A 57,671-nucleotide genomic window follows, 5' to 3' on the forward strand; every position below is an offset into this window, starting at 1 on the left:
CCGATGGTACTGCAGGGGGGACCCTGTGGGAGAGTAGGACGCCGCCGAACTCCTTTTACGGAAAAGCCCCGTGCCCTTGTGGCACGGGGCTTTTCCGCGTTTCAGGGCCCGCTCGTGCCGTCGTTCGGTGCTGCCGGTCCTCCTCCAGCCGGCGACGCCCCGGCGCAACGAGGTGAGAGAGCTGTCGGGGCGGATGAGAGCTCGTCAGAATCTTCTGTGTTCAGCGGTTTTGAGCATCCCTGAGTTCAGGGTAAGCTTTACCTCGTTGCCACAGCGCAGCAGGCCCCAATAGCTCAGTCGGTAGAGCGTCTCCATGGTAAGGAGAAGGTCTGCGGTTCGATTCCGCATTGGGGCTCAGTGAAGAAGAAAGGCTCCCACCAAGTGGTGGGGGCCTTTCGCATGTTCAATGCGTCCTTACTCGTTGTCCGTGTGGTGCGAATCGAGGCGGGCGATCTCGTCCGCCGAGAGGCGCAAGGCACCTGCGGCCACGTTCTCCGTCAGGTGGTCCGGATTACCGGTGCCGGGGATGGCAAGGACGTGCGGTCCCTGATGCAGCGTCCAGGCCAACCGGACCTGCGCCGCCGTCACACCGTGCGCGTGGGCGACGGCGAGCAGTTCGTCCGCTTCGGAGCTCCCGGAGTTCTCGGAGCGCGTGGAACCCGCGCCCCCCTGCTCGCGTCCCTGGCCGGCTATGAAGCGTGGTCAGGCGGTGGGCGGTTCGGGGACGCGCATGGCGAGGATGGCCATGTCGTCGGAAGCCGGTTCCGCGGCGAAGCGTTCGACCGCCCGCAGGATGCGTGCCGCCACCGCGCCGGCCGTCAGACCGGTGCACGTGGAGAGGACGTCCGCCAGACCGTCGTCGCCGAGCATGCGGGTGCCCTCACGGCGTTCCGTGACGCCGTCGGTCACGCACAGCAGGACGTCTCCCGGGGCGAGGGTGACCGTCTGCTCGTACAGTTCGAGGTCCTCGATCACGCCCAGCAGCGGCTGAGGTTCGGCCGCTGCCTCGACCGAGCCGTCCTGACGCAGGCGCAGCGGCAGGGGGTGGCCCGCGCAGACCACCTTCAGGAGCGCGCTCCCGTCCTCCTGGGGCCACAACTCCCCGTACAGGAGGGTCAGGAAGCGGCTGCGGGCTCCCTCGTCCAGGATGGCGGCGTTGAGACGCTCCAGGACCGCCGGGCCGCCGAAGCCCTCGCGGGCGAGGAGGCGCAGGGCGTGGCGGGCGAGGCCCGTGACGGCCGCTGCTTCCGGACCCGTACCGCAGACGTCGCCGATGGCGAAGCCGTAGGCGCCGTCGCGGATCGGGAAGACGTCGTAGAAGTCGCCGCCGACCTCGTTGCCCTCGCCCGCCGCGCGGTAGATGACCTCGATCTCGACATTGGGGACCTCGGGCAGCCCCGGCGGGAGCAGGCTGCGCTGAAGTGACTGGCTGATCGCCATGCGCTCCGAGTAGAGCCGGGCGTTGTCGAGTGCGAGGGCGGCACGGCGGGAAAGGTCTTCGGCCAGCTCCAGGATCTCCTGGCGGAAGTGGTCGTCGGAGGGCTTTCCGAGCGTGAGCATGCCGATGACGCGGTTTCGGGCGACGAGTGGCAGGACCACTGTTTCCCCGCCCACCGCGGCGGCCGTGGCGAGCGTCGTCCGGACGCCGGAGCCGAGCCCGCCGGGCTCGCCGAGGCCGGGCGTACGCATGGAGGTGCGCAGGGCCGCCTCGTGGGCGGCCTCGGTCGGGGCCGCCCAGACACGGGCGCCGGGGGTCGGTACGGGGTCCGGGGGAGCGATCCTGGAGAGCAGCGCCTTCAGACCGTCGATGCGCTCCTCGTCCTCGTGCAGGACGTAGGAGAGGTACGGTTCCGAGGACTGGTCGGCGATCGTGTAGACGGCGCACCAGGTGGCCAGGGTGGGGACCGTCATCTGGGCCATCAGGGCCAGGGTCTGGTCCCGGTCGAGGGTGCCGGCGAGCAGATCGGACGCCTCGACGAGGAAGGAGAGGGAACCGCGGCGCAGGCGTTCCAGCTCGCCCAGCCGGGCCGACTCGACGGCCAGCGCGATACGGTCCGCGGCGAACTGGAGGCGCAGGGCCTCCTCGTTGGAGTAGCGGCCGGCCGCTTCCGCGGCGACCCCGAGCGAGCCCGTCAGACGTCCCTCGACCTTCAACGGGACGGTGACGACCGAGCGCATCCCGGTGCCCCCGAGGAGGGGGACGGCGCCGGGGACGTGGTCGAGGTCTTCATGGACGGCGGGCATCCGTGCGGAGCCGTAACGTCCGGTACCGGCCTCCACCGGGACCCGGGCGAAACGCTGACGGGCGGAGGGCAGGCCGGTCGTGGCCCGTACCTCCAGTTCCGTCTCGTCGTCCGTCGCCAGCAGCAGGAAGGCCGAGTCGGCGTCGAGCATGTCGCGCGCCCGTTCGACCGTGCGCTGGAGCAGGCCGTCGAGGTCGTCGGGGGCGGGGGAGCCGATGAAGATCTCGAACGGGTCCGCCTTGCGGTTGTCGGTGTTCGCGTCGGACACCGGTGCGCGTGCCGGGGACTGGAGAACGGCGCGTTCGTAGTCGCGGACGAGCAGGCAGACCGTGGACGGTTCACCGCCGGTGTCGCGGACGCGGAGGTGCGACGCGTAGACCGGGATGGTGCGGCCGTCGGCGCCCCGGATTCCGTAACTGCCCTCCCAGCGTGAGAGTCGCAGTGCTTCGACGATGCCCGTATTGGTGCCGGGTGTCTGCGGCCAGGCGGTGAAGTCGGTGAGCTGTTTCCCGGTGACCTGGTCCGCGGTGTGGCCGAAGAGGAACTCGGCGTCCTCGTTCCAGGCGGCGATGGAGCCGGTGCTGTCGATCTGCACGACGGCCACCCGGACGCGCTCGTCGGCGACCGGGAGCAGGCCGACCGGGAGCAGAGGGCCGGCAGAGCGGATGCCCACCGGGCGCTCGGGAAGATCGAGCATGAACCAGACATGTTTGTAAGTGGGCGAATACTCGACGCCCCACCGGGAGGCGAGTGCCGCGCAGAGCAGCAGCCCGCGGCCGTTCTCACGGTCCGGGTTGCCGAAGTCCGGCCCCGAGCTCTGGAGCGGGACCTCGCGCTCCGGGTAGTGGTCGGAGACCTCGATGCGGACCCCGTCCTCCGTACGCAGACACAGCACGTCCGCGGCGGTACCCGCGTGCACTACGGCGTTGGTCACGAGCTCGCTGGTGAGGACGACGGCGTCGTCGACGACATCCGTGTATCCCCATCCCTGGAGCGTGTCGCGGACGAAGGCGCGGGCGGTCGCGACAGAGCGCCCGACCGGGTCGAAGGTGGCGGCCGCGCGCGCGGTGATCACAGCACTCCCCATTTGGTGTCTCGTCGCTTCCCCGAGTCCTGTGCCCGTTTCTCGCCGCTTCGATTCGCCTGCCAGGCTAGACGCTCGGTCTCGGTGCCGGATACACGAGGGCCGACTTCGGGCAGGAACGATGAGGAACAGGCACGTGACCGGACAAGTGTGGGCTCCCCAACAGGCCGATGTGGGACAACCCTTGGAGGCTGCACCCCGATCGGGTGGGGCCTGGTACGTTTCAACGATTTGACGTCCACATGGTCACCCGTCGACGGTGGGCTGTGGCGGTGAGCCAATGAGGAACTGGGCAAGCTCCCAGATAAAGGCCCGAGCTATACGGTCAACCCCTGCGGGAGGGATCACGGTGGAGTCTGGCGTGGCGGCGCGGGGATCAGGCACGCGCACAAAAGGCGGACAGTCCGTGAAGAAGCAGCGCAATGGAACCATCGAGGTCGACGCGGCGGCGCTCAACAGATTGCTGGCGGGCCTGGTGGCCATGCGCGACGGGAATTTCCGCAGGCGCCTGACCGTCTCGGGCGACGGCGTGATGACGGAGATCGCGGCGGTCTTCAACGAAGTCGCCGACCGCAATCTCCATCTCACCGGCGAGCTGGCTCGGGTGCGACGGGTCGTCGGGCGTGAGGGGAAGCTCACGGAACGGCTGGAGACGGGCGCCTGCGAGGGTTCCTGGGCCGCCGCCATCGACGCCTCCAACGAACTGGTCGACGATCTGGCCCGTCCGGTCTCGGAGGTCGGCCGGGTGCTGTCGGCGGTGGCCGACGGTGATCTGGAACAGCGGATGGAGCTGCGGTCGCACACCTCCGACGAGACGGTGCGCCCGCTGCGCGGCGAGTTCCTGAAGGTTGCCCGTACGGTCAACAACCTGGTCGATCAGCTGTCGGCGTTCACCGAGCAGGTGACGCGGGTCGCGGTCGAGGTGGGTACCGAGGGCAAGCTGGGCGGCCAGGCCCAGGTGCGCGGCATGTCCGGTTCGTGGAAGGACCTCACGGACTCCGTGAACACCATGGCGTACCGGCTGACCGCACAGGTGAGGGACATCGCCCTGGTGACGACGGCGGTCGCCAAGGGCGATCTGTCACGGAAGGTCACCGTGCATGTGGCCGGCGAGATGCTGCAGCTCAAGAACACCGTCAACACGATGGTCGACCAGTTGTCGTCGTTCTCCTCCGAGGTGACCCGGGTCGCCCGCGAGGTGGGCACGGAGGGCGAGCTGGGCGGGCAGGCGACCGTGCCCGGTGTGGCCGGGGTCTGGAAGGACCTGACCGACTCCGTCAACACGATGGCCGGGAACCTGACCTCTCAGGTGCGCGGGATCGCCGAGGTGACGACCGCCGTCGCCAACGGCGACCTGTCCCAGAAGGTCACCGTGAGCGCGCGCGGCGAGGTCGCCCAGCTCGCCGAGACGATCAACCAGATGACCGAGACGCTGCGTACCTTTGCCGACGAGGTGACGCGTGTGGCGAGCGAGGTCGGTGGCGAGGGTCTGCTCGGCGGCCAGGCCCAGGTGCCGGGTGCCGCGGGCACCTGGAAGGACCTCACCGATTCGGTGAACACGGTCTTCCGCAATCTGACGACGCAGGTGCGCGACATCGCGCAGGTGACCACGGCAGTGGCCAGTGGTGATCTGTCGCAGAAGGTCACCGTCGACGTGGCCGGCGAGATGCTGGAGCTGAAGAACACCGTCAACACGATGGTGGATCAGCTTCAGTCGTTCGGGTCCGAGGTGACGAGGGTCGCCCGCGAGGTCGGCGTCGAGGGCCGGCTGGGCGGCCAGGCCGAGGTGCCGGGCGCCGCGGGCACCTGGAAGGACCTCACCGATTCGGTGAACACCGCTTTCCGCAACCTGACCGGCCAGGTCCGGGACATCGCGCAGGTGACCACGGCGGTCGCCAACGGTGATCTGTCGCAGAACGTCACCGTCGACGTGGCCGGCGAGATGCTGGAGCTGAAGAACACCGTCAACACCATGGTGGCCCAGCTGTCCAACTTCGCCGACCAGGTGACGCGGATGGCACGCGACGTGGGCACGGAGGGCCGCCTCGGCGGCCAGGCACGCGTCGACGGTGTCTCCGGTACGTGGAAGGAGCTCACCGACTCCGTCAACTTCATGGCAGGGAACCTGACCTCCCAGGTGCGCCAGATCGCGCAGGTGACCACGGCGGTGGCGCGCGGTGACCTGTCGCAGAAGATCGACGTGGACGCGCGCGGCGAGATCCTGGAGCTGAAGAACACCATCAACACGATGGTCGACCAGCTCTCCGCCTTCGCCGACCAGGTGACGCGGGTGGCCCGCGAGGTGGGTACGGACGGGCGGCTCGGCGGCCAGGCACAGGTGCCCGGCGTCGCCGGTGTGTGGCGCGATCTGACGGACTCGGTGAACGGCATGGCCGGCAACCTCACCGATCAGGTCCGCAGCATCGCCCAGGTCGCCACGGCGGTGGCGCGCGGTGACCTGTCGCAGAAGATCGACGTGGACGCGCGCGGCGAGATCCTGGAGCTCAAGAACACCCTCAACACGATGGTGGACCAGCTCTCGAACTTCGCCGAGCAGGTGACGCGGGTCGCCCGTGAGGTGGGCACGGAAGGCATCCTCGGCGGCCAGGCCGAGGTGCAGGGTGTCTCCGGTACGTGGAAGGACCTCACCCAGTCCGTCAACGGCATGGCGAACAACCTGACCCTCCAGGTCCGCAACATCGCCGAGGTCACCACCGCGGTCGCCAAGGGCGATCTCTCCAAGAAGATCACGGTCGACGCCAAGGGCGAGATCCTCGAACTCGTCACGACGGTCAACACCATGGTCGACCAGCTGCTCAACTTCGCCGACGAGGTGACGCGGGTCGCCCGTGAAGTGGGTACCGAGGGCATCCTCGGTGGCCAGGCCCGGGTGCGCGGTGCGACGGGTATCTGGAAGGACCTCAGCGACAACGTCAACCTGATGGCCAACAACCTCACCAGTCAGGTGCGGAACATCTCCCGGGTCTCGTCCGCGGTCGCCACCGGTGACCTGACGAAGAAGGTCACCGTCGAGGCGCGCGGCGAGGTCGCCGAGCTCGCCGACACCGTCAATACGATGGTGACGACGCTGTCCTCGTTCGCCGACGAGGTGACGCGAGTCGCCCGTGAAGTGGGCACGGAGGGCGAGCTGGGCGGTCAGGCACGCGTTCCGGGCGTCTCCGGTACGTGGAAGGACCTCACCGAGTCCGTGAACTCGATGGCGTCCAATCTGACCGGCCAGGTGCGGCAGATCGCCACGGTCACCACGGCCATCGCCAAGGGCGACCTCACCAAGAAGATCGACATCGACGCGCGCGGTGAGATCCAGGAGCTGAAGAACACCATCAACACGATGGTCGACCAGCTGTCCTCGTTCGCCGAGCAGGTGACCCGCGTGGCCCGTGAGGTGGGCACGGAGGGACAGTTGGGCGGTCAGGCCCGGGTCCGGGACGTCGACGGCACCTGGCGCGACCTCACCGAGTCGGTGAACGAGATGGCCGGGAACCTCACTCGTCAGGTGCGGGCCATCGCGGCCGTCGCCACGGCGGTGACCCGCGGCGATCTCAATCTCAAGATCGATGTGGACGCGTCCGGCGAGATCCAGGCGCTGCAGGACAACATCAATACGATGATCGCCAACCTGCGCGACACCACGGCCACCAACAAGGAGCAGGACTGGCTCAAGGGCAATCTCGCCCGGATCTCCGGTCTGATGCAGGGCCGGCGCGATCTCGACGACGTGGCCTCGCTGATCATGAGCGAGCTGACTCCGGTCGTCTCCGCGCAGCACGGTGCGTTCTTCCTGGCCATGCCGACCGGTGACACCGACGCGGTGGGGCCGGACAGTGACAAGGACAGCTCGTACGACCTCCGGATGAGGGGCAGCTACGGATACTCGGCGGGATCGATGCCGACTTCGTTCCGGCCCGGTGAGACGCTCATCGGCACCGCGGCGGAGGAGAAGCGGACGATTCAGGTGGACAACGTTCCGCCGGGTTATCTGAAGATTTCCTCCGGGCTCGGCGAGGCGCCGCCCGCGCATGTGATCGTGCTGCCGGTGCTGTTCGAGGGGAAGGTTCTCGGTGTGATCGAGCTGGCCTCGTTCCAGCCGTTCACCCATATCCAGCGGGACTTCCTCAACCAGCTCGCCGAGATGATCGCGACGAGCGTCAACACCATCAGCGTCAATACGAAGACCGAGAAGCTCCTTGAGCAGTCGCAGGAGCTGGCCGAGCAATTGCGGGACCGTTCGAAGGAGCTGGAGATCCGGCAGCAGGCGCTTCAGGCCTCCAACGCCGAACTGGAGGAGAAGGCCGAGCTGCTGGCCCAGCAGAACCGCGACATCGAGGTCAAGAACACCGAGATCGAGGACGCCCGGCAGGTCCTGGAGGAGCGCGCCGAGCAGCTCGCGGTGTCGATGCGCTACAAGTCCGAGTTCCTGGCGAACATGTCGCACGAGTTGCGTACGCCGCTCAACTCGCTGCTCATCCTGGCCAAGTTGCTCGCGGACAACGCCGAGGGGAATCTCTCTCCGAAGCAGGTGGAGTTCGCCGAGACGATCCACGGGGCCGGTTCCGATCTGCTGCAGCTGATCAACGACATCCTCGATCTGACGAAGGTCGAGGCGGGCAAGATGGATGTCAGTCCGACCCGGATCGCACTGGTCCAGTTGGTCGACTACGTGGAGGCGACATTCCGGCCGCTCACCGCGGAGAAGGGGCTCGACTTCTCCGTACGGGTGTCTCCGGAGCTGCCCGCGACGCTGCACACGGACGAGCAGAGGCTGCTCCAGGTGCTGCGCAATCTCCTGTCCAACGCGGTGAAGTTCACCGACAGCGGAGCGGTCGAGCTGGTGATCCGGCATGCCAGCACGGATGTGCCGAACGCCATCCGTGAGCAGCTCCTGGAGGCCGGATCGCTGCATGACGCCGATGCCGATCTGATCGCCTTCTCCGTCACCGACACCGGTATCGGGATCGCGTCCAGCAAGATGCTGGTGATCTTCGAGGCGTTCAAGCAGGCCGACGGGACGACCAGTCGCAAGTACGGCGGTACGGGGCTCGGCCTGTCCATCAGCCGGGAGATCGCCCGGCTGCTGGGGGGTGAGATCCACGCGGCGAGCGAGCCGGGCCGCGGCTCGACGTTCACGCTGTATCTGCCGCTGCACCCGAGCGAGCTGCCCCCGCAGGGTTATCCGCAGGTGGGCCCGGGGCACGTCGAGGCACACGGTGCGGTGACCGAGGAAGGTCCGCTCATGGACGCCGGTCCGGGCGCCGACCCGACGGCGGCCGTGCGCGATTCGGCCGGAGCCGGCGGGCTCGCGCGGAGTCGCAAGCCCCTGGGGAGCTCGGAGCGACGGCCCGCGCTGCCGCCCCGCGCCGCCGCTCCGGCGGCTCCGCAGGAGCCGTGGACGCTCGGCGGGCAGCCGGAGGTTCGCAGGACCTTCCGCTTCCACGGTGAGAAGGTGCTGATCGTCGACGACGACATCCGTAACGTCTTCGCGCTCACCAGCGTGCTGGAGCAGCACGGTCTCGCGGTGCTGTACGCGGAGAACGGGCGGGTGGGCATCGAAGTCCTGGAACAGCACGACGATGTGACGGTCGTACTGATGGACATCATGATGCCGGAGATGGACGGCTATGCCACGACGACGGCGATCCGCAGGATGCCGCAGTTCGCGGGGCTGCCGATCGTCGCGCTGACGGCCAAGGCCATGAAGGGCGACCGGGAGAAGGCCATCGAATCCGGCGCTTCCGACTATGTCACCAAGCCTGTCGATCCTGATCATCTCCTTTCCGTAATGGAGCAGTGGATGCGCGGAGAGTGATCATTTATTGAGGGAATCGCGATGAGTTGATGATCGGCTGTGCCCGCAGGAGTGTGAGAAGGCGCTGTACGGGGAACCTTCCGGTCCCCCACCGCGTTTCTTCTGTGTGCACAGTGACATCGCGGTGACAGGGTGTGTCGACGGGCGGGGTGCGGCTACCATGACCGGCACAAGGACGGACGGCGTAAGGGAGTCGTCCCCTGGGGCGGCGCCCGGTGCAATTCCGGGGCGAGGAGGACGGGCCATGGTGCAGAAGGCCAAGATCCTCCTGGTCGATGACCGGCCGGAGAATCTGCTGGCGCTGGAGGCCATCCTCTCTGCGCTCGATCAGACACTGGTACGGGCATCGTCAGGGGAGGAAGCGCTCAAAGCGCTGCTCACGGATGACTTCGCGGTCATTCTGCTGGACGTCCAGATGCCGGGCATGGACGGTTTCGAAACGGCTGCGCACATCAAGCGGCGGGAACGGACCCGGGACATCCCGATCATCTTCCTCACCGCGATCAATCACGGTCCGCATCACACCTTCAGGGGTTACGCGGCGGGCGCGGTGGACTACATCTCGAAGCCGTTCGACCCGTGGGTGCTGCGGGCCAAGGTCTCGGTCTTCGTCGAGCTGTACATGAAGAACTGCAAGCTGCGCGAACAGGCGGCGTTGCTGCGACTCCAGCTCGAAGGCGACACCAACGGCGACGCGGGCCACGAGAGGGAGCCCGCGGGGCTGCTGGCCGAACTCTCGGCGCGTCTCGCAGCCGTCGAGGAGCAGGCCGAAGCGCTGTCCAAGCAGCTCGACGACGAGTCCGCGGACGCCGCGGCCGTGGCCACCGCCGCCCACCTGGAACGGAAGCTGACCGGCCTGCGCCGGGCACTTGACGCGCTGGAACCCGGCACTGGAAGCGGCGCGAGCGTCCTTCCTTCGTAACGCCGTACCAGTGGCGCGGCTCCACGGCCGGAGCGGTCCGGCCGTGCGACCTGCGGTCGGCGAACGGCCGTTGTCCGGGGCTTCGGCCCAACTGCCCTGCCGTCCGGCCCGTTCGCCCGCGAGGAACGGAACGCCTCCACCGGTTCGGGCGCGTGAGAGCGCGTCAGTTTGCCGCCTCCGTACGACGACACGGTCGGGTGAAGCGGCCGGCGCACGTGTTCACGGCCGTCGACACCGGTAACCTCGGCACCATGGCCTCACGTACGTCCGGCAAGGGTTCCCAGGGCACGGCGGGCACCGCGAAGCGCGTCGGCCGTACCGCGGGGCCGGCCAAGAAAGCTGCGCCCGCCAAGAAGACCGCCGCGAAGAAGACCGCGCCCGCGAAGAAGGCACCCGCCAAGAAGGCGGCGGCCAAGAAGACGGCCGCACCCAAACCGGCACCGTCGCCCACCGGCGGTGTGTACCGGGTGGCGCGTGCCGTCTGGCTCGGCGCGGCCCATGCCGTCGGTGCGATGTTTCGCGGCGTGGGGCGCGGCGCCAAGGGGCTCGACCCCGCACACCGCAAGGACGGCGTCGCCCTGCTGCTGCTCGGCCTCGCGCTGGTCGTCGCCGCGGGTACCTGGTCGAATCTGCGCGGACCCGTCGGTGACCTCGTCGAGATGCTCGTCACCGGAGCCTTCGGGCGGCTCGATCTGCTGGTGCCGATACTGCTCGGCACCATCGCCGTACGGCTGATCCGCTACCCGGAGAAGCCCGAGGCCAACGGCCGCATCGTCATCGGACTCTCCGCTCTGGTCATCGGGGTGCTCGGGCAGGTGCACATCGCGTGCGGATCGCCCGGCCGGGGGGACGGCACCACGGCGATGCAGGACGCGGGCGGACTCATCGGCTGGGCGGCCTCCAAGCCGCTGATCTACACGATGGGCGAGGTCCTCGCCGTACCGCTGTTGTTGCTGCTCACCGTCTTCGGGCTGCTGGTCGTCACCGCCACCCCGGTGAACGCCATTCCGCAGCGGCTGCGGCTGCTCGGCACCAAGCTGGGCATCCTCGACCCGGTGCACGACCCCGAGGCGGACGAGGAGAACGACGACGAGCGCTACGACGAGCAGTGGCGCGAGGCGCTTCCCGCCCGCTCCCGCCGCTCCTCCGCACGCCGCTCCGAAGTGCCCGCGGAGTACGACCCCGACCGGGTGGAGGCCGACGCTCTCTCCAAGCGCCCGAGGCCGCGCAGGCCTTCCGCGCAGCCCGCGATGCGCACCATGGACGCGGTGGACGTCGCCGCGGCCGCGGCCGCGGCGCTCGACGGGGCGGTGCTGAACGGCATGCCGCCCTCGCCGATCGTCGCCGATCTCACCCAGGGCGTCTCCGTCGAGCGTGCCCGCCCGGATACGCCGGTGCCGGGCGCCAGGGAGGGCGAACCCGCCACCGGGGGAGGCAAGCCGGAGAAGGGAGCGGTGCCCTCGGGCGGCGTACCCGATCTGACGAAGCCCGCGCCCGACCGGTCGCAGTCCCAGCCGCTGCCGGCCCGCGCCGAGCAACTGCAGCTCTCGGGCGACATCACCTACTCGCTGCCCTCACTCGACCTGCTGGAGCGCGGAGGCCCCGGCAAGACCCGCAGCGCGGCCAACGACGCGATCGTCGCGTCCCTGACGAACGTCTTCACCGAGTTCAAGGTCGACGCCGCCGTCACCGGCTTCACCCGCGGGCCGACGGTCACCCGCTACGAGGTGGAGCTCGGTCCCGCGGTGAAGGTCGAGCGGATCACCGCGCTCGCCAAGAACATCGCGTACGCCGTCGCGAGTCCCGACGTCCGGATCATCTCCCCGATCCCGGGCAAGTCGGCGGTGGGCATCGAGATCCCCAACACCGACCGGGAGATGGTCAACCTCGGCGATGTGCTGCGCCTCGCGGACGCTGCCGAGGACGACCACCCGATGCTGGTCGCGCTCGGCAAGGACGTCGAGGGCGGCTATGTGATGGCCAACCTGGCGAAGATGCCGCACGTCCTGGTGGCCGGCGCGACGGGTTCCGGCAAGTCGTCCTGCATCAACTGCTTGATCACCTCGGTCATGGTGCGGGCGACCCCCGAGGACGTCCGCATGGTGCTGGTCGACCCCAAGCGGGTCGAGCTGACCGCGTACGAGGGCATCCCGCACCTGATCACACCGATCATCACCAACCCCAAGCGCGCCGCCGAGGCCCTCCAGTGGGTCGTACGGGAGATGGACCTCCGGTACGACGACCTCGCCGCGTTCGGATACCGGCACATCGACGACTTCAACCAGGCCGTCCGCAGCGGCAAGGTCAAACCGCCGGAGGGCAGCGAGCGCGAGCTCTCGCCGTACCCGTACCTGCTGGTGATCGTCGACGAGTTGGCCGACCTGATGATGGTCGCTCCGCGTGATGTGGAGGACGCCATCGTCCGTATCACCCAACTGGCCCGAGCCGCCGGTATCCACCTGGTGCTCGCGACCCAGCGGCCCTCGGTCGACGTCGTCACCGGTCTGATCAAGGCGAACGTGCCCTCACGGCTCGCCTTCGCGACCTCCTCACTGGCCGACAGCCGCGTCATCCTCGACCAGCCCGGCGCCGAGAAGCTGATCGGAAAGGGTGACGGACTGTTCCTGCCGATGGGGGCCAACAAGCCCACCCGTATGCAGGGTGCCTTCGTCACCGAGGACGAGGTCGCGGCCATCGTCCAGCACTGCAAGGATCAGATGGCACCGGTCTTCCGCGAGGACGTGGTGGTCGGCGCGGCCAAGAAGAAGGAGATCGACGAGGACATCGGCGACGACCTGGATCTGCTGTGCCAGGCCGCCGAACTGGTCGTCTCCACCCAGTTCGGTTCCACCTCGATGCTTCAGCGCAAGCTGCGGGTCGGCTTCGCCAAGGCCGGCCGGCTGATGGACCTGATGGAGTCGCGGAACATCGTCGGTCCGAGCGAGGGATCCAAGGCACGCGACGTCCTGGTGAAACCGGACGAGCTGGACGGGGCGTTGGCACTGATCCGCGGGGAATCCGCTTCGTAGGTGAAGTGCGGGCAACCGTTTCGTCGGGTCGTACGTCAAGTTGGAGGGAGGGACGGCAGGATTGTCCTTCTCGGGGTGGCCCGGTGAATGCGACGGCGTTCGAGTCTGATGGCGTACAAAGTCCTTCCTCCCGGTTGCCCCACCCTTTCGCACCCCCCCTAGACTGAACATCCAGCAGGTGGCTCACGCTCGAAAGGCGCCCCCGTGTCCATCGGCAACTCCCCCGAAGACGACCGGCCTTCGATCGGCCGAGTGCTCCAGCAGGCTCGTATCGCCGCAGGTCTCACGGTCGAAGAAATCAGTTCGTCCACCCGGGTGCGCATCCCCATCGTGCACGCGATCGAAGAGGACGACTTCTCCCGCTGCGGCGGCGACGTGTACGCGCGCGGCCACATCCGTACCTTGGCGCGTGCCGTCGGCATCGATCCGGAACCGCTGGTTTCGCAGTACGACGCCGGGCACGGCGGCCGTCCCGCACCCACGCCCGCGGCGCCGCTGTTCGAGGCCGAGAGAATCCGTTCCGAACCCCGGCGGCCCAATTGGACCGCGGCCATGGTCGCGGCGATCGTCGCCGTCGTCGGGTTCGTCGGTTTCACCTTCTTCAAGGGCGGCGACGACACCCCCAAGACCACTCAGGTCGCGGAGGGCTCGACGCCCAACACGAAGAGCCCCGCGCCGAAGACCAGCAAGTCCGTCGATCCCAAGCCGGCGCCTTCCGACAGTGCCATCGCCGCGGCACCCCGGGACAAGGTGACGGTGAAGCTCAGCGCCAGCCAGGGCAAGAGCTGGATCTCCGCCAAGGACCACAACGGCCGGCTGCTCTTCGACGGCCTGCTCCTCCAGGGCCAGTCCAAGACCTTCCAGGACCAGGAGCGGGTCGACCTCGTCCTCGGTGACGCCGGGTCCATCGAGCTCTTCGTGAACGGCAAGAAGGTCGAGGACAAGTTCCAGCCCGGCCAGGTCGAGCGCCTCTCGTACACGAAGGGCGACCCGGCGGTCGGCTGACCGGTACACGCGAGGTTCCGCAGCGGGACCGGCGACAGGGCGGGTGCTCGGCAGGACTGCCGGGCACCCGCCCTCTTGTTACTCGGTGTAACGGGGGAACCCTGCACGGCAGGGCGAGTGCCGGGACAAAGTAGTCTTGAGCCCATGCCCGAACGCCGTACCGTCGCCCTTGTCACTCTTGGCTGCGCCCGTAACGAGGTGGACTCGGAGGAGCTTGCAGGCCGCTTGGCAGCGGACGGCTGGGAGCTCGTCGAGGACGCCTCCGACGCGGATGTCGCCGTCGTCAACACCTGTGGATTCGTCGAGGCCGCCAAGAAGGACTCCGTCGACGCCCTCCTCGAAGCCAATGATCTGAAGGACCACGGCAGGACCCAGGCCGTGGTCGCCGTCGGCTGCATGGCCGAGCGCTACGGCAAGGACCTCGCCGAGGCCCTGCCCGAGGCGGACGGCGTCCTCGGATTCGACGACTACGCCGACATCTCCGACCGCCTCCAGACCATCCTCAACGGTGGCATCCACGCCTCGCACACCCCGCGCGACCGCAGAAAGCTCCTGCCGATCAGCCCGGCCGAGCGACAGGACGCCGCAGTGGCCCTGCCGGGGCACGCGCAGGAAGCCGCACCGGCCCCCGCACCCGCGGATCTCCCCGAGGGCGTCGCACCGGTCTCCGGACCGCGGGCGCCGCTGCGCCGGCGACTGGGCACCAGCCCCGTGGCCTCGGTGAAGCTGGCCTCGGGCTGCGACCGCCGCTGCTCATTCTGCGCCATCCCGTCCTTCCGGGGCTCCTTCATCTCGCGGCGCCCCTCGGACGTGCTGGGGGAGACCCGCTGGCTGGCCGAGCAGGGCGTGAAGGAGGTCATGCTGGTCTCCGAGAACAACACTTCGTACGGCAAGGACCTCGGCGACATCCGGCTGCTGGAGACGCTGCTGCCGGAGCTCGCCGACGTCGAGGGGATCGAGCGGATCCGGGTCAGCTACCTGCAGCCCGCAGAGATGCGGCCGGGCCTCATCGACGTACTGACCTCGACCCCGAAGGTGGCGCCGTACTTCGACCTGTCCTTCCAGCACTCGGCTCCCACCGTGCTGCGGGCCATGCGGCGCTTCGGTGACACCGACCGCTTCCTGGAGCTCCTGGACACCATCCGCGGCAAGGCGCCGCAGGCCGGTGCGCGCTCCAACTTCATCGTGGGCTTCCCCGGCGAGACCGAGGACGACCTGGCGGAGCTGGAACGCTTCCTCACCGGTGCCCGGCTCGACGCGATCGGCGTCTTCGGCTACTCCGACGAGGAGGGCACCGAGGCGGTCGGTTACGAGAACAAGCTGGACGCCGATGTCATCGCGGAGCGGCTCGCGCATATTTCGCAGCTGGCCGAGGAGCTGACCTCGCAGCGTGCGGAGGAGCGCCTGGGGGAGACCCTGCAGGTGCTGGTCGAGTCCGTCGAACCCACCGAGGACGAGCCACGCGCGGTGGGGCGCGCGGCGCACCAGGCTCCCGAGACGGACGGCCAGGTCCTCTTCACCGCGCGCGAGGGCCTCGCGCCCGGCCGTATGGTCGAGGCAAAGGTGGTGGGCACCGAGGGAGTGGACCTGGTGGCCGAGTGTTCCGAGCTCGGGGAGGCGGCCAGATGACGGGAGTCCCGGCATCCGCGGCAGGCGGTTCCGGCGCGAAGCCGGTCCGCGGCGGCAAGCTGGGCACCGCGGCCGTCAACGAGGCCAGCCTGTGGAACATCGCCAATCTGCTCACCATGCTGCGTCTGGTGCTGGTGCCCGGCTTCGTGATGCTGCTGCTGCACAACGGCGGCTACGACCCGGCCTGGCGGTCGTTCGCCTGGGCGGCGTTCGCCGTCGCCATGATCACCGATCTGTTCGACGGTCATCTCGCGCGCACGTACAACCTGGTCACCGACTTCGGAAAGATCGCCGACCCGATCGCGGACAAGGCGATCATGGGCGCGGCGCTGATCTGCCTGTCATACCTTGGCGATCTGCCCTGGTGGGTCACGGGCGTGATCCTCTTCCGCGAGATCGGTATCACGCTCATGCGGTTCTGGGTGATACGGCATGCAGTGATTCCGGCCAGTCGTGGTGGAAAGATGAAGACTTTGGCGCAGGGGACGGCTGTCGGGATGTACGTCCTCGCGCTGACCGGTCCACTCGCCACCCTTCGCTTCTGGGTGATGGCGCTGGCCGTCGTGCTGACGGTCGTCACCGGGCTCGACTACGTGCGCCAGGCCGTCGTACTGCGGCGCAAGGGGCTCGAGGCCGAGAAGGCCGCTGGAGCGAAGGCTGCTTCCGGGGGTGCCGGGGCTACGGCGGTGACTGCTGGTTCTGTGAGGGCCGCGGGCTCCGGGACGTCCGAGGGAGCTGCCGGTCCCGGGAGTGCCGGGGCGTCCGCCGGGTCTGAGGCGCCCGGGGCTGCTGAGGAGGCCGGGCCGGTCTCCGGGGCCCCCGGTGGCCGTGGTTCGGCGGAGGCCGAGCGGTGACTGCCGCGGCCCGGGTGCTGGAGCTGCTGGTGGACCGCGGTGAGACCCTTGCCGTCGCCGAGTCGCTGACCGGCGGTCTGGTCGCGGCGGAGCTGACGTCCGTCCCGGGTGCCTCGAACTCCTTCCGCGGGTCCGTGACGGCGTACGCAACGCCCCTGAAGAGGGAATTGCTGGGTGTGGACGGCGGCCTCCTGGCGGAACGCGGCGCAGTCGACCCGGAGGTGGCGCGACAGATGGCGGCAGGCGTGCGCCGGGTTCTCGGTACAGACTGGGGAATATCAACCACCGGGGTCGCGGGTCCCGAGCCGCAGGACTGCAAGCCCGTCGGCACGGTCTATGTTGCGGTGGCCGGGCCGGACGGCGCGGAGAATGTGGCCGCGTTGCGATTGAACGGCGGGCGTGCGGACATCCGTAGAGAGAGCGTACGGGGCGTGCTCGCATTGCTCTGTGCCGAACTCGGCAAGAATGCAAGGGCACAGGATACGGAACAGAACGGGGGGAATTGATGTTTGCAGCCCTGAGTGAACACGACATCGCTCCCCGCACGGCCGCGGCGCAAGGCGGTACGGTGGGGCGTGAAGGATGCGGCTACGCGGTCCGAGGAGGGAGCCACCGATGATTCTGCTCCGTCGCCTGCTTGGTGACGTGCTGCGTCGGCAGCGCCAGCGCCAAGGCCGTACTCTGCGCGAAGTCTCCTCGTCCGCCCGAGTCTCGCTCGGCTATCTCTCCGAGGTGGAGCGGGGGCAGAAGGAGGCATCCTCCGAACTGCTCTCCGCCATTTGCGACGCGCTTGACGTACGGATGTCCGAGCTCATGCGTGAAGTGAGCGATGAGCTGTCGCTGGCCGAACTGGCCGAGTCGGCAGCAGTCGGCGATCCGGTGCCTGTGCCGGTACGTCCCATGCTCAATTCCGTCTCCGTGACGTCGGTCGCAGGTGTGCCGACGGGACGGGTGACCATCAAGGCGCCCGCGGAAGCGGTGGATGTCGTCGCCGCCTGACCCGCGTGGTTCGGTGTGAATCGGAGCCCCGGTCGGCCCCTGAGGGGTCGACCGGGGCTCACGCGTGTCCGGGGCGGTCCCGGGTGTGCCCGGGCAGCGGACGGCGGAATGTGTCAGGGCGCCGGCGGCGGGCAGGCGCGGAGGAATGCGGTCGGGCCGCGCTTCCGGTCCGTGCACCTCCAGCTCGATGAGGTTGTCGACACCGCCCGCCGGCACTCCGGCACGGTCGCGGAGCGGGCCTCCGCAGTCGGCGTCAATCCGGACGGGCGCTCGGGGACGATCGCGAAGACCGCAGTCATCGGATCCGTGCCCGAGGGCTGGGTCAAGGACGTGGACGCCGCGAGCCGGGCGCCCACTTCCCTCCGCCGTTGTCAGGCAATGACATCCGATCTGCCCTGAACGGGGCAGAGCAACAGATCGCCCTGCCCGAAGGAGTCGCAGTGGTGACGAAGGCGCCAAGGACAAGATCAAGGGAAAGGCCAAGGAGGCCATGGGCAAGATGGCCGGCGAGCGACGCAATGAGGCCGAAGGCAAGGCGGACCATGCCAAGGGCCAGGCCAAGGACGCCATGAGTGGGGTGCGGGAACGGGTGGAGGGCGTCAAGGACTCCTTCCGCCATGACAAGCACTGAGCGTGCTTGCCGAGCCCCCATCCAAGGCGGTGGGGGCTCTGTGCTGCCGCAGCGTCGTTCCGTTCTGGATGCGGTACGGGCACTGCCGGGCGAGACTGCGGAGAGAAGGGCGTCGATCGGCGAGATCGCCAGGGGTCGCGCATCGGGTCCTCTGCCGGAGAGTCTGCGGCAGGGGCAGGCTCGCGCTCCGGCACAGCACGCTCGGGGAGTTCCAGGCGAGAGCGCACAACGGTATACGGCTGCGTACTGCGCGCCGGTGGTGCATCGGTGCGCCCTCCCGCCGCGCGAGCGGGCCGGGCTAGGGTCCTTCGTTTGGATCAGGCCGGATCGGTGAGCGGGGCCCGGTGTCGTGGAACGCGCGGGGAGGAAAGGAGTCGGATGGGGTCTCCCCTGCTCGAACGGAGCTGAGAGCTCGGGGAAGGCGCCATGGCGACCGACGACAACGTGGCGGGGAGCGGTGCCGGGGCACTCGGGCCCGGCATGATCCAAACGAGAGGCCCTGGGTTCGGCCGGAGGAGGCAGCCATGGTGCGGCGATGGGTGCCGGCGCTCGTTCTCGGCGGGGCGTGGTGGTGGGCCGTGCTGCGGCTCGTGCTGGAACCGGCCCACGCGGGGCTTGTCGAGGGCGCGGTGGCGGCGGGCGGATGGGGGCTGAGTCTGCTGCCCGTGCATGCGGCCGCGACCGCCGGGTCCGCGGGGGCCGGCGGGGCGGATGCGGACACGGGGTGGTGGTCCGGTGTCCGGGTACGGTGCGCGCGCTGGTGCTCCACTGCCGGGATGCGGTACGCGGGTCGATGGTCCGGCGTCGCGATACGGGGCGCCGGCCGGGCCCGGCGGACTACCAGGGCATGGCTACGCCGCCGTTCGGGCGGAGGATCTGGCCGGTCATGAAGGCCGATGCGTCGGACGCGAGATACAGCAGGGTGTGGGCGACGTCGTCGGCTTCGCCGACCCGGCCGAGCGGGGACATCCGCGCCATCGTGGTCTCTGCCCGGTGTTGCAGGTCCGCGTCGTGGCGGGCGGTCATGGGTGTACGGATCCAGCCCGGGGCGACGGCGTTGACGCGGATCGAATGAGGTCCCAGCTCGGTCGCGAGGGTCTTCGTCAGCTGGACGACTGCCGCTTTGGCCGCGCTGTAGCAGAGCAGCCCCGGGCTTGCGGCGTCGACCGCCCCCGAGGCCATGGTGATCAGCGAGCCGGGCGTGCCACGCGCGATCATGCCGCGGGCCACTTCCTGACAGGCGTACAGAACGCCCTTGAAATTGACGGAGAGGACCCGGTCGAGGTCCTCGTCCGCGGTATCCAGGACGCTGCTCGTGTGCATGATCCCGGCGATGGCGGCCAGTATGTCGAGGTCGCCCGCGGCGGCGACGGCGCCCCTGATCCGGCTGCGATCGGTGACGTCGAGGGTGTGTACGTGCGCTGTGCCACCCGCCTCGGAGATCAGGTCCCGGGTCTCCAGCAGTCCCTTCTCGTCGCGGTCCGCACAGTGCACGGTGGCGCCCGCTGCCGCGAGCAGGACGGCTCCGGCGCGGCCGATGCCGCCGGCCGCGCCGGTGATGAACGCGGAGCGGCCCGTGAGGTCGTACGCGGTGAGGGGCATGACCGGGACGGTACGACTGGATCTGACGGATCGTCAACTAGCTTGTAGGGCCGGATTGGCAGCGCGGACACCAGTAGGCGGGGCGGGAGTCCTGATCCGCCGAGCGGATCGGTGTGCCGCAGCGCAGGCACGGGCGATTGGTCCTGCCGTAGACCCAGAGCCGTTCGCGCGGGCCGTGTCCGCGAAGCGCGGCACCGGTGGTCGTGCGCATGGGGCGGTCACGATTGGCTTCGAGGAACTGCTTGGCCGTGGTGACGAGGCGGACGGCGGTGGGGGCGGCCAGGTCGCCGACGGGGAGCCAGGGGGTGACGCCGGCGAGGAAGCAGAGCTCGGCTTTGTAGACGTTTCCGATTCCGGCCAGATTGCGCTGGTCCAGGAGGGCCTCACCGAGGGGGCGGCCGGGGTCGCTGAGCAGATTGCGCAGAGCGGTGTCGGCGTTCCAGTCGGGGCCCAGCAGATCGGGGCCGAGATGCCCGACTGCCTGATCCTCATCGCGGGTGCGGAGGAGTTCGAGTACGGGGAGCCGGTAGCCGACGGCCGTGTGTTCCGTGTTGGCGAGGACGGCGCGGATCTGATGGGCGGGGCCGCCGCGCCAGCGCTCACCAGGGGCGTAGACCCGCCAGGCGCCGTCCATCCGCAGGTGGCTGTGGAGGGTGAGGCCGCCCTCGACACGGGTGAGGAGATGCTTTCCGCGCGAGGCGACGTCCAGAACCGTCCGGCCGGTGAGGTCCGCGGGGGCGAATCGGGGGACGCGCAGGTCGGAGCGGGTGAGGATCCGGCCGGCCAGCGCGGTGCGCAGACGTCCGGCGGTCTGCAGGACGGTGTCTCCTTCGGGCATGTCTCCATGATGCGGGGTGGGCGCGGTGGGGTGGTGGGGCAGTCGGGCGCGGGGTGGGCGGAGCGCCGGGGGGATTGGGGAGTGCGGGTGCGTGCCGCGTTCGGTGCGCCGTGTTCGGGGTGAGGGGGTGCGGTGCCGGGTACGGCGGTGCGGTGGGGGAGGAATGAGGTGTGGGGTGGTTCAGGCGCGCAGGCGGAGTCCTCTCGGCGTGGCCAGGAAGCCGGCCGCCTCCAGTGTGCGGCCGAGCGGAGAGGTCAGGGACGAGGCGCCGTTGGTGCGCTCCACCGTGACCGTGCCGAGCGCCCCCGCTCGGGCGGCGGCCGCCAGCGCCGCGGCTGCCGCGAGAAGTGCCGGATCCTCCGGATCGGTGGGCCAGGCCAGCAGCGTCTTGCCGCCGCGCTCCATGTACATCGTCAGTTCGCCGTCGACGAGCACCACCAGGGCGCCGGCCTTGCGGCCCGGCTTGTGCCCGGCGCCGTCCGGCGGTTCGGGCCAGGGCAGCGCCGCGCCGTAGGCATTGGCCGGGTCTGCCGCGGCGAGAACCAAGGCGTGGCGGGCGCCGCCCGGTTCCGCACGGTCGCGTGCGGTGGAAATGGCACGCAGCCGGTCGACCGCCCCGTCCATCGCGAACTGGGCCGCTCCCAGGCCCTCGACGACATAGCCGCGCCGGGCCTGCCCGTTGTCCTCGAAGGCGGAGAGGACGCGGTACGTGGCGGAGAAGCCGCCCTCGACACCCTCGGCCTGGACCGCGCCCCGGGTCACCACCCCATGGCGGTCGAGGAGGGTGCGGGCCAGGGCGTGCGCACGGTGCGTGGGGTCGGGTTCGGTGGCGGGGAGCAGGGACCATCGGCCCGAGACGGTCGGGGGGCCGGTGCGGGACGCAGGCCGGGCGGCGGCGGTGAGCGAGCCGTAACGCCCGCGCGGCACGCTCCGTTTGGCGCGGTGGGCGGTCGACCCCGCCGTGCGACCGGAGCCGAGGAGCGAACGCAGCGGGGCGAGTGTGTCATTGGTGAGCCGGCCCGACCAGGCCAGGTCCCATACGGCGTCCGCCAGTTGTGGATCGGTGCAGTCCGGGTGTGTGGTGGCGCGGACCTGATCGGAGATCTGCCGGAAGAACAGTCCGTAGCCACCACTCAGGGCGGTCAGGACGGACGCGTGCAATGCGCTGAGTTCGAGCGGGTGCGGCGGTGGGAGGAGCAGAGGTGCGCTGTCGGCGAGATAGAGGGAGAGCCAGCCGTCCTTTCCGGGAAGGGCGCCCGCCCCGGCCCAGACGACCTCTCCGGTAGTGGTCAGCTCGTCCAGCAGCGCTGGGGTGTAGCCCGTGACCCGGCTCGGCAGGATCAGCTTCTCCAAGGCCGACGCGGGGACGGGCGCGCCCTGCAACTGCTCGATGGCGCGGGCCAGTCCGTCGATTCCGCGCAGGCTGTTGTTGCCCAGGTGCTGCCACTGCGGAAGGAATCCGGCGAGGGCGGCCGGCGGGACCGGCTCCAGCTCGTGACGGAGCGCGGCGAGCGAGCGGCGGCGCAGTCGGCGCAGCACGGTCGCGTCGCACCATTCCTGACCGATGCCGGCGGGATGGAACTCGCCCTGCACGATCCTGCCGGTCGCGGCGAGCCGCTGCAGTGCGCCGTCCGTGACAGCCGTGCCGAGGCCGAAACGGGCGGCGGCCTCGGTGGAGGTGAACGGGCCGTGCGTACGGGCGTACCGGGCGAGGAGATCGCCGAGGGGGTCCTTCACCGGTTCGGTGAACGCCTCGGGTACGCCGACCGGGAGGGCGGTGCCCAGCGCGTCGCGCAGCCGTCCCGCGTCCTCGATCGCGGCCCAGTGGTCCGCTCCGCCGATCCGGACCCGGATGGCCCGGCGGGCGGCGGAGAGCTCCGGAGCCCACGGTGGCCGGGCGCCGCGCTCGGCCAACTCCGCTTCGGTGAGCGGGCCGAGAACGCGAAGGAGATCGGCCACCCCCTCGATGTCCTTGACCCGGCGGTCCTCGGTCAGCCACTGGAGCTCCTGCTCCAGCTCGGTCAGGACATCGGCGTCGAGCAGCTCGCGCAGCTCGGCCTGGCCGAGGAGTTCGGCCAGGAGGTGGGAGTCGAGGGAGAGCGCGGCGGCCCGCCGCTCGGCGAGGGGCGAGTCGCCCTCGTACAGGAACTGGGCGACGTAGCCGAACAGGAGCGAGCGCGCGAAGGGCGAGGGCTCCGGGGTGGTCACCTCGACCAGCCGGACACGACGGGCTTCGAGGTCACCCATGAGTTCCGTGAGCCCGGGGACGTCGAAGACGTCCTGGAGGCATTCGCGGACCGCTTCCAGGACGATCGGGAACGAGCCGAACTCGGAGGCGACCTGGAGCAGTTGCGCGGCGCGCTGACGCTGCTGCCAGAGCGGGGTGCGCTTGCCGGGGCTGCGTCGCGGCAGCAGCAGGGCCCGCGCCGCGCACTCGCGGAACCGCGAGGCGAACAATGCCGATCCGCCTACCTGGTCGGTGACCATCTGGCCGATCTCGCCCTGGTCGAAGGTCACGTCCGCGGCGCCGACAGGCGGCTGTTCGCTGTCGTACGAGGGGCCCGGCAGCGGTAGCGGATCCAGGGCAGGATCCTGCGCCGGATCCCGCACCGGATCGAAGTCCAGCAGGTCCAGGCCCATCAGGTCGGCGTCGGGCAACCGCAGCACTATGCCGTCGTCGGCATGCATCACCTGGGCATCCATGCCGTACCGCTCGGCGAGGCGGGCGTTCAGTGCCAGCGCCCACGGGGCGTGCACCTGCGCCCCGAACGGGGAGTGCACGACGACCCGCCAGTCACCCAGCTCGTCACGGAAACGCTCGACGAGGATGGTCCGGTCGTCCGGCACGTGACCACAGGCGCGGCGCTGTTCGTCGATGTAGGACAAGGTGTTGTCGGCGGCCCAGGCGTCGAGCCCGGCGGCGAGCAGGCGCTGCCGGGCATCCTCCGGAGGCATCCCGCCGATTTCCCGGAGAAACGCACCCAGCGCACGTCCCAGCTCCAGCGGACGGCCCAGCTGGTCGCCCTTCCAGAACGGCAGCCGGCCCGGAACGCCGGGGGCGGGGGACACCAGGACCCGGTCGCGGGTGATGTCCTCTATCCGCCAGGACGTGGTGCCCAGCGTGAAGACATCGCCGACCCTGGATTCGTAGACCATCTCCTCGTCCAGCTCACCGACCCGGCCACCGCCCTTCTTGGGGTCGGCACCGGCGAGGAAGACTCCGAAGAGCCCACGGTCGGGGATGGTCCCCCCGGAGGTGACGGCGAGCCGCTGGGCACCGGGGCGGCCCGTGACCGTACCGGCCACCCGGTCCCAGACCACACGCGGGCGCAGCTCGGCGAAGGCGTCGGACGGATAGCGGCCGGCGAGCATGTCCAGCACTGCGGTGAACGCCGACTCGGGCAGGGACGCGAAGGGGGCGGCGCGACGCGTCACGGCCAGCAGTTCGTCCACCTGCCAGCTGTCCAGGGCGACCATGGCGACGAGCTGCTGGGCCAGCACATCCAGGGGGTTGGACGGGATACGGAGCGCTTCGATGGAGCCCTCGCGCATCCGCTCGGTGACCACGGCCGCCTGCACCAGATCGCCCCGGTACTTCGGGAAGACCACGCCGGTGGAGACCGCACCGACCTGATGCCCGGCCCGGCCGACCCGTTGCAGCCCGGAGGCCACCGACGGCGGCGACTCCACCTGGATCACCAGATCGACCGCGCCCATGTCGATGCCCAGCTCCAGACTGGAGGTGGCGACCACGGCCGGCAACCGTCCCGCCTTGAGGTCCTCCTCGACCTGGGCGCGCTGTTCCTTGGAGACCGAGCCGTGGTGGGCGCGGGCGAGCAGTGCGGGGGCGCCCTTCGCCGCGCCGGACTCGGCCATGATCTCTGCGGGGGAGTGGGCCTCGGCGATCGTCTCACCGGTGAGCCGCTCGTACGCGATCTCGTTGAGCCGGTTGCACAGCCGTTCGGCGAGGCGGCGGGAATTGGCGAAGACGATCGTGGAGCGATGCTCCTGAACGAGATCGACGATGCGTTCCTCGACATGGGGCCAGATCGACGGCTTGTCCGCCTGGCCCGCTTGGTCGGGGTCGGTGGCGGGCGAGCCGCCGAGTTCGCCCAGATCCTCGACCGGCACGACCACCGACAGGTCGAACCGCTTGGTGGACGGTGGCTGGACGATCTCCACCTTCCGCTGCGGCGAGAGGAATCGCGCGACCTCGTCGACCGGACGCACCGTCGCCGACAGCCCGATCCGCCGGGCGGGCCGCGGAAGCAGTTCGTCGAGACGCTCCAGCGATACGGCCAGGTGCGCGCCCCGCTTCGTACCCGCCACGGCATGCACCTCGTCGAGAATCACCGTCTCGATGCCGGACAGCGCCTCCCGGGCCGAGGAGGTCAGCATCAGGAACAGCGATTCGGGCGTGGTGATCAGGATGTCCGGCGGCCGGGTCGCCATCGAACGACGCTCGGCGGGCGGGGTGTCACCGGAGCGGATTCCCACGCGGACCTCGGGCTCGGGCAGCCCCAGCCGTACCGACTCCTGGCGGATGCCGGTCAGCGGTGAGCGGAGATTGCGCTCGACATCGACCGCGAGAGCCTTGAGCGGCGATACGTACAGCACACGGCAGCGCTTCTTCGCCTCGGCGGGTGGCGGGACCGACGCCAGCCCGTCCAGCGCGGCGAGGAACGCGGCCAGGGTCTTGCCGGAGCCGGTGGGCGCGACGACCAGCACGTCCGAGCCCTCGCCGATCGCGCGCCAGGCGCCTTCCTGCGCGGCGGTGGGCGCGCTGAAGGCACCCGCGAACCAGCCGCGGGTCGCAGGGGAGAACGAATCGAGCGCAGAGCCGACCATGTCCCCCATCGTGCACCCCGCCACTGACAACGGCCGTGACGGCCACCGGTGACCTTGTCCGGGAGCTGCGAGAATTCGCCCATGGTGGCCGTACCGGAGCCGGGATCGGGAGAGTGGGCGAGGCACTGGCAGCACGCGGAGCTGCCGGGCCTCGATCTGCTGCGCGCCCGGTACGTGCGCCATACCTTCCCGCGCCACAGCCACGAGGGGTATGTCTTCGGCACCATCACCCGCGGGGTGGAGGACGTCGGGCTGCCGGGCGGCACCGTCCACGCGGGCCCCGGGGCCGTTGTCATGATCAATCCGGAGGTGCCGCACACCGCCCGCGCGGGTGTTCCCGAGGGCTGGGTGTACGCCACGCTGTACCCGTCCGCGCAAGTGGTCAATGACATCGCGGCCGATACGACGAGCCTGCGCGGCACGGTCGGTTTCACCGAGGCCAGCGTCGTGGACCCGTACGCGGCCCGGCTGATCGGTGAGGTCCACCGGGCCGCCGAGGAGGGCAACGCGCTCGCCGCCGACACCGTGCTGCGGGTCATGGTCGAGCGGCTGCTCAGCCGGCACGGCAGCGCGGTGCCCGCCCGCGCGCCTCGCTCGGCCGGTGCCCGCGACGCCGTGCGGGCCCGCGCGGCGCTGGAAGGCCGAATGGTGCGGCCGCCCACGCTGGCCGTGTTGGCCGCAGAACTCGGCACCAGCCCGTTCGCGCTGCTGAGAGCCTTCAAGAAGCAGTACGGGATGCCCCCGCACGCCTGGCTCACTGACGCCCGTGTGCGAGCCGCACGCCGGATGCTCGACGAGGGGAGGACGCCCGCGGAGGCGGCCGCCGAGGTCGGCTTCACCGATCAGCCGCATCTCAATCGTCATTTCACCCGGATCGTGGGGGTGCCGCCCGGCGCGTACCGGCGCGAACGTGCGAGGACGTAGAACCAGAACGAACGTGCATGGACGTAGAACAGCGCGAACGTGCGAGGACGTAGAACCAGCGCGAACGTGCAAGAACGTACAAGACTGGTCCGGATCTGCCCCCGTAGCGTTCCGATCGTGGCAGAACAGACAACATTTCCAGAGGGCGTCGGCAGAGCAGCCGGTCTGCCCCACGGCAGCCCGGTCCTCCCCGGGGCGCAGCCGGACGCGGTCGCGACGAAGTCGGACGCGGCCGTCGTGCGCGACGCGCTCGGAGTCGGCATAGCCGTCGGACTCTCCGGATTCGCGTTCGGCGTGACCTCGGCCGGCTCCGGACTGAGCCTGCTGCAGACGTGCGCGCTCAGTCTCGCCGTCTTCACCGGCGCCTCACAGTTCGCCCTCGTGGGCGCTCTCGCCGCGGGCGGCAATCCGTACACCGCGGCCGCCGGGGCCTTCTTCCTGGGCGTACGCAACTCCTTCTACGGCCTGCGGCTGTCGCAGCTCCTCGCGCTTCCGCGTACGCTCCGCCCCTTTGCCGCCCAGTGGGTCATCGACGAGACCACCGCCGTGACACTGCCGCAGCCCACCCGGCGGGCCGCACGGATCGGTTTCGCCGTCACCGGACTCACCCTCTACGTGTTGTGGAACCTGACGACGCTGCTGGGGGCCCTCGGCGCCAAGGCGCTCGGCGACACCGACGCCTGGGGGCTGGACGCGGCATCGCCCGCGGTCTTCCTCGCTCTGCTCGCACCGATGCTCAAAAGCACGACGGAGCGCATCACCGCCGCCGTCGCGGTCCTGCTCGCGCTCGGACTGCTGCCCGTACTGCCCGCAGGTGTCCCCGTCCTGCTGTCCGCTCTCGCCGCACCCGCCGTCCTCTTCCTGGGCGGACGCCGCAGCGGAACGAACGGGAGCACGACCACGACGCGGACGATCACGACGGACCTGTCCGCGACGGACCTGTCCGCGACGGACCTGTCCGCGACGGACCTGTCCGCGACGGACCTGTCCGCGACGGACCCGTCCACGACGGACCCGTCCACGACGGACCCGTCCACGACGGACCCGTCCACGGGGGAGACGACCACGACGGACACGACCAGGCTGGAGGACAACCGATGAACGTCTGGATCGCCATCGCCCTGACCGCCGTCGGCTGCTACCTCGCCAAACTGCTCGGACTCCTGGTGCCCGCCGGCGTCCTGGAACGTCCGCTCGTGCAGCGGCTCGCCGCGCTCCTGCCCGTGGCGCTGCTGGCCGCCCTCACTGCGCAGCAGACGTTCGGAGCCGGCCAGCACCTGACGCTCGACGCCCGGGGTGCGGGGCTTGCCGCGGCGGCGCTCGCACTCGTCCTTCGCGCGCCCTTCCTCGTGGTCGTGGGGGCCGCCGTGGTCGTCACCGCAGGCGTACGCGCTCTCGGCTAGACACCGTGGCCGGGCTCACGCTCCCCGTCTCCTCGCTCGCCGTCTCAGTCGAGGCTGCGTCCATGGGCCCGCAGTGTCATCAGCGCCTTGAGTGTCACGATGGGGCGTCCGTCCAGAGCCGTTCCCGGCGCCCACTGCCGCCAGTTCACCGGCCAGCCGCCGTCCGGCTGCTGCTCGGCCGCGAGATGGTCGAGCGAGCGCTCCAGCTCCTCGTCGGTGAACCAGCGGCGGGCGAGCGAGTCGGGGGTACGGGCGTAGTCGTACGGGAAGTGCTGCTCGGCCGGTGCGTATCCGGCCGCCACCGGGTACTCCGCGCGCCGCTGCGGATCGAGCACGGCGAGCCGCTGGTCCCGCACCAGCCGGCCGAGCCGGTCGGCCGCAGCCTCCGCACGGCTTCGGTCCGGAGCGCCGTCCAGAAAGGCGAGCGCCGCCTCGATCTCGTACGGATGCGACCGGTCCAGTGCGTCGATCGCGGCCCAGCAGAAATCGGTGGCCCGGAACAGCCAGGCATGCCACACCGCGTTGCGGTGCAGAAGCCCGACGACGGGTCCGGTGGCCAACAGTTCCGCGGGCGGATCGTCGACGATCGGGATGAACGGCGCGGCCGGATAGCCGCGCTGTGACGGGAGGAGAGCGGGCAGCGCCCCCTCCTTGGTGGACACCTCGGTCAGGAAGCGGCAGATCCGCTCCACCCGGATCCCGCCGCAGCGGCCGATGGAATCGAGGACGTTGAGCGCGTGCGCGGTGTGCAGCGGCTGACTGACGGGGCCGCGCAGATCGGGTTCGAGCGCGTGCCCGTACCCGCCGTCCTCGTTCAGATAGGCGGCGAGTGCCGTTTCCACGGCATCCGCACTTCCTTCCAGGAAGTGATGGGCGAACCGCCGCTGTTCTAGGACACGGGCCGTGAGCCAAATGAACTGCTCGGCACGATTGAGGGGACTTGTTCCGGTTCCAGCCATGGACCGACCGTAGGGCGGTAAGCGCTCTCGGCAAGACGTAGCGGCCCGGCTGCACTCTCAGGAGCGGGATACTGAGGTCATGCGGTTGACGATTTTCTGGGAACGGATGGCGGACCACTTCGGTGCGGGTTACGCCGATTCCTTCGCGCGCGATCATGTGATGGCCGAGCTGGGCGGACGGACGGTGCACCAGGCGCTGGCCGCGGGCTGGGACGCCAAGGATGTCTGGCGCGGTGTCTGTGCGGCGGTCGACATTCCTGCCGACAAGCACTGATCCCCGGCTGATCCCGACATCCCCGCCGGCGAACGCTGACCCCGCCGGTCCAGTCGTTCCGACGGCGATTGCCGACCCCGGCTGGTCCAGTCGTTCCGGCCGGCAAGCGCCCCGGCCGGTCCCGACGTCCCCACCGGCAAGCGCTGATTTCCGGCTCGTCAGCAGCCGGACCTGTGCTGTTGTCCGGGGCGGGCCGCTGCTTGTCACTGCCGTAGGCGAGACTGGAGCCGTGTCACCGACAGACGAGACAGCTCAGACCCAGACGACTTTCACCCAGCCCGCCCAGCCAGCCTCGCCGTCCGGCCGCGGGCCGGCCCGTATGCCCGCATGGCTGCCGCGCGCCATGGTGCTCGCCCTGGCGCTCTACGCGTGTTTCCAGCTCGGCAGCTGGGCGTTCGACCAGCTCATCGGGCTGCTGATCAATGTGCTGATCGCGTTCTTCCTGGCGCTCGCCATAGAGCCGGCGGTGAGCTGGATGGCGGCGCGCGGCATGCGCCGCGGCCTGGCCACCTTCCTGGTCTTTCTCGTCGTACTGACAGCCGGTGCCGGTTTCGTCGTACTGCTCGGTTCCATGCTCGCGGGCCAGATAGTCGACATGGTCGAGGAGTTCCCGAAGTATCTGGACTCGGTGCTCAACTGGGTCAACCAGAACTTCCACACCGAGCTCTCCCGGGTCGAGGTCCAGGACAGCCTGCTGCACTCGGACTGGCTGCAGAAGTACGTCCAGAACAGCGCGACCGGAGTGCTCGACATCTCCACCACCGTGCTCGGCGGGCTGTTCCGTCTTCTGACGATCTTCCTGTTCTCGTTCTACTTCGCCGCCGACGGCCCCAGGCTGCGGCGTGCCCTGTGCTCCGTACTGCCGCCCACCCGACAGGCCGAGGTCCTGCGGGCCTGGGAGATCGCGGTCGACAAGACCGGCGGCTACCTCTACTCGCGCAGCCTGATGGCACTCATCTCCGGGATCGCGCATTACATCCTGCTGGTGGTCCTCGGTGTTCCGTACGCGCCCGCGCTCGCCATCTGGGTCGGACTGGTCTCCCAGTTCATCCCCACGATCGGTACGTATCTCGCAGGCGCCCTGCCGATGCTGATCGCGTTCACCGTCGACCCCTGGTACGCCGTGTGGGTGCTCGGCTTCGTCGTGGTCTACCAGCAGTTCGAGAACTACGCGCTGCAGCCCAAGCTCACCGCCAAGTCCGTCGACATCCATCCGGCGGTCGCCTTCGGATCGGTCATCGCGGGCACGGCGTTGATGGGCGCGGTGGGCGCGCTGATCGCGATTCCGGCCGTGGCCACGCTCCAGGCGTTCCTCGGTGCCTATGTGAAGCGGTACGACGTGACGGACGACCCGCGGGTGCACGGCCGCCTACAGCAGCGTGGCGAGACGTTGCTCACGCGGCTGCGCCGCTCCTTGGGGACCGCCGAGAACGAGGAGGCCCGGGGCGGACCGGGCGGGGCCGGGACGCCGGAGGAAGCGGGACGTGCTGGGCGATGACGGCCGCTTGGTGGGCGGCCACGTGTAGCCCACATCACGGGCGAGTGCGCAGCTGAGGGAGGGACTGCGGCACTCGATCCCACCTAGGTCAGCCCTGGTCGGCGTCCGAAGTGGGCACGTGGCATCGATTGATCGACGGTGGGCCGTTGCGATGAGGCGCCTCAGTGCGGTGTGTGCGGGCGGACCCCAGGTGGGCTTGCCTCCGAGGCGGCCCTGGACGCCGGCCTCTCCGATGAGGATGCCGCTGAGGGCGCGCAGCGCCGACCGGCCGCGGTCGGCGCCCCGTCGGGGGCGGTCGGTGAAAAGCGTTCAGGAAGGCGGCCAAGGTGTCGGCTGCATCCGCAGTACGTGTGGCGGGGGCGTGGTCGGCAGGCGTGCCCGGTACCCAGGTGGTCACGATTCAGGGGCGCGGAATCTGCTCGGAGGGCTCGCCGAGGCGCTGCGGGACGGGGACCGGCAACGGAAGGTGCGGGGCGACGGAGGGCAGCCAGGCGTGTTCCTTCCGTAGCAGCGCGTCCGCAGACTGGGTCGTCCAGGGCAATCGGACGGCGAGGGGCCGGTGGAGCCACGGTGGTCGGGCGGTGATGGACCCCCGTTCTTCCCCGGTGCGGATGCTGGCGTGGTCATCCCTCCTCCTGCGCGAGCCGGACGGTTCCGCGTTCCAGGTCGAGCAGCGCGAAGCGGTGGCAGACTGGGCCTTCGGGATGGAACTGAGCCCTCCGGGATGGAGATGTCCTGGTTGTACATGAGGCGGTCCATGCCTGCGCTGGGGTCATGCCCGGCTCGTACCAGGCGGCAAGTCTGGAGTGCAGGTCTTCCGGGTACGCATCCGCGAGTTGTCTCACGTCTCCCTTGACCACCAGCGCCCGGGCATCGATCAAACTTCGATGGCACTGGGCACCTGAGGGCGATTCGGACCGGCGCGGTGCGTCGCTTGACACTAAAATCGAACATCCATTCTTATGGGATTCCGGCCGGGTCTTCCCGGGCCCGACCGTGGAGTTGTCCACAGGCCGGGAGGACGTCGAGGCCCATTGTCAGTGGCAGGGGTTAGCGTCTTTGACGTGAAGCGATCGACTCAAGCAAATCGGGTGGAACCCATGGCAGGAACCGACCGCGAGAAGGCGCTGGACGCCGCACTCGCACAGATTGAACGGCAATTCGGCAAGGGCGCGGTGATGCGCCTCGGTGAGCGGCCGAACGAGCCGATCGAGGTGATCCCGACCGGGTCGACCGCCCTCGATGTGGCCCTCGGCGTCGGCGGGCTGCCGCGCGGCCGTGTGGTGGAGGTGTACGGACCGGAGTCCTCCGGTAAGACGACGCTGACGCTGCACGCGGTGGCGAACGCGCAGAAGCTCGGCGGCTCGGTGGCCTTCATCGACGCGGAGCACGCCCTCGACCCCGAGTACGCGAAGAAGCTCGGCGTCGACATCGACAGCCTCATCCTGTCCCAGCCGGACAACGGCGAGCAGGCCCTCGAAATCGTGGACATGCTGGTTCGTTCCGGCGCCCTCGACCTGATCGTCATCGACTCCGTCGCGGCGCTCGTGCCGCGTGCGGAGATCGAGGGCGAGATGGGCGACTCGCACGTGGGTCTGCAGGCCCGCCTGATGAGCCAGGCACTCCGCAAGATCACCAGCGCGCTCAACCAGTCCAAGACCACCGCGATCTTCATCAACCAGCTCCGCGAGAAGATCGGTGTGATGTTCGGCTCGCCCGAGACCACGACCGGTGGCCGGGCGCTCAAGTTCTACGCCTCGGTGCGCCTCGACATCCGACGGATCGAGACGTTGAAGGACGGCACCGACGCCGTCGGCAACCGCACCAGGGTCAAGGTCGTGAAGAACAAGGTCGCGCCGCCCTTCAAGCAGGCCGAGTTCGACATCCTCTACGGCCAGGGCATCAGCCGCGAGGGCGGTCTGATCGACATGGGCGTGGAGCACGGCTTCGTCCGCAAGGCGGGCGCCTGGTACACGTACGAGGGCGACCAGCTCGGCCAGGGCAAGGAGAACGCTCGCAACTTCCTCAAGGACAACCCCGATCTCGCCAACGAGATCGAGAAGAAGATCCTTGAGAAGCTCGGGGTCGGCGTCAGGCCGGATGCCAATGCCGCCGAAGCCGGTGCGGATGCGGCGGGCGTCGCGGCTCCGGCCGACAGCGCGAAGTCGGTGCCCGCTCCGGCAGGCAAGACCAAGCCGGCCAAGGCTGCGGCCAAGAGCTAGACCGTGACGCGTCGTACGGAATGGCCGGTCAGCGCCGATGACCATGGCGTCGGTTCCGGTCCCGAATCCGCCGTCACGAGACATACGGCCGAGTCCGAGGGCGCGTACGAGCCGGAGGCCGGTCCAGGCCGTGGCACCGGCTCGGACGCCGGGTTCGGTGAGGGGGCGGGGCGTCGTGCCCGCTCCCGCTCCAGGAGCAGCGGCTCCCCTTCCTCGTCGAGGGCCGAGAAGGGGGAGCCGCGAGACCCGGTCGAGCAGGCGCGCAACATCTGTCTGCGGCTGCTCACCGGGATCCCGCGCACCCGAAAGCAACTAGCGGATGCCCTGCGCAAGCGGGAGATCCCGGACGAGGCGGCCGAAGAAGTGCTGTCGCGCTTCGAAGATGTCGGGTTGATCGACGATGCCGCTTTCGCGGACGCCTGGGTGGAGTCCCGGCATCACGGACGAGGGCTGGCGCGCCGCGCGCTCGTCCGTGAACTGCGCACCAAGGGGGTGGACTCCGCCGTCATCGACGAGGCGGTCGGGCAGCTCGACTCCGAGCAGGAGGAGGCGACGGCACGGGAGCTGGTCGCGCGCAAGCTGCGCTCCACTCGTGGCCTGGACCGGGACAAGCGGCTGCGCCGCCTCGCGGGCATGCTCGCCCGCAAGGGGTACGGGGAAGGCATGGCCCTGCGCGCGGTGCGGCAGGCGCTGGAGGAGGAGGGCGAGGACACGGAGGACCTGGACGAGCCCTTCTGAATCGCGGCCCAAAACCGCGCGGTGACGTGCGGCAGCCACGCAACGGGGCGGACGGGGTACGGGGACCGTCTGAGTTCTCCACGTCGACGAAGCGCGGGGCGGGCTTTGTGGAAGGTGCGTTGCCGAGCACGACGGAGCGGGTGTCGCGCGTTCACGGAATCCGAGGAGCCGGGTTCAGGGCTGCCCGCCGATACTGCTGCGCCGATGCCGCCGTGCTGATGTTGTGACGGGGCGCGGGAGTGCGGGGGATGCGAGGGGTGCGGGGCCACGGTGTCGTGGTGATGTTGCCGCCCCGAGGTGTCGCCGCCTCACAGCTGCCGCGACGTGTCAGTGACGTCGGCCCGCTCGCCCGCGGTCATGGCTGTCGGCCATGCTCGGCGCCGGGCGTTCCACGCGACGGCCTGCATGCCATCGCCGAACGGAGCGCCGCCAGGCCCTCTCTCAGCCCGCGCCCACCGGAGGCCGGCGCGTTCACCCGACTCCTCGACCACCTGCTCTCCTGGACCACCCGACTCCTCGACCACCTGCTCTTCTGGATCACCCGGCTCCTCGACCATCCGGCTCCTGGGCGGTGCCTGGCCCGTGTCCGCTCCGGCCGAGGCGGACACGGGCCGTCGGCGTTCAGTGCCGCGCGACCGCCGAGGCGTGCCGGAGACCGGCCGTCGCGATGACGGCTCCCAGCAGGCAAGGAAGTTTCAGGATGCCTCCGCGCACGGTGCGTGTGCGCGGACGGACGGGGCCCTGCCCCTGTGCCCGATACGCCGCCCGGAGGTTCGCCGGGCGGCGTATCGGGCGGCACCGGGCGGCTTCCGCCGACCCTGCGGGCGAGGGCCGACCGGGCCACGGGGCCGGCGGGGTCGGCAGAAGCCCCTGGACGGCTGACGGCCGGATCAGACTTCGGCCGTGGCCTGCTCGGGTGCGGCGGCCTTGTTCCCGCCGTCGGTGCTCGACACGGCGCGGGCGGCCGGGATGGCACTCGCGAGGGCCGCGGCGACCAGCGCGATGCCACAGCCGATGATCAGGCCCGTGCGGAAGCCGTTCTCGGAGGTGAAGGTGTGTCCGCCCATGGTGACCGTCAGCTGGGAAAGGACCACGCCCATCACGGCGGCGCCGACCGAGGTGCCGAGTGAACGCATGAGGGTGTTGAACCCGTTGGCGGCTGCGGTCTCGGAGAGCGGCACCGAGCTCATGATCAGTGCGGGCATCGAGCCGTAGGCGAGGCCCACGCCGCTGTTGATGACCATGAGGGCCAGCATGAGGCCCCACGCGGAGCCCATGAGCACCAGCGACAGGCCGTACCCGACGGCCAGCACCAGGACACCGCAGATCAGGGTGAACTTCGGACCGCGGGCGTCGGTGAGCTTCCCGCCGAACGGCGAGACGATCATCATCATGATGCCGCCGGGCGCCATCCACAGGCCGGCGGCGAGCATCGACTGGCCCAGGCCGTAGCCGGTGGCCTCCGGGAACTGGAGCAGCTGAGGCACGACCAGCATGCTCGCGTACATCCCGAAGCCGACGAAGATCGAGGCGACATTGGTGAGCAGCACCCGGGGGCGGGCCGTGGTGCGCAGGTCGATCAGCGGCTCCCGTGTGCGCAGTTCCCAGGCGCCCCAGGCCAGCAGGATCACGACGGCGGCGGCGAACAGTCCGAGGGTGGTCGCCGAGCCCCAGCCCCAGTTGGCGCCCTTCGACACGGCGAGCAGCAGGCAGATCAGTCCCGCGCCGAGGCCGACCGCACCGAGGGTGTCGAAGCGCTGACCCTTGGCGCCGGCCGGGACATCGGGGATGAGGAACCAGATTGCCGCGGCGATCAGCACGGCCAGGACGGCGGAGCCCCAGAAGAGCACGCGCCAGTTGGCGTACTGGGCGACCGCCGCGGCGATCGGCAGGCCGAGTCCGCCCCCGATGCCCATGGAGGCGCTCACCAGTGCGATGGAGGAGCTGAGCTTCTCCGGCGGCACCACGTCGCGCAGCAGGGCGATGCCCAGGGGCACCATGCCCATGCCCATGCCCTGCAGCCCCCGCCCGATGATCATGGGGACGACGGAGGAGGCGAGGGCGCAGACCAGTGAGCCGGCCACGAGCGGTACGGAGCACGCGAGGAGCATGCGGCGCTTGCCGATCAGGTCGCCGAGGCGCCCGGAGATCGGTACACAGATCGCGCCCGCCAGCAGGGTGACGGTGATCACCCATGCCGCGTTCGACGGGGTGGTGTGCAGGATCTGGGGCAGCTCCGCGATGAGCGGCGTGACCAGTGTCTGCATGATCGCGGCAGTGATGCCGGCGAGGGCCAGCGTGGCGACCACACCGCCGGTGCGGGCCGTGGGCTGGGGGGCGTCCATTCGGGACTCCAGAAGGTGAGGGGGCTGCCGGGCATCTTTCGCTCGCCCGGAGCCAAAAGTAAACATCTGCTTACATGGACGCTAGGGCAGGTACGGGAGCGAGGTCAACATCTGTTTACATAACGGCGCGGGCGGTACCGTTCGAGCAGAGAGAGGACAGCCATGAAAGCCAGCAGTTCCCAGGCGGGTCCCGCGCCCCTGACGCCGACGGACGACAGCCCGCCGCCATCCCGGCGGGGTGCCGGCGCCAGGACCCGTGGGCTCCTGCTCGACTCGGCCCGCCGCCGCTTCGCGTACGACGGGTACGCGGCCACCACCGTGCGCGACATCGCCGATGACGCCGGTGTCAACGTCGCGCTCATCAACCGCTACTTCCGGTCCAAGGAAGGCCTCTTCGAAGCCTGTCTGAAGGCGGTCATCGACGAACTCGTCGACGCGGCGCGCACGGTGGCCGACCTGGAACAGATCCCGGAGATCATCGTCAGCCACACTGCGGGCGTGCTCGCCATGGACGGCCCCAAAGACGCCCTTCTCCTGCTGCTGCGCTCCTCCGGCGACGAGCGCACCGAGCAGATGCGCACCGGCCTGCTGCGCACATTCAGCGAACGGCTCGCCGCGGCGGCCGGATGGCGGCCCGACGACCCCGCCGGCGATCAACTGCTCCTGCGCGCCCAACTCGTGCTGTCCGTGGCCTTCGGCATCACGGTGCTGCGCGCCTCTCCGGGGCTGGAGCCGCTCGGATCGGCCACCGAGCAGGACCTCACCGGGCCGCTGCGCGATCTGGTCGAAGCGCTGCTCACCCGTCGCTGAGACACGGCGCCCCGTCCGGTCACGGGCCGCGACGCGGCCCCCGCACGCCCTCATCGGCCGCGGGACCCGGCGGTTCGTGCTGTCGCGGGGCGGGTCACTGCCCGGCGCGCGCGGCGCGTTCGATGGTGGCATCGATCAGGGCGAGCGCTTCGTCGGCCGTACGTCCGGGCTGCCGGTTCCACAGCCCGATCAGCCCGGTCCAGCCCCGTGAGCGGAGCTCGGCGACGAGCCAGGCGCCGGCCCGGTCCACGGTGTCGAGCGAGCCGTATCCCAGGCGGTGCGCGGTCAGCATGGCCCCGCAGACGCACCGGGCGCCGCGGACGTTGCGGAGTCGGTACGGGGTGTTCTGCCAGCCCCACTCGGTCAGGATCCGTCGTGCGTGGGCGAGGTGGGTGGAGGGCCGTACCTCTGGCTGTCCGACGCGCCGCCAGGAGTGGACCCGGTCGGGGAGGATCGCACCCAGCCGCCCGGGAAGGGGCCGTTCGCGCGGCGCGGCGGCAGGCAGAGCACGCACGGATTCGGCGATGAGCTGATCGACGGGTACGGACAGCAGGTCGCGCCAGTCGGCCGGCTGACGGTCCGGCAGCTGATTCGCGGTGCCGGGGGAGGTGGGGCGTACAGGTTCGGCGGCGGTGAGATCCCACCCGGTGACGATCTGCTGCCATGCAGCGGTGTCGTGGAGGCGGGCGACCCGGTCGTCGAGCCGGTCGGGAGTCAGGGTGGGCGTCGGCATGGGTGCGAGGCTCCGTCACGTCGGTCCTTGGCGTTGAGCCGAATGTCCGTCGGTTACGGAGATTGCTCCACCGGAGCGTGGCGTTCGGGTGTGTCGCCGCGGATTCGGGAACCGGAGAGCGGTGCGAAGGGCGGCGGGGAGAGATGCCCCTCAGCACGGAGCCCGCAGTCACCGGGCACACGGAGCGGAAGACCTGCCGACCGGCGAAGCGCTCACCCACGGACCGGACGGGCGCCCCGAATCAGGAGTGAGAGAGTCCTGGTCCGGGCGCATGTGGATCGGGAGTGGGCGTTCCCGTCCTGGGCTCCCGCCCGTGCCGGGAGTGGGCGTCCTCATACGGACCGGGTGTCCGCATTCGGGCACGCGGACGCGTGGTGGGCGTTCCCGTCCGGCAGGTACGGAACAGGAGGTGGCGCCTTCGAGGCGGGATGTCCTGCCCCGGGTGGCTCCCTCACGCCTCGACGGGAAGTCCCGCCGCGCGCCACGCCTGGAATCCGCCGATCAGATCCGTCGCCCGGTGCAGTCCCAGCCGACGCAGGGACGCGACGGCCAGGCTCGACGCGTAGCCCTCGTTGCAGACCACCACGATGCGCAGATCGTGGCTCACCGCCTCCGGAGCCCGATGGCTGCCCTGTGGATCGAGCCGCCACTCCAGTTCATTGCGCTCGACGACGAGCGCCCCCGGAATGAGTCCGTCCCGTTCGCGCAGCTCCGCATAGCGTATGTCCACGAGCAGCGCACCGTCCGAGGCGGCGGTGATCGCCTCCTGAGGGCCGACCCGGACGTACCCGGCCCGGACCCGTTCCAGCAGTTCGTCGATCCCGACCGGGCCCGAACCGCCCTCGTGGCTGTCGCTCACTGCCAGTCCTCCGGTCGTTCGACCTGTTCGAGGCGGAGCACCGCACCGGTACGGCTGTAGCGCCGGATCCGCGGCAGCGGCGGGTAGTACGCGTGGACGGAGACGGCGTGCTCGGTGCCGGACTCGTTCAGCACCTCGTGGACATGGTGGCGGCCGAACGCCCTGCCCTGCCCGGTGGCCAACTGCCGGGAACGGTCGATGCCTTCGGTGAGTTCGAGGGTCTTCCAGCCGTCGGTGGGCAGCCGGGCGGCGAGCGACAGCTCCTTGAGGGTGCCGGACGCGGTGGTGAAGGCGCCGATCGAGTCGGCGTGGTCGTGCCAGCCGGTGCCGCTACCGGGCGGCCAGCCGATCAGCCAGGCCTCGCTGCCACCGGGCCCTTCGAGCGGGATCCAGGTCCGGCCTTCCGGATCGAGCGGGAGCGAGGCGACGATCTCGGTGTCGGCGGCGACGCGGCGGACGAATTCGAGCAGCTCCGCCGCCGACGGACCGGAACCACGAGCGGATGCGGGTGCGGGCGTGCGTACAGAGGGTGACGAAGGGGCAGACACAGAGACCGTCCGGAGAGTTCGCGTGGATGCCCGGCCGTACGACGGAGCGCACGGCGCGGCAGAAAGAGACGATTCAGCAGGACGGGCGACACACGCAGCCCGCATAGCGGACGAGGTCCATATGGACCCTCCGCCACAGGCGCACATCGGTGTCGGTCACGTTCGGGAGTACACCATGCGCGCCCGCGTCGGTCAATTGATGTCCGCAGTCCGGTCCGAGCGCACGGAGCCGCGCGCCGGCCCGCCGCGCACCGTGTCCGCCGCCGCGAAGAGCTCCCGGGGCCGGACCCCGCCGAACGACGCCACGAGGTGACCGTCCGGCCTGATCAGCAGCACGGTGTGGGCCGCCGCCCCCGGATAGCTCTCGGTCACCAGCAGTTCGCCCTTCACCGGCATCGCGTCGACAGCCGCGACCAGACGGGGCATGACACCCGCGCTCATCCAGTGACGCCGGTCCCACACCCCCGTGCCGGGCGCCACCAGGACCACCAGCAGGTGCCCCTGCCCCAGCCGCTCGCGCAGCCGCACGGTCGTGCCGTCGGGCGCGGTCACCCGTACATCGGCGACCGGCGCACCAGGGGGCGTATCCACGGATGTGTGCGCCTCGGCGCGTGGGGGCGCAAGGGGCGAGTGCGAGTACGAGGGGGGCGCACCGAGCGGGCCCCGGCCCAGATGTCCGTCGGTGAGCAGCGAGTCGTGCCCCCGTGCGCTCCCCGGGACCAGGGTCCGCAGACCTCCGCCGCCGCGCAGTATCGGCAGCGACTGGTCCGCGGCGCGCAGCCGCGCGGCGACGGCCGCCCGGCGCTCCGCCTGGTAGCTGTCGAGCAGTACGTCCGAGGCGCCGTGGTGCCAGGCCTGGCCCAGCTTCCAGGCCAGGTTCTCGGCGTCCCGCAGCCCCTCGTCGAGCCCCTGGGTTCCCAGTGCGCCCAGCAGGTGGGCGGCGTCCCCGGCCAGGAACGCCCGGTCGACCCGCCAGCGCAGGGCGAGCCGGTGGTGCAGCGTGTACACGCCCGTGTCCAGCAGTTCGTACGGCGGCGTCTCGTCGCACCAGCCCGCCAGGGTGTCCCGGATCCGGGTGATCAGGGCGTCCGGAGTGACGAGTTCGCCGCGCGGCGGCAGCAGCCAGTCCAGCCGCCAGGCGCCGTCCGGCAGCGGGCGTGCGGTCACCTCGGCGCCCCCGGTGCGCCACGGCGGCAGCCGGTGCAGCACGGCCTGCCCCGGCCAGGGAAGCTCGGTGCGCAGCGCCGCGACGGCATGCCGCTCCACCGCCGTACGACCGGGGAAGCGGATGTCGAGGAGTTTGCGCACGGTGGACCTGGCGCCGTCGCATCCCACCAGGTAACTCCCGTGCCACCAGGTCGCGTTCGGCTCCCTGGTGTGCACCGTGACCCCGGTCGCGTCCTGCTCCAGCGTGTCGATCCGGCTGTAGGGAGCCACCCGCACCAGCTCCTGTGCGGCCACCGCGTCCCGCAGCCCGCGGGTCAGGACGTGCTGCGGCAGATGGATGGGAGCCGGCAACGGATCGTCCTCCGGAGAGTGCTCGCCGAGCGGCAGCTCGCGCACCAGCTGCCTGCGCCGCATGGACCGCCAGCCGGACCACCGGATGCTCTCGTGGTGGAGTGCCTTGCAGCCGAGCCGTTCCACCAGGGCCGCGGTGTCCTCGCGCAGCACCACCGTGCGGGCCGGACGGGTCTCGTCCTTGGCCGGGTCCTCGTCGAGAAGGACGGAGGGGACGCCCTGTGCCGCGAGGGCGAGCGACAGCGTCAGGCCGACGGGCCCGGCGCCGACGACGATCACCGGGTCCACGGGGCGGCTCCTCGGATCCGTGCGAACGACGCCGAGGACGCGGACGAAAGGAGCCGAAGGCTCGAAAGAGGGGTAGGCGGCGGAGTATGTGTGGCGGCGGGAGCTGGGGGCGCGATCACAGAACGTATGCAACCTACTGCCGGTGCCTGCGTCAAGCGACACCGGAAGGCGAAGAGGGGCGGTGGCGGATGTGCCACCGCCCCTCCGGGACGCAGGTCGACGAGCCGTCAGACGGCGCGTCCGTCATCGACGACGAGCGCCGGCTCACCGATGGTCTCCAGACCGCCCCCGGGTCCGGCCCCGATGACCACACCTGTGCTCTTCTTGGTGCGCCGGAGCCGCCGCTCCAGCCAGCTCGCGAACCCCGTCAACCCGTCCTGACCAGCTGATCAGCACCTCCCGCACCGCGGGGGAACCTCAGTTCCAACCGGATGCGTGGGTCCCGACGCGACAGCCGAGCGATCTGCGCGAACAACGAAGACGGCCCGCCGAAGAAATCCGACGGGCCGTCACTAAAGATCGATGTTAGTGGGTGGATCTTGTCCAGATTCCAGCAGACTTGAAAAAGGTGTACGGCGGGCAAAAGACCACGGAATCTCCGCTGGTCTTCCAGACCGTCGGAGAGCGATTGACGTCGGGGCCGCCGTCCAAGGCACCACATATCACGGTCGCCTTGTAGCTTCCTCCATTGCTGTTATCGCAAGAGGCCACCGCAGCGGTAGGATCAGCGCTATACCTGCCGTAGTGGCATCCGGTTGGCCAACCCGTTGCAGCCGCAGCGGCTGTTCCTTGAAATCCGAAGGTCGCTATCGCAACGGCAGTGAATAGAGCGGCGCATGACTTCTTCATTACTGTCGATTCCATTCTCGTCGATCCAGCCGTTGTTTAGACTCGAGTTTCGATTCCCGCACTACTGGACGTGGTAGTCCCGTTGCAGTAGGCAATGGACAATCCGTTCCGCACCCACCCTCCATAGTAGTCGTACAGCTTTCCGGTCTTTGGGTCCTTGCAGAGGACGATGGCCCGGTAGGAGCCGCCGTTGTCGTTGTCGCAAGTGGCGATTGATCCCCAGGCTCCGGCGACCTGAAAGCTGCAACCGGTAGGCCGCGCCATGATGCCGATATCGGATGCCGATGCGGTCGCCCCGGCGCCGATCGAGAAAAGACTGGTCAGAAGCATTCCAAGTGCCGAGGTGGTGACGGTCCGCCGAATGCGAGCACCCTTCAACAACTTCTTCACCTTTCAATCGCTAAACTCTTAGTCGCGCACCAACAGGGTGGCAGGGGTGCAGTATCCGTTTGAATGTCACGCTTCCCCTGCGCCGAGAGTGCCTTCCACCCTCGGTGCGGCCATGACAATGCCACACCCCATGAAGTCGAGCAAGAGCCATCTTTTTGACGGATACTTGAGCATCGCGCTACCGGAGCTCAAAAAAAGCGAACAAATCGTAGCGTAGACCCTTGAAATAATTGGAAGATCCAGTTCCGATGCCTGCAATCTTGAATCCGGAAGAACCGATTCGGTCGCAAGATGGCGAGATTTCTCGCACAGTTTGCTGTGGTCACAGCCCAGGGCGATGACACAGCCTGACGATCGTGGATTAACCTCGATTCTTCAGCGGCTGTGATTGCTTGACGAACCTGGCCGTTCGCCCTGTTTGTCCGCCGTGTTCGCAGGGTGGGTCCTTCGCGTGACGCTGCGGCTGCGCCGGGGTTCCACTGCACCCGGAGGTGTGCTGGTTCTGTCCTTTCCGGTCCTCGTCGGACAGTGAGCCTTTTCCAACCTCATGTTGAGGCACAGCGAAGGACGAGGGCGGCCTTCACAATGTCGGTGATCCGGTTGGTGCTGCAGCGGAGCATCTGCAGTAGGCGTCAGCCCTTCAGAACGGCCATGACCTGCCCGCCGACGCACCGGATCTTGGCGTGGCTGCTGTTGTGCCGTCGCTTCCAGCGCTTGAGCCGACGGCCCCGGAAAGGGACTCGGATGTCCTGGCCGGCGCCTTGGTACGCCTTGTCCGCCCAGCGTTTCAGTCCCGCGGCGGCGAGCGCGTCGACGATCCCGTGGCTTCGGGCGGCCGTCAGGTCGTGGGTGGCTCCGGGCAGGGCCGGGGAAGCCCAGAGCAGTCGACCGAACGGGTCGGTGAGGACCTGCACGTTCATGCCGTGCCGCTTGTGTTTGCCCGAGTAGTACGGGGTGTCGGTGGCGATCCGGTCGATCGGCGGCAGGGTGCCGTCCAGGATCCCGGCGCATCCAGAAACGACTCGGCTACCTCAGCCCCGTCGAGTTCGAGGAGAAGCACTACGCCAACCAGGCAACGGCCGAACAAGCGAACCTGAACCCCCGTCAACCCGCCCTGACCAGCTAATCAGCACCTCCCACACAGCGGGGGAACCTCAGTCCCAGCTTCGTGGGATCTTCGTTGGTGGGTTGATTGAGGCTGTGCGCCAGTGCGGGGCGATGGCGACGGCCTCGGCCGGGCTCCGGTCGGGTTGCGGAGGGTGTCGGTGTTCGTCGCGTTTGACGCCGAAGCCGGACATCTTGCGTTTGATGACGCGGGGGTTGAAGCGTCTGCGGCGGGCGGGCAGCAGGTGTCGGGCTATCTCCCGCAGACCTTCGCCGAGGGCTGTGGCCAGGCGGTCAGGGGGAAAAGGCCGCCTGCGCGGTGACCTGGCGGCGGGCGAGGCGGAGGCTGCGAGTGAAGGAGAGCCGGTCGGCGTCGAGTTGGGCGGCGTCTGCGCTGTCGTGCATCAGGCTGCGAATGGCGTAGTGGAGCAGCAGGTGGCCCCAGACTTCCTGCTCGACGCCGTCGGGCGAGCGGGAGCGCAGGACCTGGGCGGGACCGCGCTGGTGGGTCTTCAGCTCGTCCAGCGTGGTCTCGATCTCCCACCGCTCGTGATAGAGGGCGGCCAGGTCGGCGGCCGGGGCGGCCTCGGGGTCGAGGATCGTGGTGATCAGCCGGTAGGGGGCGTCCTGTTCGGGAAAGCCTGTGCCGTGAAGTGTGTACTCGACGACCCGCACGGTCGTGGGGTCGGCGCGCTTACGGTCCTTCGCGACGACGATCTCCGACAGGTATGAGCCGTCGGGAAGTTCCTCGTGCACCGGCAGGATCTGATGCGAGCGGATCCGCCACAGCAGGTCCGCGCCGCCGGCGGAGGCCGCCTGCCACAGCTCCACCCCGGTGAACCCGCGGTCGGCCAGCAGCAGATCCCCCTCGCCGAGATGGCCGAACAGCCCACGAGCCAGGGGCGGTTCGGAGGACGACAGCGGCCCCAGGGCGGCGGCGGTGATGGCGTGGGTGCCACACTCGGCCAGCGCCACCATCCGCACCTGCGGATACGCGCACCGCTCGGTGCGATGGGTCTTCGGCCGCCCGAAGTACGCGGCGTTCTGCTCGCTGCCCGGTACTCGAAGACCGTGCCGTCGATCGCCACCAGCCGCCACCGCCCATACCGGGCGTCCCGGCTCTCCTCGGTCGCCAACGGCCGGGCCTTCAAAGGCTCCGGCCCCAGCTTCACCCGCGCCCGCGAGATCGTCGCCGTACTCGGCACCTGCCACGAGCCCGACCAACGCTTCGCCCAGGTCAGGCCCTGCGTGAGCAGCCGCGCGACCTCCTCATAGCCCTGCCCCGAGAACAGGCACATCGCCAGCACGAAATAGACCGCCACCCGCGGCGGCAGCAGCCGAGTGCGCAGGCCAGAACGGCCGCACTCGGCGACCACCCGGTCCACCAGCTCCGGCGGAAACGTGCGTGTCAGCAGCCCGACCGCGATCCGGTCCGGCAACCGCTCATCCGTCTCCGGCTTGACCTACCCAGAGCGTGGCATCCAGGCGCCTCCTGGATGCCACACTACCAGTCAAAATCCTTAAGTCACTGGTATTGAGGCTAAAGCCAATCGGCTTGTCTTGGTCTCTCGGTGGCTGTCAGGATCCACCGTGCCGCTATCCATATGCGAGCTCACCGGACCGGAATCAGCGAGAACGATCAGGAGCTTCGCTTGGCTCGGTGGTTACGGTCGCTGCGATGCCAGTCTTGGTACGCCGCCCGCTCTTCTCGATCCAGGTGGCGAGTGCCGAGAGCAGGAGGCACATGCCGATGTAGATGGCGCCGATGACGATGATGGTCGAGACGTACGGGTACTGCCCGTTCACCTGCGTGTTGGAGGCGATCAGACGGGCGGTCTGAAGCAGCTCCGGGTACAGGATGATGAAGCCCAGCGAGGTGTCCTTGAGGGTCACCACGAGCTGGCTGATGATCGTCGGCAGCATCGCGCGGACGGCCTGCGGAATTAGCACGCTGACCATGACCTGGGTCTTGGTCATACCCAGGGCGTACGCTGCTTCGCTTTGCCCCTTGGGCACCGAGTTGATGCCGGCACGCAACACCTCGGCCTGGACGCAGCCGTTGTAGACCGACAATCCGAGCGCGAGCGCCCACATCGAGTAGTCGGTGAGGAAGCCGACCCAGATCGCGTAGATGGTGATCAGCAGCGGGATCGAGCGGAACAGCTCGATGAAGGCGGTGGCCAGCCAGCGGACCGGCTTGTGGTCCGAGAGGCGGCCCACGGCGAGGACCGCGCCAAGGATCAGTGAGCCGAGTGCGGCCAGACCGAAGGCCTTCAGAGTGGCGAGTACAGCGTCGGCGATGTTCTGCCGGATACCCGCGTAGTTGAAGATGTCCCACATCTCAGGGGCCAGATGCCCCTTGTCGGACAACCGCACGAAGCTGAGCGCGAGCAACGCCAGGATGGCGATGAATCCGACGACCGCGTAGAGCCGGTTGCGTACGGCGGCCTTCGGGCCTGGTGTGTCGTAGAGCACGCTGGCACTCATCGGGCGACCTCCATGCGACGTTCGACCGTCCAGAAGAGGCCGCTGATGGCAAAGGTGACGACCAGGTAGCCGAGGGCCACCCAGATGAAGACAGGAGTGATGGCATAACCGCGGTCACTCATGAGCTTCTGCCAGCCGAACAGCTCCGTGACACTGAAGGCGCCGGCGATCGCCGAGTTCTTGGTGAGTGCGATGAAAATGCTGCTCAGCGGAGGAATGACGGTCCGCGTGGCCTGCGGCAGCACCACGATCCTCAGCGTCTGGGAGAACGTCATACCGATGGAACGGGCGGCCTCTGCCTGGCCCAGCGGGACGGTGTTGATGCCTGAGCGGACTGCTTCACACACGAACGACGAGGTGTAGAAGCCGAGTGCCAGCGAGCCGAGCAGGAACGGGCTCATGCCAGGGAAGAAGATCTCCGGTACGACGAAGAAGGAGACCAGGAAGAGGAGAGTCAGAGGGGTGTTGCGCAGCAGCGTCACCCACGCGGTGCCGAAGATCCGTAGCGGCGGCACCGGCGAGACCCTGAATCCGGCAATGAGGACACCGAGGACCAGCGCGATGACCGAGCTGACGGCGGTGATCGACACGGTTCCTATGAAGCCGTCGCGGAACTCTGGGAAATTGTCGAGCAGTACATTCATGAGATCTCCGCGTCGGCGGTCAGCGGCATCGGGGCAGGGAAGGAGGGGTATCCCGTACGCGCTCCGGGAGGCGGAACCGCGTACGGGACACGTAAGTCAACTGGCGACGTCAGTAACGGTCGATGGCCGGCGGAGCGGCGTACTTCGAGCCGGACAGACCCAGGGTCGCCTCGTAGATCTTCTGGTACGTCCCATCGGCGATGTGCTTCTTCAGCGAGTCGTCGATGGCGTTGCGCAGCACCTTGTCGTCCTTGTTGAGGCCCACACCGTACGGCTCCTCCGTGAAGGGCTTGCCGACGACCTTGAGCTTGCCGGGGTTCTGCGCGGCATAGCCCTTCAGGATCGAGTCGTCGGTGGTAACCGCGTCGATCTGCTTGGTCAGCAACTGCTGTACGCAGTCGGAGTACTTGGCCAGTTCGACAACCTTCGCGCCGTACTCGGGCTTCTTGATCTCCTGGAGCGGCGTGGAGCCGACGATGGAGCAGACCTTCTTGCCCTTCACGGCGTCCTTGCCGGTGATGGACGTGTCGTCCTTGCGCACAAGCAGGTCGGCGCCTGCCTTGTAGTACGGGCCGGCAAAGCCGACCTGCTTCTTGCGCTCGTCGTTGATTGTGTAAGTACCGACGAAGTAGTCGACCTGGCCCCTGGAGATCGCCGTCTCACGAATGCCGGAGTCCACGGTCTTCCACTCGATCTGCTTCTCGGAGAAGCCAAGGTCGGCGGCGATCATTTTGGCGATCTCGATGTCGAAGCCGGAGCGCTCCTTCGTCGACTGGTCCTCGAAGCCCAGGTACGGCTGGTCGGCCTTGGCGCCGATGACCAGCTTGCCGCGCTTCTTCGCCTCCTTGAAGGTCGGCGAGTCCAGGTCGACGCCCGTCGCGACGGTGTATGTCGGCAGCTTGGGGGCGTCAGACGCACCGGGCTTGGTTCCGGACGGCTTGTCGCCGGCCGAGCCCTCCTTGCCACCACAGGCGGTCGCGGTCAGGGCGAGCACGGCGATGGCCGCAACGGCGGCCGACTTGCGGAGCTTCATGTGATTTGTTTCCTTATGCCGTGGGTCGTTGTCATCAGTGGTGAAGGATCTTCGACAGGAAGTCCTTGGCCCGGTCGCTGCGCGGGTTGCTGAAGAACTGGTCGGGCGTGGCCTCTTCGACGATCTTTCCGTCCGCCATGAAGACGACGCGGTTCGCGGCCGAGCGCGCGAAGCCCATCTCATGGGTGACGACGACCATCGTCATGCCGTCCCGGGCTAGCTGCTGCATGACGTCCAGCACCTCGTTGATCATCTCCGGGTCGAGCGCGGAGGTCGGCTCGTCGAAGAGGATCACCTTCGGGTCCATCGCCAACGCCCGTGCGATGGCTACGCGTTGCTGCTGGCCGCCGGAGAGCTGGGCGGGGTACTTGTCGGCCTGCGTCGCCACGCCCACCCGGTCCAGCAGCGAACGGGCCTTGTCCTCGGCCGCCTTCTTGTCCGTCTTGCGAACCTTGAGCTGGCCCAGCATCACGTTTTCGAGCACCGTCTTGTGCGCGAAGAGATTGAACGACTGGAAGACCATGCCGACATCGGCGCGCAGCCTGGCCAGCTCCCTGCCCTCCTCGGGCAGCGGCTTGCCGTCGATCGATATGGCGCCCGAGTCGATCGTCTCCAAGCGGTTGATCGTGCGGCACAGCGTGGACTTCCCGGACCCGGAGGGCCCGATGACGACCACGACCTCGCCACGGGCGATGGTCAGGTCGATGTCCTGGAGCACATGCAGCGCGCCGAAGTGCTTGTTGACGTTGCTCAGTACGACAAGGTCGTTCGCCGCAGGTGCGGCGTCCTCGGCGCCCTTGGTCACTGAAACTCCGCTCATCGGCTTCTTGCTCCGTCCTCCTCGGTTGGGAAGGACCCTAGGGCGCGGTGGGATCAGCGTCATCACATCTGAGGGAGAATTGAGGATAACGATCCGGCGGCACCCGGACACACCGTGTGAACAGGGCGGCAGGCGGTGCGCCCCGGGCGTACCGGGTGCATAACGGATGGCTCGATGCGAGGGGCGGGCCCTTGACTGACGTACCGGTCATCGGAGTGGATGCCCTGGTACGCCATGACGTGAAACACCTCGGTACGGGGAAGTGACGAGAGGTGTACGAAGGCGTACAGGAGACCGCACCGGCACCCCGTCCCCGGGAACCGGCATCGCACCATCGGAAAGGGGAGGGCATGAGACTGCTGCTCGTCGAGGACGACAACCACGTCGCGGCCGCCCTCTCCGCGGTCCTCGCCCGGCACGGCTTCCGGGTCGTGCACGCCCGCAGCGGCGAGGAGGCGCTGCAGGCGCTGCTGCCCGCGGACACGGAGCCCTTCGGTGTCGTGCTCCTCGACCTCGGCCTGCCCGACCAGGACGGCTACGAGGTGTGCGGGAAGATCCGCAAGCGCACCTCCACCCCGGTGATCATGGTGACCGCGCGCGCCGATGTCCGGTCGCGGATCCACGGCCTCAATCTCGGGGCCGACGACTACGTGGTCAAGCCGTACGACACCGGCGAGCTCCTCGCCCGTATCCATGCCGTCAGCCGCCGCAAACCGGCCGGCGACGACACCGTGCCCACACCCGTCGCCGCCCTTCGGCTCGGACACGTCCGGATCGAGCTGCCGACCCGCCGGGTCTCCGTCGACGGCTGCGAAGTCCAGCTCACCCGCAAGGAGTTCGACCTGCTCGCGCTGCTCGCCCAGCGCCCCGGGGTGGTCTTCCGCCGGGAGCAGATCATCAGTGAGGTGTGGCGTACGAGTTGGGAGGGAACGGGGCGCACACTCGAAGTGCACGTCGCGTCCCTGCGTTCCAAACTGCGGCTGCCCGCACTGATCGAGACGGTGCGCGGGGTCGGCTACCGCCTCGTCGCCCCGTCCGCGTAGAGGCGTACGTCCCAGGTGCGCACCCGGCTGCTTCCGCTGCTCATCATCCTCATGGCGAGCGTGCTGCTCGCCCTCGGCTTCCCGCTGGCCGTCAGCGTGGCCGGTGCCCAGCAGCAGCGCGTCGTCATCGACCGCATCGACGACACGGCACGCTTCGCCGCGCTCGCCCAGTTCATCGCCGAACGGACCCCCGGTTACGACGAGCGCCGCCGCATCCTGCGCAGCGAACTGGACACCTACGCCTCGGTGTACGGCATCCGCGCCGGTGTCTTCTACCGGGATGACAGCGCCATGGCGAAGGCCCCGGCCACCTGGCAGCTGCCGATCGAGGGGGAGGGGAGGGAGGCCTTCAAGGAGGCGCTCCTCGGGCGTCGCAGCCACGATCCGCCGCAGGTCTGGCCCTGGCAGCGGGGCAGGGTCGTCGTCGCCTCGCCCGTCGTACGGGACGGCGATGTGGTCGCCGTCGTGGTCATCGACTCACCCACCACCGAGATGCGCGCGCGCACGCTGCGCGGCTGGCTGCTCATCGCGGCCGGCGAAGTGGTCGCGATGCTGGTGGCGGTCGGCGCCGCGATCCGGCTCACCGGCTGGGTGCTGCTGCCCGTACGGACCCTGGACGCGGCCACCCACGACATCGCCAGCGGCCGGATGCGATCCCGGGTCGCGGCCTCCGGAGGACCGCCGGAACTCAGGCGCCTGGCCCGCTCGTTCAACGAGATGGCCGACAACGTCGAGGACGTGCTGGAGCAGCAGCGCGCCTTCGTCGCCGACGCCTCGCACCAGCTGCGCAACCCCCTTGCCGCTCTGCTGCTTCGCATCGAGCTCCTCGCGCTCGAACTCCCCGAGGGCAACGAGGAGATCGCCTCGGTGCGCACGGAGGGCAAGCGCCTCGCACAGGTCCTGGACGACCTGCTCGACCTGGCGCTGGCCGAGCACGCCGGGGCCGACCTGCAGCTCACGGACATAGGCGCCCTCACCGCGGAACGTGTGGCCTCCTGGCGGCCGGTGGCCGAGGAGAAGGGGGTGGCGCTCAGGGCGGACGGCTCAGCCGCCGTGACGGCCTGGGCGGAGCCCATCGCGCTGTCGAGCGCCCTCGACGCCATCATCGACAACGCCCTGAAGTTCACGCCCGCCGACGAGGAGGTCCACGTCACGGTCGCCTCCGGCCGCGCCGACGTCACCGTTGTCGTCGCCGACCGCGGACCGGGCCTCACCGCACAGGAGATGGAACGCGTCGGCGACCGCTTCTGGCGCAGCACCCGTCACCAGAACGTGCAGGGTTCCGGCCTCGGGCTCTCCATCGCCCAGGCCCTCCTGGCCGCGGGGGGCGGCTCCCTCCGCTATGCCGCCCATGAGCCGCACGGGCTGCGGGTGACGGTGTCGGTGCCGCGCGACAACCCGCAGGGCTGATGGACTGTCGGGCGACCTCCGATCGAAGGTCACCCGACAGGCTCTGAGCGGGGCGGGAAGGGGAGCGGCCCGGCGATCAGGGTTTGACCGAGCGGTAGTAGCGCCTGGCCCCTTCGTGCAGCGGCAGGGGATCGGTGTAGATAGCCGTACGCAGATCCACCAGCTGGGCGGCGTGCACCTCGCGCCCGATCCGGTCCCGGCTGTCGATCACGGTCCGGGTGAACGCCTCGGTCATCGCCGGATCCGTACGGTCCGTGGTCACCAGCACATTGGCGACCGCCACCGTCGGCACGGCCTGCCCCTGCTGGGCGCTGCGGTAGGCGTCGGCGGGCATCACGGCCGAGCGGTAGTAGCGGGCGGAGCCGCCCGCGGCCTGAAGCTCCTTGATCAGCGGGGCCTCCAGCGGCACCAGCCGGATCGCGAACCGGTCCGACAGTTCCTGCACGGCGGAGGTGGGCAGTCCGCCGGACCAGAAGAAGGCGTCGATCCGGCCGTTCTCCAGTTCCTTCGGCATGGTGTCGATGCCGTTGGGGACCGGCGTCACATCGTCGGTGGGATCGAGACCGGCGGCCGCCATCAGCCGGTCGGCGACCAGCCGCACGCCCGACCCCGGCTGGCCCACCCCGACGCGCTTGCCGAGCAGGTCCGAGACCTTCCGTACCTCCGAGTTGCGGGGTACGACCAGCTGGATGTAGTCGTCGTACAACCGCACACAGCCCCGCAGCCGGTCGGCGCCGGGCCCGCCGCTGCGCAGATAGGTGGCGAGGGCGTCGGTGGTGGCGATGGTGAAGTCGGCCTCGCCGGTCGCCACCCGGGCGATGTTCTGCTGCGAGCCCTCACTGGTCTGCAGCTGTATCGACACCTTCGGCAGATCCTTGGCCAGATCTCCCCGGAGCCGCTCGCCGTAGCGCTGGTAGACGCCGCTGCGCACACCGGTGCTGAAGGTCAGCGTGCCGCTCGGCGCCGGTTTCCCGAGCGGGAGCAGCCACCACAGCAGCAGCCCGAGCACGACGACGAGGGCCGCGCACGCCTGGAGGGTGCGCCGCCGGCCGATACGGGACAGTGCCTGGAGCATGGCGGCGATCCTGCCAGCCCGTCCCGGCGATGACCAGGGCCGGGCCCCGGGGGTGATCAGCATCGCGACCGGGCCGGAGCCCTTACCCTGGACGGGTGAGCGGCAACGACGTGGCTGGTGGAGTAGTGGACGGTTTGAAAACGTACGAGGTGCGCACCTACGGGTGCCAGATGAACGTCCACGACTCCGAGCGGCTGTCGGGACTGCTGGAGGACGCGGGTTACGTACGTGCCGCCGAGGGCTCCGACGGCGACGCCGACGTCGTCGTCTTCAACACCTGCGCGGTCCGGGAGAACGCCGACAACAAGCTCTACGGCAACCTCGGCCGGCTCGCCCCTATGAAGACCAGGCGCCCCGGCATGCAGATCGCCGTCGGCGGCTGCCTGGCGCAGAAGGACCGCGACACCATCGTCCGGCGGGCCCCCTGGGTGGACGTCGTCTTCGGCACGCACAACATCGGCAAGCTGCCAGTGCTGCTGGAGCGCGCCCGTGTCCAGGAGGAGGCGCAGATCGAGATCGCCGAATCCCTGGAGGCCTTCCCCTCCACGCTGCCCACCCGCCGTGAGTCCGCCTACGCGGCGTGGGTCTCCATCTCCGTCGGCTGCAACAACACCTGCACCTTCTGCATCGTCCCGGCGCTGCGCGGCAAGGAGAAGGACCGCCGCACCGGCGACATCCTCGCCGAGATCGAGGCACTGGTCGCCGAGGGCGTCTCGGAGATCACCCTGCTCGGCCAGAACGTGAACGCGTACGGCTCCGACATCGGCGACCGCGAGGCATTCTCCAAGCTGCTGCGCGCCTGCGGGAAGATCGAGGGCCTGGAGCGGGTCCGTTTCACCTCGCCGCATCCCCGCGACTTCACGGACGACGTGATCGCGGCGATGGCCGAGACGCACAATGTGATGCCCCAGCTGCACATGCCGATGCAGTCGGGTTCGGACACCATCCTCAAGGCGATGCGGCGCTCGTACCGCCAGGAGCGTTTCCTCGGCATCATCGAGAAGGTGCGCGCCGCGATGCCGGACGCCGCCATCTCCACAGACATCATCGTGGGCTTCCCCGGCGAGACCGAGGAGGACTTCGAGCAGACCATGCACGCGGTCCGCGAGGCGCGCTTCGCCAACGCCTTCACCTTCCAGTACTCCAAGCGTCCCGGAACCCCGGCCGCCGAGATGGACGGGCAGATTCCCAAGGAGGTCGTCCAGGAGCGGTACATGCGCCTGTCCGCCCTCCAGGAGGAGATCTCCTGGGAGGAGAACAAGAAGCAGGTCGGCCGGACGCTGGAGATCATGGTCGCGGAGGGCGAGGGCCGCAAGGACGGCGCCACCCACCGCCTTTCCGGTCGTGCCCCCGACAACCGCCTGGTCCACTTCACCAAGCCGGACGAGGATGTGCGGCCGGGCGATGTAGTGACCGTGGAGATCACCTACGCGGCCCCGCACCACCTGCTCGCCGAGGGTGCTCCGGTGGGCGTACGGCGGACTCGCGCCGGGGACGCCTGGGAGAAGCGCACGGCCGGCGGAGCCGCCAAGCCGGCCGGAGTGATGCTGGGGCTGCCGGGTATCGGTGCCCCGGAGCCGCTGCCGGCCACGGCCGCCCCCGGCTGCGGCTGCGACTGACGCCCGAGGGACGGACGACGACGATGGCCGACGGCGGGGGCTTGGCCACGCAGTACGCTGCCCACCATGCTTGTCGCCGCCGCTGTCTGCCCCTGTCCGCCGCTGCTGGTGCCCGAGGTCGCGGCCGGTGCCGCCCCCGAGCTCGACGCCCTGCGGGACGCCTGCGCCGATGCCCTCGGCGTGCTGGCCGCCGCCCGCCCCGATCTGCTGATCGTGATCGGGGCCGCGGACCACGAGGGCCGTGGCCCGCACCCTGAAGGGGCCACCGGCACCTTCCAGGGCTTCGGTGTGGATCTCGGGGTACGGCTCGGGCGTGACCGCGGGTCCGTGGCGGACCGGTCGCTTCCACCGTCCCTGGCCGTCGGTGCCTGGCTGCTCGCCCGCGTGGGCTGGGCCGCCGCGCCGGTCGAGGGGCTCGGTGTGGGGGCGCCGCTCGAAACCGAACGCTGCACAAGCACCGGACGGGACCTGGCCGCCAGGGCCGGCCGGTTGGCGCTGCTGGTGATGGGCGACGGCAGCGCCTGCCGCACGCTCAAGGCCCCCGGCTATCTGGACGACCGCGCCGAGGCGTTCGACGCGGCGGTTGCCCGCGCGCTGGCCGCGGCGGACCCAGGGGCGCTGAGGGCGCTGGACGCGTCGCTGGCGCACGAACTGAAGGCGGCAGGCCGGGCGCCGTGGCAGGTGCTCGCGGGCGCGGCCGAGGGAGCGGGTCTGGGCGGCCGACTGCTGTACGAGGACGCCCCGTACGGCGTGGGCTACCTGGTCGCCACCTGGTCCTGAGCCCGTGCCACACCCCGGCAGCGGCTACTGACGGCGGCCGTGCGGTGTGGTCGCCGCACGGCCGCCGGTCGGTCCCGCCCGGTTGACCGGTCGTTGTTCAGGAAGCGGGCGGTGTGGGTGGTGTCGGCGGCGTACCGCCTTCGTCGTGTTTGTGAGACAGCCGCTCGACCGCTTCCCTGGCCTTTTTCGTGCCGGACTCGATCTTGTCGCTGTACTTGCCCTTGGTCTTTTGGTCGACCGTCCGTGCGGCTTTTTCGAGCCCGTGGTCGATCTTGTCCCCGTGCTGCTGCGCGAGATCGCCGACCTTGTCCTTGGCGGGGCTCAGCTTGGCCTTCAAAGTGTCCAGGAAGCCCATCGGGCACCTTCCCTGCTGGGGGACTGGGGTCGGGCGCCCTCTCCGGCCCCGCTGCCGACCGCCGCGTCGGGCAGTCCCGCATAAGGGGCAAACCATGAAAAACGCCCGTATTCACCTATGAATTCTACTGGCATGGGCGCAGATCCGCGTCGGCCGGGGCGTGCCGGTTCCCTGTCCCGCGCCTGCCCCGGGGCCGGAACGCCAAACGCTCCCTCGTCCGGCCCCGCTCTCCGGCTCGCATCAGCGCCCGCGTGAGCCGGCCGGGCCCGCCGCGCCCGGAACGGGGCCGCACAGGATCGCGGTGGCGATGGCCGAACCCTCGGCCTGAACCCGTGCCCGGCCCTTTGCGTCCGCTCACTCCCGCAAGCCGGCCGACTCCACCGCCCGGCGCCGCAAGGTGGACCAGGCCGGGGCCATCGTCGAGACGACGGCGAGGACGGCGCAGGCGCCGACGGTCGCGCCGAGCGTCGACCACGGGACCTCGATGCTGGTCCACACCTTGAGCAGGCCGAGGGCAGTCCAGATCCCCAGCAGGTTGAGCGCGGCGACGAGGAGACCGAGCACCCCGCCAACCGCCACCACCATCAGGGCCTCCGCACCGACCAGTCGCAGCACCTGCCACTTGGTCGCCCCGGCCAGACGGAGCACCGCCAGGTCGCGGACCCGGTCGGACGTCGCCATGACCAGGGTGTTGGCGAGGGCGATCCCCGTACAGAGGAGAGCGATGCCGAGGACGAGCAGGAAGCCGAGGCGGGTGGTCCGGTCGGTCTCCGGGTAACTCGCCCGCACCCACTGTTCCTCGGAACGCACCTGCCCACCGCCCGCGACGGCCGCGCGCAGCCCTGCGGCGACCGCGGTGGCGTCAGCGCCGCCCGCGACCTTCACGTCGACCCGGTCGACACTCGCGCCCGGGGCGTTGCGCGCAGTGACGTAGACGCCGTTGTCGCCGGTGCCGGTGCGCATCACCGCCGCGATCCTCAGCGACTTCATCGTGCCATCCCCGAGCCAGACGTCGACGCGCTGTCCGACGGTGTGCCGCGACCACTCCTCATTGACGATGATCGAGTCGTCGCCGAGATCGGCGACCCGGCCCGACGCGATCGGCAGCCGCGTGGTCCTGGCGAGCATCGCCGGAGCGGCCGCCCGTGCCGCGGACTTGATGAGCGCCACGCCGTCCTCCAGGACGTAGACGGCGCTCGCGGAGGTCGCGGACACCTCGGCGCCCTCGACCTTCCGCAGCCGTTCGACGGTGGCCGCGTCGAAGCCTGCCGGGCCCGCGGGCGACACCACGTAGTCGGCGGCGGCCTGGTCGCGGGTCTCGGTGGCCTTGGCCTCGTTGAGCGTCGCGGTCGCGCCGAGCAGGGAGCCCGCGAGGGCGACCGTGACCAGGACGGGGGCCGCGACGGCCGCGGTGCGACGGATGCCCGCCGCCGCGTTCTCGCGCACCAGCATGCCGCCCGCGCCCGGGAGCTGGGCCGGGAGCCAGGCGATGAGCCGGGTCAGCGGGCGCACCAGGACGGGCGCGAGCAGGGCGACCGCGGCGATCAGGAGCATCGGGCGGCTCACGTACGTCTTGCGGTGGAGCAGTTCGCCCGGTTCCGTGGACAGTGCCATGGCGAGCGCCACGACCGCGGCGAGCAGCAGGCCTCCGCCGAGGAGCCGACGGCCCGAGGTCATCGTCCTGGAGTCCACGGACGCCTCGCGCAGCGCCTGGGCCGGGCCGGTCCTGCCCGCCCGCCACGACGCGGCGACCACTCCGCAGAGCGCCACCAGCAGGCCGGTCCAGAAGGCCATGTGGTACGGCCAGGTGTAGTCACCGATGGTGAACCAGCTCGGCGACAGCTCACTGTCGACGACCCACCGGGCCAGCCGAGGGGCGCCGTACGAGCCGAGGACACAGCCGGCGGCCGACGCGAGGACACCGACGAGCAGGGCCTCGGCGAAGACCATCCGGCGGATCTGCCCGGGGGTCGCGCCCGCCGTGCGCAGCAGACCGAACTCGCGGCGCCGCTGGGCCACCGCGAACGCGAACGTCGATGCCACCACGAACACCGATACGAAGCCGGTGACACCGGCGGCCGTGCCGAACATGGCGTTCATCGCGACCAGAGCCTCGCTGTCGCGGTCCGGGTCGGCGTCCGCGAGCCTGCGGTCGTCGCCCGTCAGCACGCGCACACCCGGGCTGCCCTGCGTCGCCCGGCGCACCGCGTCGGCGTCGGCATCGACCACCAACTGGACGCTGTGCGGCGAAAGTCGGGCGGCCAGCGCATCCGTGAAGAAGAGCGCGTCCTCGAAGCCGAGCCCGGTCACGGTGCCCGTGACGCGCACGGTGCCGCGGTCCGTGGCGACGCGCTGCCCCACAGCGGCCCAGTCGCCGCCGACGACGACCTGGTCGGCGGCCCGGGGCGCGTGCCCCTCGTTGATCCGGTACGGGGCGAAGGCGGCGGTAGACCAGGGATGGCCCACCAGGTCACCGGGCCCGCCCTCGGCGCGTACGGCGAACGAGCGGTCCTCGACCACCCGGCCGAGCTCACGCAGCTTCATCACGAGGGGGGCCGGCACGGCGCGCGGCTCGGCCAGCTTCTTGACCCGGTCGCCGATCCGGGTCGGCACCCGGAGCTCGTCCGCGCCCTTCACCACGACCGGCGCGGCGGCGAACCGTTCCGGCCCCCGGTCCGGCGCGTCGAGCGAGGAGGCGAGGGCCAGCCCCATGACGGCGATCAGCGCGACACCGAGCGACAGCGCGACGAAGCTGCCGACGAAGGTGATCCAGCGGGTGCGCAGGGTCCGCAGGGCGATGCTCAGCACGGCACGGCCTCCAGTTGGGTCATGCGGGCGGCGATCTCTTCGGCGTCCGCCCCGATCAGCTCGCCGTTGACGCGCCCGTCGACGAGGAGGACGACACGGTCCGCGTAGGCGGCGGCCACCGGATCGTGCGTGACCATGACGACCGTCTGCTCCTCCTGGTCGACCATGTCGCGGAGCAGGGCGAGCACCTCGCGGCTGGTCTGCGAGTCGAGCGCGCCGGTCGGCTCGTCGCCGAAGAGCACCTCGGGGCGGGTGATCAGGGCCCGCGCCAGTGCCACGCGCTGCTGCTGGCGCCGGACATCTCGGAGGGCCGGTGCCCCGCGCGTTTGTCGAGGCCGACCTGGTGCAGCACCTCACGGACCCGGGCCCGTGAGGGACGCCGCCCGGCCAGGCGCAGCGGCAACGCCACGTTCTGCTCGGCGGTCAGCGAGGGCAGCAGGTTGAACGCCTGGAACACAAAGCCGATGCGGTCTCGGCGCAGCAGGGTCAGCCTGGTCTCGGTCAGCCCGGTCAGTTCGGTGCCGCCCACGGTGACCGAGCCCGAGGTGGGCCGGTCGAGCCCGGCCGCGCACTGCAACAGCGTCGACTTGCCGGAACCGGACGGGCCCATGACAGCGGTGAATG

Annotated in this window: 39 protein-coding genes, 1 tRNA gene and 8 pseudogenes (1 of these 48 running past the window's edge); 24 read left to right on the plus strand and 24 right to left on the minus strand. The window is 69.7% G+C overall.

The annotated features are described in order from the left end of the window. Positions 1-282 precede the first annotated feature (282 nt). Positions 283-355: transfer RNA gene (locus tag ABZ826_RS21995), tRNA-Thr, on the plus strand. 59 nt (positions 356-414) lie between these two features. On the opposite strand, the pseudogene ABZ826_RS22000 reads toward ABZ826_RS21995, so the two are convergent. After that, positions 415-630: pseudogene (locus ABZ826_RS22000) on the minus strand (aldo/keto reductase); the annotation flags it as partial. Between the two features lie 72 nt (positions 631-702). Further along, positions 703-3,330, minus strand: coding sequence for a SpoIIE family protein phosphatase (locus ABZ826_RS22005; protein WP_361450731.1), 2,628 nt, complete (start codon positions 3,328-3,330; stop codon positions 703-705). Between the two features lie 403 nt (positions 3,331-3,733). On the opposite strand from ABZ826_RS22005, the gene ABZ826_RS22010 reads away from it, so the two are divergent. From ABZ826_RS22010 to ABZ826_RS22060, 11 genes and pseudogenes are all read left to right on the plus strand, one after another. Next, a complete protein-coding gene (locus ABZ826_RS22010) occupies positions 3,734-9,154 on the plus strand; it encodes a HAMP domain-containing protein (RefSeq protein WP_361450734.1) in 5,421 nt (1,806 codons plus the stop codon). Positions 9,155-9,398: 244 nt separating this feature from the next. After that, positions 9,399-10,076 (plus strand): response regulator, encoded by a 678-nt coding sequence (locus tag ABZ826_RS22015; protein ID WP_361450737.1) that lies wholly within the window; start codon positions 9,399-9,401, stop codon positions 10,074-10,076. Between the two features lie 251 nt (positions 10,077-10,327). Continuing rightward, entirely contained in the window at positions 10,328-13,105 is a 2,778-nt protein-coding gene (locus tag ABZ826_RS22020; protein WP_361450740.1) for a DNA translocase FtsK, read from the plus strand. Positions 13,106-13,309: 204 nt separating this feature from the next. Beyond that, on the plus strand, positions 13,310-14,110 hold the full coding sequence (locus tag ABZ826_RS22025) for a RodZ domain-containing protein (protein ID WP_361450743.1): 801 nt from the start codon (positions 13,310-13,312) through the stop codon (positions 14,108-14,110). Between the two features lie 144 nt (positions 14,111-14,254). Beyond that, positions 14,255-15,739, plus strand: a complete 1,485-nt coding sequence (gene rimO, locus ABZ826_RS22030) for a 30S ribosomal protein S12 methylthiotransferase RimO (protein ID WP_361450746.1) — start codon at positions 14,255-14,257, stop codon at positions 15,737-15,739. Further along, positions 15,736-16,593, plus strand: coding sequence for a CDP-diacylglycerol--glycerol-3-phosphate 3-phosphatidyltransferase (gene pgsA, locus ABZ826_RS22035; RefSeq protein ID WP_361450749.1), 858 nt, complete (start codon positions 15,736-15,738; stop codon positions 16,591-16,593). The genes rimO and pgsA overlap by 4 nt, the downstream gene beginning before the upstream one ends. Then, positions 16,590-17,099: a CinA family protein gene (locus tag ABZ826_RS22040; RefSeq protein WP_361450752.1), complete on the plus strand. Its 510-nt coding sequence runs from the start codon at positions 16,590-16,592 to the stop codon at positions 17,097-17,099. The genes pgsA and ABZ826_RS22040 overlap by 4 nt, the downstream gene beginning before the upstream one ends. 109 nt (positions 17,100-17,208) lie before the next feature. Continuing rightward, the gene (locus tag ABZ826_RS22045; RefSeq protein WP_361450755.1) at positions 17,209-17,592 is read left to right on the plus strand and encodes a helix-turn-helix transcriptional regulator; all 384 of its coding nucleotides are present in this window, start codon (positions 17,209-17,211) and stop codon (positions 17,590-17,592) included. Between the two features lie 144 nt (positions 17,593-17,736). Beyond that, positions 17,737-17,931: pseudogene (locus tag ABZ826_RS22050) on the plus strand (DNA starvation/stationary phase protection protein); the annotation flags it as partial. Between the two features lie 109 nt (positions 17,932-18,040). After that, a pseudogene (locus tag ABZ826_RS22055) lies at positions 18,041-18,223 on the plus strand (CsbD family protein); the annotation flags it as partial. 524 nt (positions 18,224-18,747) lie between these two features. Continuing rightward, positions 18,748-19,113: a hypothetical protein gene (locus ABZ826_RS22060; RefSeq protein WP_361450758.1), complete on the plus strand. Its 366-nt coding sequence runs from the start codon at positions 18,748-18,750 to the stop codon at positions 19,111-19,113. Here the strand turns inward: ABZ826_RS22060 and ABZ826_RS22065 are convergent. The 3 genes from ABZ826_RS22065 to ABZ826_RS22075 all read right to left on the minus strand — a co-directional run bounded on the left by ABZ826_RS22065 (position 19,061) and on the right by ABZ826_RS22075 (position 25,511). After that, positions 19,061-19,825, minus strand: coding sequence for an SDR family NAD(P)-dependent oxidoreductase (locus ABZ826_RS22065; RefSeq protein ID WP_361450761.1), 765 nt, complete (start codon positions 19,823-19,825; stop codon positions 19,061-19,063). The two genes, ABZ826_RS22060 and ABZ826_RS22065, sit on opposite strands and share 53 nt — an antisense overlap. A gap of 37 nt (positions 19,826-19,862) precedes the next feature. Further along, positions 19,863-20,663: a DNA-formamidopyrimidine glycosylase family protein gene (locus ABZ826_RS22070; protein WP_361450764.1), complete on the minus strand. Its 801-nt coding sequence runs from the start codon at positions 20,661-20,663 to the stop codon at positions 19,863-19,865. A 180-nt stretch (positions 20,664-20,843) separates the two neighbouring features. Then, positions 20,844-25,511 (minus strand): DEAD/DEAH box helicase, encoded by a 4,668-nt coding sequence (locus ABZ826_RS22075; protein WP_361450767.1) that lies wholly within the window; start codon positions 25,509-25,511, stop codon positions 20,844-20,846. An 81-nt stretch (positions 25,512-25,592) separates the two neighbouring features. On the opposite strand from ABZ826_RS22075, the gene ABZ826_RS22080 reads away from it, so the two are divergent. The 3 genes from ABZ826_RS22080 to ABZ826_RS22090 all read left to right on the plus strand — a co-directional run bounded on the left by ABZ826_RS22080 (position 25,593) and on the right by ABZ826_RS22090 (position 27,838). Beyond that, a complete protein-coding gene (locus ABZ826_RS22080; RefSeq protein WP_361450770.1) occupies positions 25,593-26,435 on the plus strand; it encodes an AraC family transcriptional regulator in 843 nt (280 codons plus the stop codon). A 165-nt stretch (positions 26,436-26,600) separates the two neighbouring features. Further along, on the plus strand, positions 26,601-27,536 hold the full coding sequence (locus ABZ826_RS22085; protein ID WP_361450904.1) for an AzlC family ABC transporter permease: 936 nt from the start codon (positions 26,601-26,603) through the stop codon (positions 27,534-27,536). After that, entirely contained in the window at positions 27,533-27,838 is a 306-nt protein-coding gene (locus tag ABZ826_RS22090) for an AzlD domain-containing protein (RefSeq protein WP_351082706.1), read from the plus strand. Before ABZ826_RS22085 ends, ABZ826_RS22090 begins: the two co-directional genes overlap by 4 nt. A gap of 44 nt (positions 27,839-27,882) precedes the next feature. Here ABZ826_RS22090 and ABZ826_RS22095 read toward each other — a convergent pair whose 3' ends face one another. Continuing rightward, positions 27,883-28,797, minus strand: coding sequence for a hypothetical protein (locus ABZ826_RS22095; protein WP_361450774.1), 915 nt, complete (start codon positions 28,795-28,797; stop codon positions 27,883-27,885). A 79-nt stretch (positions 28,798-28,876) separates the two neighbouring features. On the opposite strand from ABZ826_RS22095, the gene ABZ826_RS22100 reads away from it, so the two are divergent. Both ABZ826_RS22100 and ABZ826_RS22105 read left to right on the plus strand, forming a co-directional pair. Further along, a complete protein-coding gene (locus tag ABZ826_RS22100) occupies positions 28,877-29,071 on the plus strand; it encodes a DUF3046 domain-containing protein (protein WP_361450777.1) in 195 nt (64 codons plus the stop codon). Between the two features lie 319 nt (positions 29,072-29,390). Next, positions 29,391-30,569, plus strand: coding sequence for an AI-2E family transporter (locus ABZ826_RS22105; RefSeq protein ID WP_361450906.1), 1,179 nt, complete (start codon positions 29,391-29,393; stop codon positions 30,567-30,569). A gap of 135 nt (positions 30,570-30,704) precedes the next feature. Here the strand turns inward: ABZ826_RS22105 and ABZ826_RS22110 are convergent. Next, positions 30,705-31,122, minus strand: a pseudogene (locus ABZ826_RS22110) (phosphotransferase); the annotation flags it as partial. 547 nt (positions 31,123-31,669) lie between these two features. On the opposite strand from ABZ826_RS22110, the gene recA reads away from it, so the two are divergent. Continuing rightward, positions 31,670-32,791, plus strand: coding sequence for a recombinase RecA (recA, locus tag ABZ826_RS22115; RefSeq protein ID WP_361450780.1), 1,122 nt, complete (start codon positions 31,670-31,672; stop codon positions 32,789-32,791). Positions 32,792-32,794: 3 nt separating this feature from the next. Continuing rightward, the gene (recX, locus tag ABZ826_RS22120) at positions 32,795-33,529 is read left to right on the plus strand and encodes a recombination regulator RecX (RefSeq protein ID WP_361450783.1); all 735 of its coding nucleotides are present in this window, start codon (positions 32,795-32,797) and stop codon (positions 33,527-33,529) included. An 890-nt stretch (positions 33,530-34,419) separates the two neighbouring features. Here the strand turns inward: recX and ABZ826_RS22125 are convergent. Continuing rightward, a complete protein-coding gene (locus ABZ826_RS22125) occupies positions 34,420-35,874 on the minus strand; it encodes an MFS transporter (RefSeq protein ID WP_361450786.1) in 1,455 nt (484 codons plus the stop codon). 162 nt (positions 35,875-36,036) lie between these two features. On the opposite strand from ABZ826_RS22125, the gene ABZ826_RS22130 reads away from it, so the two are divergent. Beyond that, the gene (locus ABZ826_RS22130) at positions 36,037-36,684 is read left to right on the plus strand and encodes a TetR family transcriptional regulator (protein WP_361450788.1); all 648 of its coding nucleotides are present in this window, start codon (positions 36,037-36,039) and stop codon (positions 36,682-36,684) included. A gap of 94 nt (positions 36,685-36,778) precedes the next feature. Here the strand turns inward: ABZ826_RS22130 and ABZ826_RS22135 are convergent, their stop codons facing one another. From ABZ826_RS22135 to ABZ826_RS22190, 12 genes and pseudogenes are all read right to left on the minus strand, one after another. Further along, positions 36,779-37,417, minus strand: a complete 639-nt coding sequence (locus tag ABZ826_RS22135) for a hypothetical protein (protein ID WP_361450791.1) — start codon at positions 37,415-37,417, stop codon at positions 36,779-36,781. Between the two features lie 451 nt (positions 37,418-37,868). Continuing rightward, positions 37,869-38,276 (minus strand): rhodanese-like domain-containing protein, encoded by a 408-nt coding sequence (locus ABZ826_RS22140; RefSeq protein WP_361450794.1) that lies wholly within the window; start codon positions 38,274-38,276, stop codon positions 37,869-37,871. Beyond that, on the minus strand, positions 38,273-38,824 hold the full coding sequence (locus tag ABZ826_RS22145; RefSeq protein ID WP_361450797.1) for a cysteine dioxygenase: 552 nt from the start codon (positions 38,822-38,824) through the stop codon (positions 38,273-38,275). Before ABZ826_RS22145 ends, ABZ826_RS22140 begins: the two co-directional genes overlap by 4 nt. Positions 38,825-38,897: 73 nt before the next feature. Further along, positions 38,898-38,984, minus strand: a complete 87-nt coding sequence (locus tag ABZ826_RS22150; protein WP_311605579.1) for a putative leader peptide — start codon at positions 38,982-38,984, stop codon at positions 38,898-38,900. A gap of 32 nt (positions 38,985-39,016) precedes the next feature. After that, positions 39,017-40,630, minus strand: coding sequence for an FAD-dependent monooxygenase (locus ABZ826_RS22155; RefSeq protein ID WP_361450800.1), 1,614 nt, complete (start codon positions 40,628-40,630; stop codon positions 39,017-39,019). 227 nt (positions 40,631-40,857) lie between these two features. After that, positions 40,858-41,001 (minus strand): annotated as a pseudogene (locus ABZ826_RS22160) (amino acid ABC transporter permease); the annotation flags it as partial. Positions 41,002-42,414: 1,413 nt separating this feature from the next. Continuing rightward, positions 42,415-42,870: pseudogene (locus ABZ826_RS22165) on the minus strand (transposase family protein); the annotation flags it as partial. A 397-nt stretch (positions 42,871-43,267) separates the two neighbouring features. Further along, positions 43,268-44,412, minus strand: a pseudogene (locus ABZ826_RS22170) (IS4 family transposase). A 187-nt stretch (positions 44,413-44,599) separates the two neighbouring features. Next, positions 44,600-45,460, minus strand: a complete 861-nt coding sequence (locus ABZ826_RS22175) for an amino acid ABC transporter permease (RefSeq protein ID WP_361450803.1) — start codon at positions 45,458-45,460, stop codon at positions 44,600-44,602. After that, positions 45,457-46,104, minus strand: coding sequence for an amino acid ABC transporter permease (locus tag ABZ826_RS22180; RefSeq protein ID WP_361450806.1), 648 nt, complete (start codon positions 46,102-46,104; stop codon positions 45,457-45,459). Before ABZ826_RS22180 ends, ABZ826_RS22175 begins: the two co-directional genes overlap by 4 nt. Positions 46,105-46,213: 109 nt before the next feature. Continuing rightward, positions 46,214-47,137: a glutamate ABC transporter substrate-binding protein gene (locus tag ABZ826_RS22185; RefSeq protein WP_361450809.1), complete on the minus strand. Its 924-nt coding sequence runs from the start codon at positions 47,135-47,137 to the stop codon at positions 46,214-46,216. A gap of 34 nt (positions 47,138-47,171) precedes the next feature. Next, positions 47,172-47,957: an amino acid ABC transporter ATP-binding protein gene (locus ABZ826_RS22190; RefSeq protein WP_114247035.1), complete on the minus strand. Its 786-nt coding sequence runs from the start codon at positions 47,955-47,957 to the stop codon at positions 47,172-47,174. A gap of 350 nt (positions 47,958-48,307) precedes the next feature. Between ABZ826_RS22190 and ABZ826_RS22195 the strand changes: the two genes are divergently transcribed. Together ABZ826_RS22195 and ABZ826_RS22200 are read left to right on the plus strand one after the other, a co-directional pair. Next, the gene (locus ABZ826_RS22195) at positions 48,308-49,000 is read left to right on the plus strand and encodes a response regulator transcription factor (RefSeq protein ID WP_361450812.1); all 693 of its coding nucleotides are present in this window, start codon (positions 48,308-48,310) and stop codon (positions 48,998-49,000) included. A 15-nt stretch (positions 49,001-49,015) separates the two neighbouring features. Then, entirely contained in the window at positions 49,016-50,410 is a 1,395-nt protein-coding gene (locus tag ABZ826_RS22200; protein ID WP_361450815.1) for a HAMP domain-containing sensor histidine kinase, read from the plus strand. A 76-nt stretch (positions 50,411-50,486) separates the two neighbouring features. On the opposite strand, the gene ABZ826_RS22205 is transcribed toward ABZ826_RS22200, so the two are convergent. Then, entirely contained in the window at positions 50,487-51,485 is a 999-nt protein-coding gene (locus ABZ826_RS22205) for a TAXI family TRAP transporter solute-binding subunit (protein WP_361450818.1), read from the minus strand. A 125-nt stretch (positions 51,486-51,610) separates the two neighbouring features. On the opposite strand from ABZ826_RS22205, the gene miaB reads away from it, so the two are divergent. Both miaB and ABZ826_RS22215 read left to right on the plus strand, forming a co-directional pair. After that, entirely contained in the window at positions 51,611-53,104 is a 1,494-nt protein-coding gene (gene miaB, locus ABZ826_RS22210) for a tRNA (N6-isopentenyl adenosine(37)-C2)-methylthiotransferase MiaB (RefSeq protein WP_361450910.1), read from the plus strand. 66 nt (positions 53,105-53,170) lie between these two features. Then, complete coding sequence (locus ABZ826_RS22215) at positions 53,171-53,884, plus strand: class III extradiol dioxygenase subunit B-like domain-containing protein (RefSeq protein ID WP_361450821.1); 714 nt, start codon at positions 53,171-53,173, stop codon at positions 53,882-53,884. 97 nt (positions 53,885-53,981) lie between these two features. Here ABZ826_RS22215 and ABZ826_RS22220 read toward each other — a convergent pair whose 3' ends face one another. The 3 genes and pseudogenes from ABZ826_RS22220 to ABZ826_RS22230 form a co-directional block, all read right to left on the minus strand. Next, positions 53,982-54,239, minus strand: coding sequence for an antitoxin (locus ABZ826_RS22220; protein ID WP_361450824.1), 258 nt, complete (start codon positions 54,237-54,239; stop codon positions 53,982-53,984). Between the two features lie 354 nt (positions 54,240-54,593). Then, positions 54,594-57,047 carry an FtsX-like permease family protein gene (locus ABZ826_RS22225; protein WP_361450827.1) on the minus strand — a complete coding sequence of 818 codons (2,454 nt, stop codon included), beginning with the start codon at positions 57,045-57,047 and terminating at the stop codon, positions 54,594-54,596. After that, a pseudogene (locus ABZ826_RS22230) lies at positions 57,041-57,671 on the minus strand (ABC transporter ATP-binding protein) (it continues 106 nt past the right edge of the window). The gene ABZ826_RS22225 and the pseudogene ABZ826_RS22230 overlap by 7 nt, the downstream one beginning before the upstream one ends.

The organism is Streptomyces sp. NPDC047515 (assembly GCF_040643055.1).
GTDB lineage: Bacteria > Actinomycetota > Actinomycetes > Streptomycetales > Streptomycetaceae > Streptomyces.

Bases quoted from the DNA above. Each gene is read 5' to 3' on its own strand.
- ABZ826_RS22005 (WP_361450731.1), bottom strand. From the start codon at position 3,330: ATGGGGAGTGCTGTGATCACCGCGCGCGCGGCCGCCACCTTCGACCCG.
- ABZ826_RS22015 (WP_361450737.1), top strand. From the start codon at position 9,399: ATGGTGCAGAAGGCCAAGATCCTCCTGGTCGATGACCGGCCGGAGAAT.
- ABZ826_RS22020 (WP_361450740.1), top strand. From the start codon at position 10,328: ATGGCCTCACGTACGTCCGGCAAGGGTTCCCAGGGCACGGCGGGCACC.
- rimO (WP_361450746.1), top strand. From the start codon at position 14,255: ATGCCCGAACGCCGTACCGTCGCCCTTGTCACTCTTGGCTGCGCCCGT.
- pgsA (WP_361450749.1), top strand. From the start codon at position 15,736: ATGACGGGAGTCCCGGCATCCGCGGCAGGCGGTTCCGGCGCGAAGCCG.
- ABZ826_RS22045 (WP_361450755.1), top strand. From the start codon at position 17,209: ATGATTCTGCTCCGTCGCCTGCTTGGTGACGTGCTGCGTCGGCAGCGC.
- ABZ826_RS22060 (WP_361450758.1), top strand. From the start codon at position 18,748: ATGGTGCGGCGATGGGTGCCGGCGCTCGTTCTCGGCGGGGCGTGGTGG.
- ABZ826_RS22065 (WP_361450761.1), bottom strand. From the start codon at position 19,825: ATGCCCCTCACCGCGTACGACCTCACGGGCCGCTCCGCGTTCATCACC.
- ABZ826_RS22070 (WP_361450764.1), bottom strand. From the start codon at position 20,663: ATGCCCGAAGGAGACACCGTCCTGCAGACCGCCGGACGTCTGCGCACC.
- ABZ826_RS22075 (WP_361450767.1), bottom strand. From the start codon at position 25,511: ATGGTCGGCTCTGCGCTCGATTCGTTCTCCCCTGCGACCCGCGGCTGG.
- ABZ826_RS22080 (WP_361450770.1), top strand. From the start codon at position 25,593: ATGGTGGCCGTACCGGAGCCGGGATCGGGAGAGTGGGCGAGGCACTGG.
- ABZ826_RS22090 (WP_351082706.1), top strand. From the start codon at position 27,533: ATGAACGTCTGGATCGCCATCGCCCTGACCGCCGTCGGCTGCTACCTC.
- ABZ826_RS22095 (WP_361450774.1), bottom strand. From the start codon at position 28,797: ATGGCTGGAACCGGAACAAGTCCCCTCAATCGTGCCGAGCAGTTCATT.
- ABZ826_RS22100 (WP_361450777.1), top strand. From the start codon at position 28,877: ATGCGGTTGACGATTTTCTGGGAACGGATGGCGGACCACTTCGGTGCG.
- ABZ826_RS22105 (WP_361450906.1), top strand. From the start codon at position 29,391: ATGCCCGCATGGCTGCCGCGCGCCATGGTGCTCGCCCTGGCGCTCTAC.
- recA (WP_361450780.1), top strand. From the start codon at position 31,670: ATGGCAGGAACCGACCGCGAGAAGGCGCTGGACGCCGCACTCGCACAG.
- ABZ826_RS22125 (WP_361450786.1), bottom strand. From the start codon at position 35,874: ATGGACGCCCCCCAGCCCACGGCCCGCACCGGCGGTGTGGTCGCCACG.
- ABZ826_RS22130 (WP_361450788.1), top strand. From the start codon at position 36,037: ATGAAAGCCAGCAGTTCCCAGGCGGGTCCCGCGCCCCTGACGCCGACG.
- ABZ826_RS22135 (WP_361450791.1), bottom strand. From the start codon at position 37,417: ATGCCGACGCCCACCCTGACTCCCGACCGGCTCGACGACCGGGTCGCC.
- ABZ826_RS22175 (WP_361450803.1), bottom strand. From the start codon at position 45,460: ATGAGTGCCAGCGTGCTCTACGACACACCAGGCCCGAAGGCCGCCGTA.
- ABZ826_RS22180 (WP_361450806.1), bottom strand. From the start codon at position 46,104: ATGAATGTACTGCTCGACAATTTCCCAGAGTTCCGCGACGGCTTCATA.
- ABZ826_RS22185 (WP_361450809.1), bottom strand. From the start codon at position 47,137: ATGAAGCTCCGCAAGTCGGCCGCCGTTGCGGCCATCGCCGTGCTCGCC.
- ABZ826_RS22190 (WP_114247035.1), bottom strand. From the start codon at position 47,957: ATGAGCGGAGTTTCAGTGACCAAGGGCGCCGAGGACGCCGCACCTGCG.
- ABZ826_RS22195 (WP_361450812.1), top strand. From the start codon at position 48,308: ATGAGACTGCTGCTCGTCGAGGACGACAACCACGTCGCGGCCGCCCTC.
- ABZ826_RS22205 (WP_361450818.1), bottom strand. From the start codon at position 51,485: ATGCTCCAGGCACTGTCCCGTATCGGCCGGCGGCGCACCCTCCAGGCG.
- ABZ826_RS22215 (WP_361450821.1), top strand. From the start codon at position 53,171: ATGCTTGTCGCCGCCGCTGTCTGCCCCTGTCCGCCGCTGCTGGTGCCC.
- ABZ826_RS22220 (WP_361450824.1), bottom strand. From the start codon at position 54,239: ATGGGCTTCCTGGACACTTTGAAGGCCAAGCTGAGCCCCGCCAAGGAC.